Source organism: Nitrobacter sp. Nb-311A, assembly GCF_000152905.1.
In the GTDB taxonomy this organism is placed as follows: domain Bacteria; phylum Pseudomonadota; class Alphaproteobacteria; order Rhizobiales; family Xanthobacteraceae; genus Nitrobacter.
Map to the genome: position 1 here is coordinate 57,672 of NZ_AAMY01000009.1, position 57,671 is coordinate 115,342.

General features: G+C 59.8%; 48 protein-coding genes and 1 tRNA gene (2 of these 49 cut by a window edge). 26 read left to right on the top strand and 23 right to left on the bottom strand.

The window, feature by feature from the left end; translation table 11 throughout:
* Nucleotides 1-2,233 carry the 5' portion of a maltose alpha-D-glucosyltransferase gene (gene treS / locus NB311A_RS05035; protein ID WP_009797380.1) on the bottom strand. 1,052 nt of this gene lie to the left of the window's left edge, so only the first 2,233 of its 3,285 coding nucleotides appear in the window; the start codon lies at nucleotides 2,231-2,233; its stop codon lies beyond the left edge, outside the window.
* 8 nt (nucleotides 2,234-2,241) lie between these two features.
* Nucleotides 2,242-4,215 carry an alpha-1,4-glucan--maltose-1-phosphate maltosyltransferase gene (locus NB311A_RS05040; protein ID WP_009797381.1) on the bottom strand — a complete coding sequence of 658 codons (1,974 nt, stop codon included), beginning with the start codon at nucleotides 4,213-4,215 and terminating at the stop codon, nucleotides 2,242-2,244.
* Between the two features lie 151 nt (nucleotides 4,216-4,366).
* Here NB311A_RS05040 and malQ point away from each other — a divergent pair, with 151 nt between their 5' ends.
* Nucleotides 4,367-6,310: a 4-alpha-glucanotransferase gene (gene malQ / locus NB311A_RS05045; RefSeq protein ID WP_009797382.1), complete on the top strand. Its 1,944-nt coding sequence runs from the start codon at nucleotides 4,367-4,369 to the stop codon at nucleotides 6,308-6,310.
* Between the two features lie 12 nt (nucleotides 6,311-6,322).
* Here the strand turns inward: malQ and NB311A_RS05050 are convergent, their stop codons facing one another.
* From NB311A_RS05050 to NB311A_RS05060, 3 genes are all read right to left on the bottom strand, one after another.
* Nucleotides 6,323-6,835, bottom strand: coding sequence for a TIGR02281 family clan AA aspartic protease (locus NB311A_RS05050; protein ID WP_009797383.1), 513 nt, complete (start codon nucleotides 6,833-6,835; stop codon nucleotides 6,323-6,325).
* A 46-nt stretch (nucleotides 6,836-6,881) separates the two neighbouring features.
* Entirely contained in the window at nucleotides 6,882-8,492 is a 1,611-nt protein-coding gene (locus tag NB311A_RS05055; protein ID WP_009797384.1) for a HAMP domain-containing sensor histidine kinase, read from the bottom strand.
* Between the two features lie 180 nt (nucleotides 8,493-8,672).
* Nucleotides 8,673-9,542, bottom strand: coding sequence for an NAD(P)-dependent oxidoreductase (locus NB311A_RS05060; protein WP_009797385.1), 870 nt, complete (start codon nucleotides 9,540-9,542; stop codon nucleotides 8,673-8,675).
* Nucleotides 9,543-9,770: 228 nt separating this feature from the next.
* Between NB311A_RS05060 and NB311A_RS05065 the strand changes: the two genes are divergently transcribed.
* The 3 genes from NB311A_RS05065 to NB311A_RS05075 all read left to right on the top strand — a co-directional run bounded on the left by NB311A_RS05065 (nucleotide 9,771) and on the right by NB311A_RS05075 (nucleotide 12,734).
* On the top strand, nucleotides 9,771-10,160 hold the full coding sequence (locus tag NB311A_RS05065; protein ID WP_040673989.1) for a VOC family protein: 390 nt from the start codon (nucleotides 9,771-9,773) through the stop codon (nucleotides 10,158-10,160).
* A gap of 156 nt (nucleotides 10,161-10,316) precedes the next feature.
* On the top strand, nucleotides 10,317-11,456 hold the full coding sequence (locus NB311A_RS05070) for an Mrp/NBP35 family ATP-binding protein (RefSeq protein WP_040673991.1): 1,140 nt from the start codon (nucleotides 10,317-10,319) through the stop codon (nucleotides 11,454-11,456).
* Nucleotides 11,457-11,645: 189 nt separating this feature from the next.
* Nucleotides 11,646-12,734: a TRAP transporter substrate-binding protein gene (locus tag NB311A_RS05075; protein ID WP_009797388.1), complete on the top strand. Its 1,089-nt coding sequence runs from the start codon at nucleotides 11,646-11,648 to the stop codon at nucleotides 12,732-12,734.
* Nucleotides 12,735-12,766: 32 nt separating this feature from the next.
* Here NB311A_RS05075 and NB311A_RS05080 read toward each other — a convergent pair whose 3' ends face one another.
* From NB311A_RS05080 to NB311A_RS05095, 4 genes are all read right to left on the bottom strand, one after another.
* Nucleotides 12,767-14,377, bottom strand: a complete 1,611-nt coding sequence (locus tag NB311A_RS05080) for a TRAP transporter large permease subunit (protein ID WP_009797389.1) — start codon at nucleotides 14,375-14,377, stop codon at nucleotides 12,767-12,769.
* Nucleotides 14,374-14,913, bottom strand: coding sequence for a TRAP transporter small permease subunit (locus tag NB311A_RS05085; protein ID WP_009797390.1), 540 nt, complete (start codon nucleotides 14,911-14,913; stop codon nucleotides 14,374-14,376). The genes NB311A_RS05080 and NB311A_RS05085 overlap by 4 nt, the downstream gene beginning before the upstream one ends.
* Before the next feature lie 390 nt (nucleotides 14,914-15,303).
* A complete protein-coding gene (gene moaA / locus NB311A_RS05090; RefSeq protein ID WP_009797391.1) occupies nucleotides 15,304-16,335 on the bottom strand; it encodes a GTP 3',8-cyclase MoaA in 1,032 nt (343 codons plus the stop codon).
* Between the two features lie 261 nt (nucleotides 16,336-16,596).
* Nucleotides 16,597-17,292: an HAD-IA family hydrolase gene (locus NB311A_RS05095; RefSeq protein ID WP_040673993.1), complete on the bottom strand. Its 696-nt coding sequence runs from the start codon at nucleotides 17,290-17,292 to the stop codon at nucleotides 16,597-16,599.
* A 342-nt stretch (nucleotides 17,293-17,634) separates the two neighbouring features.
* On the opposite strand from NB311A_RS05095, the gene rpiA reads away from it, so the two are divergent.
* The 5 genes from rpiA (at nucleotide 17,635) to NB311A_RS05120 (ending at nucleotide 23,951) form a co-directional block, all read left to right on the top strand.
* The gene (gene rpiA / locus NB311A_RS05100) at nucleotides 17,635-18,333 is read left to right on the top strand and encodes a ribose-5-phosphate isomerase RpiA (RefSeq protein WP_009797393.1); all 699 of its coding nucleotides are present in this window, start codon (nucleotides 17,635-17,637) and stop codon (nucleotides 18,331-18,333) included.
* Between the two features lie 22 nt (nucleotides 18,334-18,355).
* Entirely contained in the window at nucleotides 18,356-18,865 is a 510-nt protein-coding gene (locus tag NB311A_RS05105) for a DUF2059 domain-containing protein (protein WP_040673995.1), read from the top strand.
* Between the two features lie 18 nt (nucleotides 18,866-18,883).
* A complete protein-coding gene (gene gor / locus NB311A_RS05110; RefSeq protein ID WP_009797395.1) occupies nucleotides 18,884-20,266 on the top strand; it encodes a glutathione-disulfide reductase in 1,383 nt (460 codons plus the stop codon).
* A gap of 392 nt (nucleotides 20,267-20,658) precedes the next feature.
* Nucleotides 20,659-22,047, top strand: coding sequence for a class II 3-deoxy-7-phosphoheptulonate synthase (locus NB311A_RS05115; protein ID WP_009797396.1), 1,389 nt, complete (start codon nucleotides 20,659-20,661; stop codon nucleotides 22,045-22,047).
* A 152-nt stretch (nucleotides 22,048-22,199) separates the two neighbouring features.
* Nucleotides 22,200-23,951 (top strand): NAD+ synthase, encoded by a 1,752-nt coding sequence (locus NB311A_RS05120; protein ID WP_009797397.1) that lies wholly within the window; start codon nucleotides 22,200-22,202, stop codon nucleotides 23,949-23,951.
* A gap of 52 nt (nucleotides 23,952-24,003) precedes the next feature.
* Here NB311A_RS05120 and NB311A_RS05125 read toward each other — a convergent pair whose 3' ends face one another.
* Nucleotides 24,004-25,098, bottom strand: coding sequence for a DUF2865 domain-containing protein (locus tag NB311A_RS05125; RefSeq protein ID WP_009797398.1), 1,095 nt, complete (start codon nucleotides 25,096-25,098; stop codon nucleotides 24,004-24,006).
* A gap of 284 nt (nucleotides 25,099-25,382) precedes the next feature.
* Nucleotides 25,383-25,655 carry a hypothetical protein gene (locus tag NB311A_RS22415; protein ID WP_245256929.1) on the bottom strand — a complete coding sequence of 91 codons (273 nt, stop codon included), beginning with the start codon at nucleotides 25,653-25,655 and terminating at the stop codon, nucleotides 25,383-25,385.
* On the opposite strand from NB311A_RS22415, the gene NB311A_RS22205 reads away from it, so the two are divergent.
* The 5 genes from NB311A_RS22205 to cimA all read left to right on the top strand — a co-directional run bounded on the left by NB311A_RS22205 (nucleotide 25,560) and on the right by cimA (nucleotide 30,163).
* On the top strand, nucleotides 25,560-25,883 hold the full coding sequence (locus tag NB311A_RS22205) for a hypothetical protein (protein ID WP_207382344.1): 324 nt from the start codon (nucleotides 25,560-25,562) through the stop codon (nucleotides 25,881-25,883). The two genes, NB311A_RS22415 and NB311A_RS22205, sit on opposite strands and share 96 nt — an antisense overlap.
* A 118-nt stretch (nucleotides 25,884-26,001) precedes the next feature.
* Complete coding sequence (gene cysS, locus NB311A_RS05135) at nucleotides 26,002-27,435, top strand: cysteine--tRNA ligase (RefSeq protein WP_009797400.1); 1,434 nt, start codon at nucleotides 26,002-26,004, stop codon at nucleotides 27,433-27,435.
* Between the two features lie 88 nt (nucleotides 27,436-27,523).
* The gene (locus NB311A_RS05140) at nucleotides 27,524-28,063 is read left to right on the top strand and encodes an endonuclease domain-containing protein (protein WP_009797401.1); all 540 of its coding nucleotides are present in this window, start codon (nucleotides 27,524-27,526) and stop codon (nucleotides 28,061-28,063) included.
* A 4-nt stretch (nucleotides 28,064-28,067) separates the two neighbouring features.
* Nucleotides 28,068-28,568, top strand: coding sequence for a GNAT family N-acetyltransferase (locus tag NB311A_RS05145; RefSeq protein ID WP_009797402.1), 501 nt, complete (start codon nucleotides 28,068-28,070; stop codon nucleotides 28,566-28,568).
* A complete protein-coding gene (gene cimA, locus NB311A_RS05150) occupies nucleotides 28,565-30,163 on the top strand; it encodes a citramalate synthase (protein ID WP_009797403.1) in 1,599 nt (532 codons plus the stop codon). Before NB311A_RS05145 ends, cimA begins: the two co-directional genes overlap by 4 nt.
* Nucleotides 30,164-30,314: 151 nt before the next feature.
* Here the strand turns inward: cimA and NB311A_RS05155 are convergent, their stop codons facing one another.
* The gene (locus tag NB311A_RS05155; RefSeq protein WP_040673997.1) at nucleotides 30,315-30,917 is read right to left on the bottom strand and encodes a TIGR00730 family Rossman fold protein; all 603 of its coding nucleotides are present in this window, start codon (nucleotides 30,915-30,917) and stop codon (nucleotides 30,315-30,317) included.
* A gap of 208 nt (nucleotides 30,918-31,125) precedes the next feature.
* Between NB311A_RS05155 and NB311A_RS05160 the strand changes: the two genes are divergently transcribed.
* The 9 genes from NB311A_RS05160 to NB311A_RS05200 all read left to right on the top strand — a co-directional run bounded on the left by NB311A_RS05160 (nucleotide 31,126) and on the right by NB311A_RS05200 (nucleotide 41,885).
* Entirely contained in the window at nucleotides 31,126-33,084 is a 1,959-nt protein-coding gene (locus NB311A_RS05160; protein ID WP_040673999.1) for an ABC transporter ATP-binding protein/permease, read from the top strand.
* A 120-nt stretch (nucleotides 33,085-33,204) separates the two neighbouring features.
* Nucleotides 33,205-33,951 (top strand): phosphatidylserine decarboxylase, encoded by a 747-nt coding sequence (locus NB311A_RS05165; protein ID WP_050752063.1) that lies wholly within the window; start codon nucleotides 33,205-33,207, stop codon nucleotides 33,949-33,951.
* Nucleotides 33,952-34,014: 63 nt separating this feature from the next.
* Nucleotides 34,015-34,935: a CDP-diacylglycerol--serine O-phosphatidyltransferase gene (gene pssA, locus NB311A_RS05170; protein WP_040674002.1), complete on the top strand. Its 921-nt coding sequence runs from the start codon at nucleotides 34,015-34,017 to the stop codon at nucleotides 34,933-34,935.
* A gap of 432 nt (nucleotides 34,936-35,367) precedes the next feature.
* Nucleotides 35,368-36,141, top strand: a complete 774-nt coding sequence (locus NB311A_RS05175; RefSeq protein ID WP_009797408.1) for a motility protein A — start codon at nucleotides 35,368-35,370, stop codon at nucleotides 36,139-36,141.
* A gap of 118 nt (nucleotides 36,142-36,259) precedes the next feature.
* The gene (locus tag NB311A_RS05180) at nucleotides 36,260-37,090 is read left to right on the top strand and encodes a flagellar motor protein MotB (RefSeq protein ID WP_009797409.1); all 831 of its coding nucleotides are present in this window, start codon (nucleotides 36,260-36,262) and stop codon (nucleotides 37,088-37,090) included.
* Nucleotides 37,091-37,235: 145 nt separating this feature from the next.
* Nucleotides 37,236-39,140 (top strand): potassium transporter Kup, encoded by a 1,905-nt coding sequence (locus NB311A_RS05185; protein WP_009797410.1) that lies wholly within the window; start codon nucleotides 37,236-37,238, stop codon nucleotides 39,138-39,140.
* A gap of 116 nt (nucleotides 39,141-39,256) precedes the next feature.
* Nucleotides 39,257-39,592, top strand: a complete 336-nt coding sequence (locus tag NB311A_RS05190) for a rhodanese-like domain-containing protein (RefSeq protein WP_009797411.1) — start codon at nucleotides 39,257-39,259, stop codon at nucleotides 39,590-39,592.
* A gap of 6 nt (nucleotides 39,593-39,598) precedes the next feature.
* The gene (locus tag NB311A_RS05195) at nucleotides 39,599-40,762 is read left to right on the top strand and encodes an aminotransferase (RefSeq protein ID WP_040674006.1); all 1,164 of its coding nucleotides are present in this window, start codon (nucleotides 39,599-39,601) and stop codon (nucleotides 40,760-40,762) included.
* 13 nt (nucleotides 40,763-40,775) lie between these two features.
* Nucleotides 40,776-41,885: a polyamine ABC transporter substrate-binding protein gene (locus tag NB311A_RS05200; protein ID WP_009797413.1), complete on the top strand. Its 1,110-nt coding sequence runs from the start codon at nucleotides 40,776-40,778 to the stop codon at nucleotides 41,883-41,885.
* A gap of 228 nt (nucleotides 41,886-42,113) precedes the next feature.
* On the opposite strand, the gene NB311A_RS05205 is transcribed toward NB311A_RS05200, so the two are convergent.
* From NB311A_RS05205 to NB311A_RS05255, 11 genes are all read right to left on the bottom strand, one after another.
* Nucleotides 42,114-43,046, bottom strand: coding sequence for a lipid A biosynthesis lauroyl acyltransferase (locus NB311A_RS05205; RefSeq protein ID WP_009797414.1), 933 nt, complete (start codon nucleotides 43,044-43,046; stop codon nucleotides 42,114-42,116).
* Between the two features lie 82 nt (nucleotides 43,047-43,128).
* Nucleotides 43,129-44,409 carry a beta-ketoacyl-ACP synthase gene (locus NB311A_RS05210; RefSeq protein ID WP_009797415.1) on the bottom strand — a complete coding sequence of 427 codons (1,281 nt, stop codon included), beginning with the start codon at nucleotides 44,407-44,409 and terminating at the stop codon, nucleotides 43,129-43,131.
* Between the two features lie 32 nt (nucleotides 44,410-44,441).
* Complete coding sequence (locus tag NB311A_RS05215) at nucleotides 44,442-45,647, bottom strand: beta-ketoacyl-ACP synthase (RefSeq protein ID WP_009797416.1); 1,206 nt, start codon at nucleotides 45,645-45,647, stop codon at nucleotides 44,442-44,444.
* On the bottom strand, nucleotides 45,640-46,113 hold the full coding sequence (locus NB311A_RS05220; RefSeq protein ID WP_009797417.1) for a 3-hydroxyacyl-ACP dehydratase FabZ family protein: 474 nt from the start codon (nucleotides 46,111-46,113) through the stop codon (nucleotides 45,640-45,642). Before NB311A_RS05220 ends, NB311A_RS05215 begins: the two co-directional genes overlap by 8 nt.
* Before the next feature lie 10 nt (nucleotides 46,114-46,123).
* On the bottom strand, nucleotides 46,124-46,405 hold the full coding sequence (locus tag NB311A_RS05225; RefSeq protein ID WP_009797418.1) for an acyl carrier protein: 282 nt from the start codon (nucleotides 46,403-46,405) through the stop codon (nucleotides 46,124-46,126).
* A gap of 186 nt (nucleotides 46,406-46,591) precedes the next feature.
* The gene (locus NB311A_RS05230; RefSeq protein ID WP_009797419.1) at nucleotides 46,592-46,906 is read right to left on the bottom strand and encodes a hypothetical protein; all 315 of its coding nucleotides are present in this window, start codon (nucleotides 46,904-46,906) and stop codon (nucleotides 46,592-46,594) included.
* Between the two features lie 236 nt (nucleotides 46,907-47,142).
* Nucleotides 47,143-48,906 carry an ATP-binding protein gene (locus tag NB311A_RS05235; protein ID WP_040674011.1) on the bottom strand — a complete coding sequence of 588 codons (1,764 nt, stop codon included), beginning with the start codon at nucleotides 48,904-48,906 and terminating at the stop codon, nucleotides 47,143-47,145.
* A gap of 341 nt (nucleotides 48,907-49,247) precedes the next feature.
* Nucleotides 49,248-49,321 (bottom strand) — tRNA-Gln (locus tag NB311A_RS05240).
* A 163-nt stretch (nucleotides 49,322-49,484) separates the two neighbouring features.
* On the bottom strand, nucleotides 49,485-50,648 hold the full coding sequence (locus NB311A_RS05245; protein WP_009797421.1) for a GNAT family N-acetyltransferase: 1,164 nt from the start codon (nucleotides 50,646-50,648) through the stop codon (nucleotides 49,485-49,487).
* 120 nt (nucleotides 50,649-50,768) lie between these two features.
* Nucleotides 50,769-53,900 (bottom strand): multidrug efflux RND transporter permease subunit, encoded by a 3,132-nt coding sequence (locus tag NB311A_RS05250; RefSeq protein ID WP_009797422.1) that lies wholly within the window; start codon nucleotides 53,898-53,900, stop codon nucleotides 50,769-50,771.
* Between the two features lies 1 nt (nucleotide 53,901).
* The gene (locus tag NB311A_RS05255; protein WP_040674013.1) at nucleotides 53,902-55,050 is read right to left on the bottom strand and encodes an efflux RND transporter periplasmic adaptor subunit; all 1,149 of its coding nucleotides are present in this window, start codon (nucleotides 55,048-55,050) and stop codon (nucleotides 53,902-53,904) included.
* Between the two features lie 544 nt (nucleotides 55,051-55,594).
* Here NB311A_RS05255 and exbB point away from each other — a divergent pair.
* The 3 genes in view from exbB to NB311A_RS05270 are tightly spaced (at most 4 nt apart) and all read left to right on the top strand, a layout consistent with a single transcriptional unit that may run on beyond the window.
* The gene (exbB, locus tag NB311A_RS05260; RefSeq protein ID WP_040674031.1) at nucleotides 55,595-56,548 is read left to right on the top strand and encodes a tonB-system energizer ExbB; all 954 of its coding nucleotides are present in this window, start codon (nucleotides 55,595-55,597) and stop codon (nucleotides 56,546-56,548) included.
* A 4-nt stretch (nucleotides 56,549-56,552) separates the two neighbouring features.
* The gene (gene exbD / locus NB311A_RS05265) at nucleotides 56,553-57,023 is read left to right on the top strand and encodes a TonB system transport protein ExbD (RefSeq protein ID WP_009796322.1); all 471 of its coding nucleotides are present in this window, start codon (nucleotides 56,553-56,555) and stop codon (nucleotides 57,021-57,023) included.
* Nucleotides 57,024-57,026: 3 nt separating this feature from the next.
* Nucleotides 57,027-57,671 carry the 5' portion of an energy transducer TonB gene (locus NB311A_RS05270; protein ID WP_009796922.1) on the top strand. 150 nt of this gene lie beyond the right edge of the window, so the window shows 645 of its 795 coding nt (coding positions 1-645); its start codon is at nucleotides 57,027-57,029; the stop codon falls past the right edge of the window.

Consider the following 57,671-nt stretch of genomic DNA (forward strand, 5'->3'; position numbering starts at 1 on the left):
CCAGCGCGGTGCTGTTCGATTGTTCAGTCTGAACCGCTCTCACGTTCTCAATCGGCTCTTCGGCTATCGAAGCCATCCGCTCGGTAGGAACGTGAGCAAGCCGTAGATTGCCTTCCTCGAAGGTTGCACGACGGCGCAAACCCTCGATGATGCCCGCGATCAGATCACTCTCATAGGCGGCATCGATCAGGGTTCCCTCGCGCGAGCCTTGCCGCACGGCGGCGATGTTTTTGACGTCATAGTTTCGGCGGTCGAGCCGATCCCACCGGATTCGGATTGGCATCGCGTATCGTCCCGATTTCCCGCGATGGGAGACATCGAAGATCACGAGCCATGGCCTGGAAACCTGATCTTCCATGAGTGGTACTGCCGCTGGCACACGTGCGATGATGGAGCCAGCGGATCGCTCCGGGAACCAGCGCGAGCGAGCGAGATAAGAGGGCAAGACGTCACGCTCGAAGATCAAGCGTGTTCGCGCCAGAGACATCCAGGTCGCACCTACCGGAACTACCAGCGTCTCGTAGTCGGGTATGATCACGGTTGCGACGTTCGGGGACGATGGCTTTTCATTGAGCCGGAACCAGTAGAATCCATAAGGCGCGAGCGTGATCAGATACGGTAACTCGCCGATATCGGGAAAGGTCGTTCGTCCCAACATTTCAAGCGGCGAACGACCTTTCCAGTGCGACAGATCGAGTTCCGAGGCTTGTGCTGATCGCGACAGGTTGGCGACGCAAAGCACGACCTCATCGTTGTATTGTCTCACATAAGCAAGAACGCTCCGGTTCGAGGAGCGCGCAAAGGACATCGTTCCGCGACCGAAAGCGTGGCTGGATTTTCGCACAGAGATGAGCTTTTTCATCCAGCTCAATAGCGAGGAAAGACTCCGCGACTGGGCCTCTACATTGACGGACTCATAACCGTAGACAGCATCCATGACAGGGGGAGCATAGAGCCGCGCAGGATCGCAACGGGAGAATCCACCGTTACGATCCGGAGTCCATTGCATCGGGGTGCGAACGCCGTTGCGGTCGCCGAGGTAGATGTTATCGCCCATCCCGATTTCATCGCCGTAATATATGATCGGCGTTCCCGGTAGCGACATCAGCAACGAGTTCATCAGCTCAATCTTGCGCCGGTCGTTATCCATCAAGGGTGCAAGACGGCGGCGAATACCGAGATTGATGCGCGCGCGAGGATCTGCGGCATAGGTCGACCAGAGATAATCACGCTCGATATCGGTCACCATTTCGAGCGTCAGTTCGTCATGATTTCGTAGGAACATCGCCCACTGACAACTGTCGGGAATATCGGGTGTCTGTCGCAGGATATCGGTGATCGGAAATCGGTCCTCCTGGGCGATCGCCATGTAGATGCGAGGCATCAAGGGGAAATGATAGGCCATATGGCACTCATCGCCGTCCCCGAAATAGAACTGAACATCCTCGGGCCATTGGTTGGCTTCGGCTAAAAGTACTTTCCCCTTGGCGTAGGCATCAAGCTCAGCGCGAATATGCTTGATCACCGCGTGCGTTTCGGGAAGATTCTCATTGTTGGTGCCCTCCCGCTCGCAGAGATAAGGAATTGCGTCCAGACGAAACCCGTCGACGCCTGTGTCCAGCCAACGTTTCATCACCTGAACGACAGCTCGGACGACCCTCGGGTTGTCAAAATTAAGATCCGGTTGATGACTAAAGAAGCGATGCCAGTAATAGGCGTTGGCTTCGGCGTCCCAAGCCCAGTTCGACTTCTCCGTGTCGGTAAAAATGATTCTGGTGCCTTGATATTTTTTGTCGGTATTGCTCCAGACATACCAGTTGCGCGCGCTGGATCCTTGCGGGCTGCGCTGGGCGCGCTTGAACCATCTGTGCTGGTCGGATGTATGATTTATAACAAGCTCGGTAATCACGCGCAGGCCGCGCCGTTTTGCCTCCGAAATGAACCGGCGGAAATCCTTCATGGTGCCGAAATCGGGATTGATCGAGCCGTAATCGGCGATGTCATATCCGTCGTCGCGTCCCGGTGATGGATAGAACGGCAGCAACCACAGAGCGGTGACACCGAGTTCCTGAAGATAATCGAGCTTGTTAGTCAGGCCTACGAAGTCGCCGATGCCGTCGTTGTTACTGTCGGCAAATGCTTTGACGTGGAGCTGATAGATAATGGCATCCTTATACCAGAGGTCGTCGGTCTGGACGTATCTGTCAGCATCGATATGCGACATCTTGTTCATAACGGGCCTCACGTCAGACACCGAAACAAAAGCGCGGGATCGCGTAATGGATCGAGCCTCAACCGTACTCCGCCCCACTCTATGGCGTGACGCTCGCAGGTCATGAGGTTTTCGAGTGCAACGGGAGCGCCCGATCCGTTCGCGGTTTCCATCCGGATTGAGTCGAGCGGCAGCCAAAATTCATGGCTCTCACGTGACAGCGCGATGGCGCCGACGACAGTGTTGGAGCCATCCGCGGAATGCTTGGTGAAAGCGATGATCTGATCATTGTCGACGGGGAGGAACCGCAGATTGCGCGTTTGTAGCAGCGCCGGATTGGCGCGTCGCGCCCGGTTCAGCGCAGCGATGTAAGGTTTGATATTTCCGGGTGCATCCCAGTTGCGAACCTTGATCTCGTACTTTTCCGAGTTGAGATATTCTTCCCGCCCCGGAATGGCTTCGTGCTCCAGAAGCTCGAAGCCGTTGTAGATTCCGTAGCTGCCCGACAGCATTGCTGCCAGAGCAACCCGGGACTTGAACATCCAGGGCTCGCCACTTTGCAGGTGGTAAGGCAGGATGTCCGGCGTGTTGACGAAGAAGTTGGGCCGGTAATAGTCTCGCTCAGGATATCCCGTCAGCTCGCTAAGATAGGATTCGATCTCCCTTTTCTGGGTGCGCCAAGTGAAGTAGGTGTACGATTGTGTGAATCCGAGCTTGGCGAGACCCTTCATGACCTTGGGTCGGGTGAAGGCTTCGGCGAGGAAGATGACGCCAGGGTCCTTCGTCTGGACCTCTCGGATTAGCCATTCCCAGAAATTGAACGGCTTGGTGTGCGGATTGTCGATTCGAAAGATGCGCACACCCTGATTGACCCAGAACAGGATGACGTCGCGAAGCGCGTTCCACAGTGAGCCCGCGTCTTCGCAACCGAAATCGGGATTGACAATATCCTCATACTTTTTTGGAGGATTTTCCGCATAACGCATCGAACCATCCGGACGCCGCTTGAACCAGTCGGGATGCTGGGTGAGCCAGGGATGATCGGGCGAACACTGCACCGCAATGTCGAGCGCGATCTCCATGCCATGAGTTTTGCAGGCGGCGATCAAGTCCCGGAAGTCGTCGAAAGTGCCGAGCTCGGGGTGGATCGCATCGTGCCCACCTTCCGGTGAGCCGATGGCGTAGGGGCTGCCAGGATCGCCTTCGGCGGCGGTTAGAGCATTGTTGCGTCCTTTTCGATTGGTCCTGCCGATGGGATGAATCGGCGTGAAGTAAAGGACGTCAAATCCCATGGCCGCGATGTCGGGCAGCCGGGCAATGCAATCCCGGAAGGTGCCGTGCTGGCCGGGAACGGCACTCTGGCTGCGCGGTACCATCTCGTACCATGCGCCCGCGACGGCGAGGGCGCGATCGATCGTCAGTGGGTAAAGCCGGGAACGCGTGAGATCGGACCGGGCGCAGCCTTCGGCCATGGCGCTCGTCAGTTCCGGAACGAGCAGGCTGGCGGCGTTACCCTTTTGGAGAAAGTCTTCGCATTGACGGAGGATGATCGCCGTCGCTTGCTTGCTGCCATACTGCGCGCGCGTCAGCAGCGCGGCGCCTTCGAGCGCATCGAGGGTGATGTCCTGACCGGCCTTCTGTTTGAGTTCGAAATCGCGCTTCCATGTGGCGAATTCGTCAGTCCAGGCTTCGATGGCATAGACGTAGCGTCCTGGTTCGGCTGGCGCGAAGCTGCCGAACCAACGATCGTTATCGTGCTTGGCCATCGCCGATCTTTGCCAGTCACGATCCTGCTCATGTCGCCAAATCAGCTGCGCGACGATGACGTCATGCCCGCTTCGGAATATGTCCGCCCAGACATCGACGGTATCACCAGCAAGGCGCTTGACGGGAAACCGTCCGGCGTCGATGCAGGGATAAACGTCTTCGATATGAAATGCGCCGGCGGTTGCGCCTCTTTCGTCTCCACATACCAGCATGTTTTTTTGCGTCGATACGGACATTCACGCGCCGCTAACCTGCTGATGAATAACGAAGGACCCGGAAGATAAACCCCGGCGTAGCTGCAAAGTTCCCTATGGAACCGCCCTTTCGTTCCCGAGTTTGTTCCATCTGTTAGAGGGGGCCTCGGCGCCATGCCGGGTTGGGTCGGCGATGGATATCTACTCAAAAGCGCGCGATCTGGGCATCAATTTGGACTTTGTCGACGGGTTGGGCCGCCGTCATATCCTGGACGATGATCGATTGCGTGTTTTTGTTGATAGTTTGCCAGCGCCTCCGCGCCATCGTTTCCTGAAGCAGCCCGTGGTCATCGCCGCCAACGTGGCCAGGATTCGCATTCCCGTCGCGACCGAGGCGAACGGCATCGCTTGGCGACTTGTGGAACGCGATACGGTGCTCGCACAAGGGTATGTAGCTTCTGCAACGATCGATATCCGGCATCCAATAGCGATCGGCACTTACCGACTGGAACTCGAAAGTAGCAATGGCGCTCTCATCGATTCTGTTCCCTTATTGGTTACGCCTGAAAAGGCCTTTCAAGGCTCGTTCGAGCGGGTCTGGGTTCTGTCTGTTCAGCTGTACGCCCTGTCATCGTCGCGTAACTGGGGAATTGGTGATTTCACGGATCTTGCCTCGCTGATCGAACTGACCTCGGATTGGGGATGCCATGGTATCGGCCTCAATCCGCTTCACGCGCTGTTCGATGACCGTCCTCTCGAACGCAGTCCCTATGCGCCAAACAGTCGGCTGTTTCTCAATCCGCTTTATATCGACCCCGAGCGGGTTCCGAACTTTTCGAGCGTGTGGCTAAGGCAGCACCGCGAAGAGCTCGATCGGGTCGGGGAGGGCGAGCTGGTCGATTACGCTGCGGTCGCTAAACTGAAATTCGGAGCATTCCGCTATTCGTTCTCGAAGTTTCAGCATGATCAGGCCGCGCAAGCCGAATTTGAAATCTTCAGGAAGGAGCGCGGCGAACTGTTGAAACGATACGCTTGCTTCGAGGTATTGCGGCGGCAGTTCGGTCCAGCGCCCTGGTGGCTGTGGCCGGAAGAATGGCGCCGCCCGACTCATGCCGGAGTTCAAGCCGTATCCAGCGGTCCACAGGGCGAGGAAGTGAAATTCGTCGAGTTCATGCAATGGTGCGCGGCATCTCAGCTACAGTCATGCGCCGATCTCGCCGCTGAACGCGGAATGGCGGTCGGGCTTTATCTGGATGTTGCCGTCGGTGTTCAGGCCGGCGGGTTCGACGCCTGGAACGAGCAGACCGCTATCTCGCGCGCGCTTTCAGTTGGAGCGCCGCCCGATCAACTAAACACGATGGGGCAGGACTGGGGATTGGCAGGATTCAATGCTGCTGGTCTTGAGGCGAGTGACTTTGCACCGTTTCGGGACATGCTGCGCGCTTCGATGCGTTTTGCGGGAGCCATACGGTTGGATCATGTGCTCGGTCTCAGCCGGCTCTACTTGATACCGGCCGGCGCATCGCCTCTGCACGGAGCATATGTGGATATGCCGTTGCAGGCTATGCTTGGGGTTATCGCGCAAGAGAGCGTCGGTCAGCACTGTATTGTCGTCGGCGAAGATCTTGGAACGGTCCTGGCGGGATTTCGTGACACTCTCGCGGCCTGGGGCGTGTGGTCTTACAGGGTGATGATGTTTGAACGCAGCAGCAGCGGCGCTTTTATTGGGTCATCGGAGTATGCCAAAAACGCGCTCGTCACCTTCACGACCCATGACCTTGCATCCTTCGCTGGCTGGCAATCGCATTCCGATCTCAGGGTTAAGCGGGAACTGGGGCTCGATCCCGGCGAAACCGACGTGGAGCGGACGAATGCGCGCCATGCGCTCGAATGGAAGCTCGGCGAAGAACATATCGCAGCGAAGAATTTTCTCGGGGTCGCCGAATTTCTCGCGCGCACGCCGTCCCGCATTCTTGCGATTGCGCTCGATGATTTGATCGGACTGCAGGATCAGCCGAATATTCCAGGTACGTTGAACGAGCATCCCAACTGGCGGAGGCGAATTCCAGTCAAGCTGGACGATCTGGACCGACGCATCGATCTCGACGCGCTTCGGCGCGCGCTCCGTGAACGCTGAAACAGGGGAGGCTCAGGGATAGCCGTGCAGCATCAACCGGTCTGCGCGGACTTCCCAGCTCTCAAGCCGGTTGAGAAAGCTCATCCCCAAAAGATTGGCTTTCATCTGGCCGCGCGGCACGACGAGCGCCGGCACGGATCGCTCAACCAGCTTCCCGACTGCGAGCCGGTCGAGCGTCAGGCGTGCTGCGCGCGCCCGCCCGCCTACGGTCTCGACATCCACATCGTAATTCAGCAATTCCAGCGGTAGTCCGGCAGCCTTCGCCGTTTCGTAGGTGAGGACGACGGACGTTGCGCCGGTGTCAATGATCATCGACGTTCTGACGCCGTTGATCTTTGCGTGAAGCGTGAAATCGCCGTTCTGTGCTCGAGGAACCTGAACGCTCCGCGGGGGTCCCGCGGCGGCCTTGCGCAGCATTGTCGAGACTAACTGTCCCGCAGCCGATATTCGTGCCGGATCCCCATAGGCGACCACCGCTCCGGCGGTCGCGGCCAACATTCCGATCACCAGCAGGATACGGATCACAACGCGCCCCCCACGTTTTCGAACAGACCAAAAATTGGAGTCGCCATCATGCTCTCAGACCCGTGCCGGCGTTCATGATCGGTTTGTTTCCCGGGCGGCGTTTGTCGTCGGCTGCGGCATCGTCCGCCTGCGCGGGTTGAAGCGGCGGACCTTCTTCCGCCATTGGCGCCAGAGCAGACATCACGCGTTCCGGCGGAAAGGTAACGATGACCTCCGTGCCAACACGGAGCTTGGATTTCAGCGTGAACGTACCGCCGTGCAGGTCGATCAGGCTCTTTGCGATCGGCAAACCAAGGCCCGCGCCTTGCTCGGCGGATTTGATTGAATTCGATCCCTGTCCGAACGAGGCAAGCACAATCGGGATTTCATCCTCCGCGATTCCGGAGCCGTTGTCCTTGACACCGAGGTATTGTCCGCCTGAAGCGGTCCATCCGATCTTCAGCCAGATCTCTCCGCCTTGTGGCGTGAACTTGATCGCATTCGACACCAGATTGAGCACGATCTGGCGCGCGGCACGCTCGTCACCCCAGATGCGAGGCATGCCTTGTTCGAACACCTCATGAATTGTGATGCCGCGGTTGGAGGCCCGTAACTTCAGCAGATGGTGACATTCGGTCACGACATGGACGAGAGATACGGCTTCTTCGTTGAGTTCATAACGGCCGGCTTCGATCCGCGACAGATCGAGAATCTCATTGATCAAATTCAGGAGGTGAACGCCCGAGTTATGAATGTCCGCAGAATATGTCTTGTAAACCGCAACCGCGTGCTCGCCGAAAATTTCACTCTTCATGACCTCGGAAAACCCGAGGATGGCATTCAGCGGCGTACGAAGTTCGTGACTCATTTGAGCCAGAAATCTGGATTTCGCCACGTTGGCCGATTCCGCGCGATGCCGTGCTTCGTCCGAAATAGCTTTGGCCTGCTCAAGTTCGCCGATCAGAGCATCCTTCTCCGCCCGTGCTTCGAGTGTCGCCAGCGTCGTGGAATGCAGGCGATGGGCGAGCAGTGCGAAATAGCCTTCCGCAGTCAGCGCTAGAATGGCAAGAATGTAGCTGTTGAAGCTGCCGCCAGTCGCGAACTTCAGTGCGATTGCCGATGTCACGGGGGCGGTTGCGGCCAGGGCGGCAATTGGCAGACTGGCTGAGAGCATGCTTGATACCGCCACGACCAGCAGCATCAGAAACATCATCAGGGTATTTGTGACCGGATCCGAGCCGGCAGGATGCACCAGAATTGTCGTCCAGCACAGGCCATACAGGAGATCGAGCAAAATGAAACGAGCGCGCCATTTGCGTGTGCTATTGGCCGACGACGGCGCCTTGAGATAATTCTTGCAGTTGTAGATGATGACTGCGTGAATGCAGAGCATTCCGAATGTCCATGCCGCCGCGGCGGCGGGCTCCATCCAGAATCCGAAAAGCACGCCAGTCGCAACCAAAAGCAGCATCACGACAAACGATGCCGACAGTGGTGTTTGCGCATATTGCCGGAGCAGTTCGTAATCGAACGCCGGCCGGGTTCCGCTTGTCGAAGTCAAGCGGTCGCGCGCTTCGCGGACCCGCTGCGCGGTTGCGCGCCGATGACGCGCGGACGGTACAATCGCGGGAGCGACCGGAAGCTGGACGACTTCAGGTTTATCGGCGGGGGTACTCATCAACCAACACAAATCCTGCACGCGGCCGCGCGAGTCGTTACTGGTCTATTTCTCGCGCCAAATCCTTAAGGGCTGCCTTAAAAAGCGGGGTTATTCGGTTAACCGGAAGTTAATCCGCTCGACACCCTTTTAACCTGGCGGCGATCGATCGGGGCGGGAACCGCCGTGATCGGCCAGCCGTTACCGTTCGAGCCGTGCCAGAAGGCTGGACGTGTCCCAGCGGCGGCCACCCATCTTTTCGACTTCCGAGTAAAAGGCGTCGACAAGGCTTGTGACCGGTAGGCTTGCGCCGTTGCGCCGAGCCTCAGAGATGCAAATCGAAAGGTCCTTGCGCATCCATTCGACGGCGAAGCCGAAATCGAACCTGCCTTCGTTCATCGTCTTGGAACGGTTTTCCATCTGCCAGGATTGCGCAGCGCCCTTCGAGATCACTTCGACGACCGCATCAACGTCGAGCCCTGCCTTCTTGGCGAAGTGGATGCCTTCCGACAATCCCTCCACAACGCCGGCAATGCAGATCTGGTTGACCATCTTGGTCAATTGACCGGCCCCCGCGGGGCCGAGCCGTTTGCACATTCGGGCATAGGCGGCAATGATAGGCTCGGCGCGGGCATAAGCGTCCTCCGCTCCGCCGCACATCACAGTCAAAAAGCCCTTCTCGGCGCCGGCTTGGCCCCCGGAAACCGGGGCGTCCACAAAGCCGAAACCGCGTCTGGTTGCCTCGGCATCAAGTTCGCGCGCGACCTGAGCGGAGGCAGTCGTATGATCGACGAAAATTGCTCCCGGCTTTATGCCGGCAAAGGCGCCGTCTGCGCCGATCGTGATCGCCCGTAGGTCGTCGTCGTTGCCGACGCACGCCATCACGAAATCCTGACCTTCGGAGGCTGCTTCCGGCGTCGTTGCGGTTTTTCCGCCGAATTTTTCGGTCCATGCCTTGGCCTTAGCCGGCGTTCGATTGAATACGGTCACCTCGTGGCAGCCCTTTGCGACGAGATGTCCTGCCATGGGGAATCCCATGACGCCGAGGCCGAGAAATGCGACTTTAGCCATGACCGAGTGGAATCCTGAGGGTTCATTGAATAAGGCAGATAAACGCATCGCGATGAAAATCGGACTGTTCTCAGCATAGCTCGTGAGATTGCAGCGGCAAGGGCCGAAAGCCGGAAGAAGCCCGTCTGCAAGGCGGTACTGTGACGAACGATTCCAAGACAATTCAAAACGCGTTAGAGTGAATGGGATAATCATTTTCCGGCCTGGAGGGAAAAGGGAGCGCGCGACATGAGCGTTGGGATGCTCGATCATTTCAATATCCGGACCCGAAAGCTCGCCGAGACGGTACGGTTCTACGAGGACATTCTCGGTCTGACGAAAGGGGATCGACCCGACTTCGCGTTTCCGGGCGCGTGGCTGTATAGCGATGGCAAGCCGGTAGTTCACCTCGTCGATATCGCGCCGACCTCCGAGCCGCAAAAGCCGGATTCCGGCGTTGTCCATCACATCGCTTTCGCAAGCCGCGATTTCAGCGGCATGAAACAGCGCCTTCAGTCGAAAGGGGTTACGTTCAGGTCTCGTGAGGTCCCCGGCGGATTCATCTGGCAGATTTTCGTCAGCGATCCGAACGGCGTGTTGATCGAACTCAATTACAACGCGGCGGCTGAACAGGTCTGATCTTTCCGGCCTCGACTGGATGCGGTGGGTGGTGGCCGCCGGTTCGCCCGAGGTTTGCCTTCTCGATAGCCACAGCATAGGCGTTGACCAGGCTGCGGCGTTTAGCCATGTAGAATCCGCTTTCAAAGCAAAGCGCGCCGACTCCGGAGAGACAAGTTGAACGTAACACCGCAGCAAGTTCTGGACCGGCTGGCCGGTGTCCTGTCTCCCAGCGGCGTGGCACTGACCGACGCCGGTGTCCTGTCGGAAATCGCTATCACCGGCGGCAAGGTATTTTTTTCTATCAACGTCGAGGCGGCGGAAACCAAGATGTGGGAGGATGTTCGCGCCAACGCCGAAGCGGCCGTGCGCGCGATCCCCGGAGTGTCGGTTGTGATGGTCGCTCTGACAGCCGAACGAAAGCCGGACAGCTCCGCCGCAAGTTTATCGCCGCGGTCGGAGCAAGGGATTCCGCACGTGTCGACACGTCGATCGCCGCAAAATCCGTTATCAAATTCGCCGATGGCGCGGCAGGCGGATATTCCCGGAGTTGCCGCCGTTATTGCCGTTGCATCGGGCAAGGGCGGCGTCGGCAAATCGACCACCGCCCTCAATCTCGCACTGGGATTGCGGGATTCCGGTTTGCGTGTGGGACTGCTCGATGCGGATATCTATGGCCCCTCAATTCCGAGGCTGACCGGTATTTGCGAAAAGCCGCAATTGACGGATGACAAGAAGATGGCGCCCATCGGGCGGTTTGGCCTTGCCATTATGTCGGTCGGCTTTCTGATCGAGGAAGAAAGTGCGGTGATCTGGCGTGGCCCGATGGTGACCTCGGCGATCCGGCAGATGCTTCGAGATGTGGCCTGGGGCAAGCTCGACGTTCTGGTCGTTGATATGCCGCCGGGGACCGGCGATGCTCAGCTGACGCTGGCTCAGAATGTGCCGCTCAAGGGTGCTGTCATCATTTCGACGCCGCAGGATTTATCGCTGATCGATGCACGGCGTGGACTTGCGATGTTCAGAAAAGTCAATGTGCCGGTTCTCGGAATTATCGAAAACATGAGTTTCTTCCAGTGTCCACATTGTGGAGCGCGAAGCGATATCTTTGGCCATGGGGGCGCCCGGCACGAGGCGGAACGGCTGGGAGTCCCTTTTCTCGGCGAAATCCCGCTTCACATGTCCATTCGCCAGACTTCCGATTCCGGTCATCCGGTCGTCGAAAGCCAGCCTGACGGACCTCATGCGGCGATCTATCGCGTTATTGCCGAAGGTATTCGTGACCGGCTCCACGATGCGGCCGCTATAGCCAGGTGATCCGATTCCAGGATTTGCATTCCGCCATGGCAGGAGGCTTGCAAATTTCAGAATCAGAGTACCACTAAGCTTGAATTTTTGGTCTTGCTTCACCCTTTGGGGTTCGATGCAAGCCACGCAGCGAAGGGGCAGATCCACGCCACTGCCTGCGCGGGAAGCTCAACGAAAGATTGTCATAAGGGGTCTCTCATGAAACGTCGTGATTTTCTGAAAGGTTCGGCGGCCGGTGCCGCTGTCTCGGCCGTAGCCTCGCCGGCGATTGCGCAATCGGCGCCCGAGATCAAATGGCGCATGACCTCGAGTTTCCCCAAATCGCTCGACACGATCTACGGCACCGCCGAAATCTTTGCCAAGCAAGTTGCGGAGATGACCGACAACAAATTCCAGATCCAGATCTTCGCGGCCGATGAGGTCGCTCCCGGATTGCAGGCGCTCGATGCGACGGCCAACAAGACGGTCGAGATGAGCCACACCGCCTCATATTATTATGTTGGAAAGGATCCCACCTTCGCGATTTTCGCATCGGTCCCGTTCGGGCTCAATGCGCGCCAGCAGAATTCCTGGCTTGTTCAAGGTGGCGGCAATGAGCTTGCAAACGAGTTCTTCAAGAAATTCGGCGTCATCGGATTTCCCTGCGGCAACACCGGCACGCAGATGGGCGGCTGGTTTCGCAAGGAGATCAGGACCGTGGCCGATTTGTCAGGCCTGAAAATGAGGATCGGCGGCATTGCCGGTCAGGTCTTGCAGAAGGTTGGTGTGGTGCCGCAGCAGCTTGCCGGGGGTAACGTTTATCCTTCGCTTGAGAAGGGTACAATCGACGCGGCCGAATGGGTCGGCCCGTACGACGATGAAAAACTGGGTTTCCAGAAAGTCGCAAAATATTATTACTATCCGGGTTTTTGGGAAGGTGGGCCGACGATCCATGCATTCTGCAATCTCGAGAAGTGGAACACGTTGCCGAAGAGCTATCAGGCGATATTGATGAACGCGGCGGCGACTGCCAATACATGGATGGCGACTCGCTATGACATGCAAAATCCCGCCGCCCTCAAACGGCTCATTGCAGGTGGCGCCCAGCTTCGGCCGTTCAGTAACGATGTTCTCGACGCCTGCCTGAAAGCCACGAACGAATTGTGGAGCGAGATTTCGGCGAACAACGCGGACTTCAAGAGGGCGATCGATGCGGTACAGGCCTATCGATCTGACGAGTATTTGTGGTGGCAGGTGGCCGAGTATACCTATGACACATTCATGATCCGATCGCGGACGCGCGGCTGATTGCATTTCGACGCTATGTGATTTTGACGCGGCTATTGCCGGTTGGTCGGTACCGGACCGAAATCAAGTGGTGCGACATCGATAATCGGAATCTCGATCTTGATCGTATTGAGATCGACGGCTGTCGATTTGCCGAGCAAGCTTGTCACGGTCGCGGGGAACGCGATCACGAGGACCACCATGATGATTTGCAATCCGATCCATGGCACCGCGCCCCAGTAGATGTCTGAACTCTTTACCTCTCGCGGGGCTACGCCGCGCAGGTAGAACAGTGCAAAACCGAATGGGGGGTGGAGGAACGAGGTCTGCATATTGACGCAGATCATAATACCGAACCAAATCAACGCCGCGTCCACTCCGACGACGGGAGCGAGAAGTTTCTGGGCGATGGGAGCGATCATTGGCAGAATGATAAAGGCGATCTCGAAGAAATCGAGGAAGAACGCCAGGAAGAAGATGAAGACGTTGATGAAGATGAGAAAGCCCCATACGCCGCCGGGCAGCGATGTCAGCAGGTGCTCGAGCCACTCACCGCCGGATACTCCGAGAAACACCACCGAGAAACAGGTCGAGCCGATCAAAATGAACGTCACCATGGTGGTGAGGCGCATTGTCGATTGATAGCCCTGTTTGATGAGGTCGCGGAGCCCGGGGATGCGGACGGCTTCCAGACAAATCCACACGACCGCGAAATAGGTGACGGCGAACGCGATCTTGAAGGCGAGTCTCTCGGCCACGAAAATTCCGACGAGGGTTCCGATGCCGCCGGCAATTGCGCCGACGATCAGGACTTTTCGGCCAGTGCTGCTGAAATCCTTGTGATGAATGGTCGCCAGCACGATAGCGCCGACGGCGCCCATTGCACCTGCTTCCGTCGGAGTCGCAAGGCCCAACATCATGGTGCCAAGCACGACGAAGATCAGGACGGCGGAAGGAATGATGCCCATCAGGCACTTTCGCCAAAGCGGCCAGCCGGTGAGCGTGCGGGATTCCTTTGGCACCGGTGGGACATGATCGGGCTTGAAGAGACCAAGCAGGAAAGTGTAGCTGGCGAACAGCATGATCTGGAGCAGCGCAGGTCCCCAGGCGCCGAGATACATGTCGCCGACCGATTTTCCGAGCTGATCGGCCAGAACGATCAGTACCAGGGAGGGTGGAACGAGTTGAGTGATGGTGCCGGATGCCGCCAGCACGCCCGTGATGTAGCGAATGTGGTAGCCGTAGCGCATCATCACGGGCATGGAGATGAGCGCCATGGCGATCACCTGAGCAGCGACCGTGCCGGTGATGGCGCCGAGGATAAACCCGACAAGTATGACCGAATAGCCAAGGCCGCCGCGTATGGGTCCAAACAGCTGGCCCATCGAGTCGAGCATGTCCTCCGCAAGGCCACAGCGCTCAAGCACCGATCCCATGAACGTGAAGAACGGAATCGCGAGCAGCAGCTCGTTAGACAGCACGCTCCCGAACACGCGCCCCGGTATGGCTTGAAGGAAATTCAGATCGAAGAAGCCAAGATGGATCGCAAGGAATCCGAATGAGAGTCCCACCGCGGCCAGTGTGAAGGCGACCGGAAAGCCGATCAACATCGCCAGAACCAGGCCGCCGAACATCATCGGCGGCATCATTTCCAGCGTGATCATTGAGTCGGTCTCTCGTAAGCCGCATCAACCGTGACAATCCCAAGTAGCGCCGCGATCCGCTTAATCACCTCCGAGATACCTTGGAGCGCGAGCATCACGAATCCGAACGGGACGACGAGCTTGATCGGCCAGCGCACGAGACCGCCGGCATTTCCTGATACTTCACCTATCGCATAGGACTGCATGAAGAAAGGCCACGACAAATAGCTCAGCAACAGGCAGGCCGGAATGAGAAGGAAAAGGGTGCAGATGAGATCGAGCCAGAGTTTGCCGCGTTCGGACAGGAGCAGATAAAAGATCTCGACGCGGACGTGCTCGTTGCGTTTGAAGGTATAAGATGCACCGAACATCACGAAGATGGCGAACATGTACCATTGCAATTCGAGCCAGCTGTTCGAGCTATAAGCGAAGGCATATCGGATCATCGCATTCCCGGCGCTCACCAGGACGGCAAGCAGCACAAGAACATTGCATACGTAACCGACCTTTTCATTGAGCCGGTCGATGGCCGTGCTGAGGGCCAGTAACGGACGCATCGCTTCCTCCTGGCGGCCGCCGACCGCGATCGCTGAAACCGAACTCTGAACCCGGCATTCTCCGAAGCCGCAACAACAGCAGTCGTTTGTCCCGGATGGTGGGAATACAGCGGTCCGCTAGATGCCGGCAAAATGAAGGTCGCCGCACCATTCCAATGCTACGTTGCCGCCGTCAACCGGACCTTTGATCGTTTAGGGGGAGCGGGCCCGCCGAGCGGTCATGGCGTTTCCGAGCGAACCGGAAAGCGGACCTTGATGGAGCCCTTGAATGGTCATCGCGGACATGGAGGGATTCGGATGAATCTCCTCGCATAATAGATCACCGCCTCCTCAAGGCGTTCGCCAACATTCGCCTCGGGATACGGTCAAACGGGCGGGTATCTGAATTCGCTACCCGCCGGTTACACTCATGTGACGGCTCACACTCGGACGGTTGTGGCGATCGATGATAAAATCGTGGCCTTTCGGCTTGAGGCCGATGGCGCGATCGATCGTTTCGTACAACAGATCGTCGGTGGAAGATGCGCGCAGCGGTCGGCGCAGATCGGAGGCATCTTCGTGTCCGAGGCAGGTATGCAGGGTACCTGTGCAGGTGATTCGGACGCGGTTACAGGACTCGCAGAAATTGTGGGTCATCGGGGTGATAAAGCCAAGCTTGCCGCCGGTCTCGCTGACCCGAACATAGCGGGCGGGACCGCCAGTACTCTCTTCAAGGTCGGTGAGGGTGTATTGACCTTCGAGCCGAGCGCGCAACATGGATAGCGGCAGATACTGATCGGCGCGGGATGCGCCAATATCGCCCATCGGCATGACCTCGATGAGAGTCAGCGCCATGTCTCGACCGTGCGCCCATTCCATCAGGGATGGAATTTCGTCCTCGTTCAGGTGTTTGAGCGCGACCGCGTTGATCTTGACGGCAAGGCCCGCAGCTTGCGCAGCGTCAATGCCTGCCATGACCTTCTGAATGTCGCCCCAGCGCGTGATCTCGCGAAATCTGGCTGGGTCAAGCGTATCGAGCGACACGTTGATCCGTTTTACGCCGCAATCCCGAAGCTCATTCGCGAAACGGGCCAATTGCGATCCGTTTGTCGTGAGCGTCAGCTCCTTCAGCGCTCCCGATTCGAGATGGCGAGACAAGGAGCGGATCAGCGACATCACGTTACGGCGAACCAGCGGCTCCCCGCCCGTCAGCCGCAGCTTGCGCACGCCCTTGGCGATGAAAGCCGAGCACAGACGATCAAGCTCCTCCAGCGTGAGCAGATCCGCCTTGGGCAAAAAGGTCATATCCTCCGACATGCAATAGAAGCAGCGAAGATCGCAGCGATCCGTTACCGACACGCGCAGATAGCTGATGTTTCGGCCAAACGGGTCGATCATTTTCCGGGAGTCCGAAGTCTCGGCGGGGGCAGAACAACCGGTCATTTAATTTGCCTTGTTGTAACGGCGTAAGAGGAATTTGTTTCTCTTCTAATGTAAGCCTGTTCTGGCCGGGGCACAATGTGCCGGCTCTGCTGCGGTGCGCAAGAAATCCACGAAGGATTAACGCGCCGGAGCAGGCCGAGACGGCGCGTGAACGCCTCGAAGGCGGCGAACCGCCGAACCCATCAGCTGGACCATGGAGCGGAGAAAATCCCGGCTATGGGTAAATCGCGATCTCGGTCCCGCTCGATCCGAACGGACGGGTCAGCCGGTTACGTTCAGCGTCGCGGCTTGCAGCGCAGCGACGGCGTCCGGTAGCTCCTTCATGTGGCTGATGACACGATCGGGTTTGAGTTCTGCGACCGGGACTTCAGTATAGCCGAACGTGACCCCGATCACGGGGATCCCAGCCCGGCGCGCCACCCCTATGTCAGGGCCTGCATCACCGACCATGATAGTGGTCTGCGAGCTTCCGCCCGCCCGCACGATGGTTTGCCGCAAAATCGCAGGATCGGGTTTGGACACGCCAAAGGTGTCGCCGCCGCAGATTGCAGAAAACCGCGAACTCAACCCTAACTGGTCGAGCAGCAGCTTGGCGAGCGCTTCCAGCTTGTTGGTGCAGACGGCGAAACGATATCCTCGCGCCGACAGCTCGTCGAGCGCCTCGATAAGTCCCTCAAACGGACGCGATGCGTCGGCGATATGCGCCGTATAGTAGTCAATGAAGTCACCCATCATCCGCGTCACCTCATCGGGTGTCGCCGAGCGGTCCTCATGCTCAAGGCCGCGTTCGATCATGCGGCGAACACCCGCGCCAATCATCGAGCGGGCTATTGGCAACGACACCGTGCGCAGGCCTTCGCGGTCCAGGACGAAGTTGAGTGCGGCGGCGAGATCGGGCGCGGTATCAACCAGCGTCCCGTCGAGGTCGAATACGACCATGGGAGAAGAGGATGACATGATGGTGGATCGGTATCCGCCTCCCGCTCGACATGCAAGGGCGAAGTGCGGCCGGACTGGTTCAGAAGTTCGCTTCATTGCCCCATCGAGTCCGTCAAGCGAACTTCTGAACCTAAACCACACTAGAATCATAAAGTTGCCAGTGTCTCTTTGATTTTCGAAGTTCGCATCAAAAGTTGCGGCAAGGGTATGCGAACTTCGGAATCGGGACACTAGGCTGTCCGAAACAGGGACCCCTGCGAAATATACCGAACGCCCTGTTCCTTCCGGCCAAACGCCGCTAGTAACCATCCTGGGAATGCTTCGCCGCACGCGGCGAGGCGGCGCAAGATCGAGGTCCTCATGACGTTGGATGCATTGAAAAGACAGGCTGCGGCGCGGGCCCTTGAATATGTCGAGGACGGCATGAGACTGGGGCTCGGAACCGGATCTACCGCCAAGCACTTTGTCGAGCTTTTGGGCGAGCGTGTGCGCGGCGGATTGAAAGTTGTGGGCGTGCCGACATCGGAAGTCACGCGGGCCGACGCGGAGCGGTGCGGTATTCCTCTGACCACCCTGGATGACCTCGACAGGCTCGATCTGACGGTTGATGGCGCCGACGAAATTGACGCCGATCTAAATCTGATCAAGGGGGGTGGCGGGGCGCTTCTGCGCGAGAAAATCGTGGCTGCGGGATCGGAGCGCATGATCGTGATCGCGGACGAGACAAAGTGGGTGGCCGGGCTCGGCCGTTTTCCCCTGCCGATCGAAGTCATTCCTTTCGGGCTCGCCGCAACGCGACGCGCGATTACGGAGGTGTTTGCAAAAGCCGGCGTTTCTGGTGAACTGGTCATTAGAAAGCGGTCAGATGGCCATGCTTTTGTCACCGATGGCGGCCACTGGATTTTTGATGCCCATCTTGGGCAGATACCCGATGCATCCTATCTGGCCGGACTGTTGAATCCCATACCCGGCGTCGTCGAGCATGGCCTTTTCATTGGTCTCGCCGGGGTAGCGATGCTGGCGGGTGCACAGGGAATTCGCATTGTCGAGCGGCGTTAGCGCCGCAACGAGGAGAATTGAGATGAGAGGTTTTTCAAAGTTTCTGCCTGTAGCTTGTCTTGCCGTGGCGCTGGCGATCCCAGCCCTCGCGCAGGCGCAGAAGGCCGGCCAGCCGACGCCGGCCGCCATCGCCTCGGCCAAGGAGCTTCTGACGCTGAAGCACGCGGGTGCGATGTACGCAAATGCCGTTCCGAGCATGGTCGAGCGGACCAAGAACACGCTCCTTCAATCCAACCTGAACTATCAGAAGGACCTCAATGAGGTCGCGCTTGTCGTCGCCAAGTCGCTGGCGGGCCGTGAGAAGGAGATCGGCGACGGCATGGCAAAGGTTTATGCCAGTCATTTTACCGAGCAGGAATTGAAGGACCTTGTCACGTTCTACAAGTCCACCCTGGGACAGAAATTGATCACCCAGGAGCCCAAGGCGATCGAAGAGAGCATGAAATACATGAACCAATGGGCGCAGCAGTTCGCGGATGTCGTCAACGGCCAGTTCCGCGCGGAAATGCGCAAGCGCGGCAAAGAAATCTGAGTTCGATCGAGTTGGAGCATGGATGATTTCGATGTCGATCTGTTTGTCATAGGTGGCGGTTCTGGCGGAGTGCGCGCCGCGCGCATCGCCGCCGGACACGGCGCACGTGTCATGGTCGCCGAAGAATACCGGATGGGCGGCACTTGCGTCATCCGGGGCTGCGTGCCGAAGAAACTATTGGTCTACGGCTCTCATATCCGCCACGACATCGAAGATGCCGTCGGTTTTGGCTGGTCGATTGCCTCCGCGACGTTCGACTGGCCGACGCTTATCGCTAACAAGGACAAGGAGATCGCCCGGCTCGAGGCGGTTTATTCGTCTACCCTCGAGAAGGCGGGCGTACGGGTCGTCAAGACGAGGGCAATATTTGAGGATGCGCACACGCTCCGGCTAACAACCGGTGAGACCATCCGTTCGAAGCATGTGCTGATCGCAACGGGAGGCGCGCCCAACCACGGCCGTGCCATTCCCGGCATCGAGCACGTGATGTCTTCCAACGAGGTGTTTCATCTTAAGGAATTGCCGAAGCGAATAGCGATACAGGGCGGCGGATACATCGCGCTCGAGTTCGCCTGCATCTTTGCCGGGTTCGGCAGCGATGTGACCCTGATCTATCGCGGCGACAATATCCTGCGCGGCTTCGACGATGACGTCCGTGCGCATGTGCGCGCGGAACTGGAAAAAAACGGCATCACGATTCTGACGGGCTGCACAGTCGAGAGGGTCGATCGGCACGGCGACGAGTTCACGTCTCATTTATCGAAAGGGTCGAGTGTTGCCTCCGACCAGGTGCTGTTTGCGATCGGCCGGCATCCCAACGTTGCAAACCTGGGCCTCGAGAAAGCGGGCGTAGCCATCAATCCAGAGAGCGGCGGTATTGCCGTGAACGGCTTTTCGCAAACGAATGTGCCGCACATTTATGCGATCGGCGATGTTACACACCGGCTTAATCTCACGCCGGTCGCCATCCGCGAGGGCCACGCTTTTGCGGATTCAGTGTTTGGGAACAAGCCAACGCGCGTGGATCATGCCGACATTCCGACTGCCGTGTTTTCCCAGCCTGAAGTCGGAACAGTCGGCCTGACAGAAGCGCAGGCGAGGGCTGACCATGCCGTCGATATCTACAAGACCACGTTTCGCCCGCTGAAGGCGACGTTATCGGGCCGCGATACGCGCATTCTGATGAAGCTTGTGGTGGATGCCGCGACGGATCGCGTACTCGGCTGCCATATCGTCGGCGAGGGCGCGGCCGAAATGACGCAAATTCTCGGTATTGCCATCAAGATGAAGGCCACCAAGGCCGATTTCGACGCCACCATGGCGTTGCATCCGACTGCGGCTGAAGAACTTGTGACGATGCGGACGCGAACCGCTCACTATGCGCGTGAGGCGGCGGAGTGAAGCTGTCCTTGATAAGAGGTCTGCGACCGGGTTCGGCGGGAATCCAGGAATAAATCTGGGGTTCGAAACATTTCCGAAATTGACGAATCCGTGCGGCGCAAAACCCATGGTTACGCCTAAAAGGCGCTGAAACGAAATCCTTTTATCTTCAATACCTTGGTTTGTGAAACCTTCTGCCAACTGGCGCGGAGGGGTCTGCCTGTGTATATAGGGCAAAACGTCGCCATCCTGGATAACTGGCGGATTTTTCCTCAGAGCATTTTCGCTTCCGATTGAATCAGAAGTGAAACTCTGGATTGTTGTTTTGACGCGTTTTCTTTACCGAACCGGATTCCATCCTCGGGTCAAGCCGAGGACATGCTTCGCTCGAAAACGCTACAGGAGTTGACCCGATGTCCGAGCGGTGGACACCCGATAGCTGGCGCACCAAGCCCGTGCAGCAAGTTCCGGCCTATCCGGATACGAAGGCATTGGGCGAAGTCGAGGCGCAGCTCGCCACGTTTCCGCCGCTGGTTTTCGCGGGTGAGGCGCGCAACCTGAAGAAAGCCTTGGCCCGAGTCGCAAACGGCGAGGCTTTTCTCCTCCAGGGTGGCGATTGCGCTGAGAGCTTCGCCGAGCACGGCGCCAACAACATCCGCGATTTCTTCCGTGTGCTGCTCCAGATGGCGGTGGTTCTGACCTATGCCGGCGCGTTGCCGGTGGTGAAGGTCGGCCGCATTGCCGGTCAGTTCGCCAAGCCGCGCTCGTCGCCGGTGGAAACGATCGACGGCGTTGGGTTGCCCAGCTATCGCGGCGACATCGTCAACGACATCGCCTTCACTGAGCAGTCGCGAATCCCGGATCCGCATCGTCAGATCATGGCTTACCGGCAATCGGCGGCGACGCTGAACCTGCTGCGCGCCTTCGCCACAGGAGGCTTCGCCAATCTTGGCAGCGTGCATGAGTGGATGCTCGGTTTCATAAAAGATTCGCAGCAGTCGAGGCGTTACAAGGAACTGGCAGATCGTATTTCCGACGCGCTCAATTTCATGCGCGCTTGTGGGCTCAACCTCGAGAGCCATCCGGAACTGCGGGCGACTGATATCTATACCAGCCACGAGGCGCTGCTGCTCGGCTACGAGCAGGCATTGACGCGGGTCGATTCGACGACCGGCGACTGGTATGCGACGTCCGGCCACTTCATCTGGGTCGGCGATCGCACCCGTCAGCTCGATCATGGCCATGTCGAGTATTTCCGTGGCATCAGGAACCCGATCGGCCTGAAGTGCGGTCCGTCGCTCAAGCCTGACGAACTACTGAAGCTGATCGACGTGCTGAATCCCGACAACGAACCGGGGCGTCTGACGTTGATCGGCCGCTTTGGCTCGGACAAGGTGGCAGATTATCTGCCGCAACTGATCCGCGCGGTGAAGCGCGAGGGCCGCGCCGTCGTGTGGTCGTGCGATCCGATGCACGGCAACACCATCACGTCGACGAGCGGTTATAAGACCCGCCCGTTCGATCGCATCCTGTCGGAGGTCAAGTCGTTCTTCAGCATTCATGCCGCGGAGGGCACGCACGCCGGCGGCGTTCATCTGGAGATGACCGGGCAGAACGTCACCGAGTGCATCGGCGGCGCGCGAGCGATCAAGGACGAAGATCTCAATGATCGCTATCACACCGTCTGCGATCCGCGCCTGAACGCCGAGCAGTCGATCGACATGGCGTTCCTGATCGCCGAATTGCTGAGGCACGATCGCGAAGGCAAGGTCAAGCCGATTCCAGCAGTCTCCGGTTTCTGAGGCGCTGCGTCCCGGAGGCCGATGATCGTGGTGCCCGCAACAAGACCGGGAAGGGCGTGTCTGTTTCCTGGCGAACCGGTGGGCCAGTTCGCGGGAAACCGCTATAAGCACGTCAAATTGCAGCAAGCGGGACCGGCAGGTATCAAGCGTCCATGACCGAAACAACCTTCAAGATCACGCTCGGCCAATTGAATCCGACGGTCGGAGATATTGCCGGCAATGCGGCCAAGGCCCGCGCCGCGCGGGCCCAGGCCAAGGCCGACGGGGCCGCGCTGCTGGCGCTTCCGGAACTGTTCATTGCCGGATATCCGCCCGAGGATCTGGTTTTGAGGCCGGCGTTCCAGGCTGCCTGCCGCGAGGCGATCGAAGATCTGGCGCGCGAGACCTCCGACGGCGGACCAGCCATGCTGATAGGTACGCCATGGGTCGATGATGGCAAACTCTACAATGCTTACGCGTTGCTGGATGAAGGGCGGGTCGCGGCGATCCGCTTCAAGGTCAATCTGCCGAACTATGGCGTGTTCGACGAGAAGCGCGTGTTCGCGCGGGGACCGGTCGGGGGGCCCTTGAAAATTCGGGGCGTGCGGATCGGCGTGCCGATTTGCGAAGATACCTGGGTCGAGGAATCCGCCGAATACGAGAACATCGTCGAGTGCCTTGCGGAAACCGGCGCGGAAATTCTTATCGTTCCCAACGGGTCGCCCTATGCGAAGGGCAAGAGCGACATCAGGCTGTCGATCTCGGTCGCGCGCGTGACCGAGAGCGATCTGCCGCTGGTCTATCTCAATCAGGTCGGCGGCCAGGATGAACTGGTGTTCGATGGCGCGTCTTTCGTGCTGAATGCCGATTGCTCGCTGGCGGCGCAGTTTCCGGCCTTCGAGGAAAGCATCGTCACCCTGCAATGGACAAGGTCTGCGGAGGGGTGGCGCTGCACCGGACCGGTTGCGCCGCAGATCGAGGGTGACGAAGCTGACTATGCCGCCTGCGTGCTGGGATTACGCGACTATGTCCGGAAGAACGGATTCCCCTGTGTTCTTCTCGGGGTGTCGGGTGGAATCGACTCGGCGTTGTGCGCGGCCATCGCCGTCGATGCCCTCGGAGCCGAGCGCGTTCGCGGCGTCATGCTGCCGTCCCGCTTCACGGCGCAGGTCTCGCTCGACGATGCGGCAAGGCTCGCAACGGCGCTCGGCATTCGCTACGAGGTGCTGCCGATCGCGCCGGCGGTGGAAGGTTTCGAGAAAATTCTCTCAGCTACGTTCGCGGGATTGCCCCGCGATACAACGGAGGAAAATCTGCAATCCCGCGCCCGCGGCACGCTTCTGATGGCGATCTCAAACAAAACCGGTGCGATGCTGGTGACAACCGGCAACAAGTCGGAAATGTCGGTGGGTTATGCCACGCTGTACGGTGACATGAACGGCGGCTTCAATCCGATCAAGGATATCTTCAAGACCGAGGTTTTCCGGCTGGCAAGCCTGCGTAACGCCTGGAAGCCGGACGGCGCTTTCGGTCCATCGGGCGAGGTGATCCCGCCCAGCATCATCGCGCGGCCGCCGACGGCCGAGTTGCGCGAGAACCAGCTCGACCAGGATTCGCTGCCGCCCTATGAGCTACTCGATGCGATTCTCGAACGGCTGGTCGAGCGGGAGGAGCCGCTGGCGTCAATCGTCGCGGAAGGGTTCGACCGCGATGTGATCGTGCGGGTCGACCGCTTGCTGAACGCCGCCGAATACAAGCGCCGTCAGGCGGCGCCGGGCGTCAAGGTCACGCGCCGGAATTTCGGACGCGACCGGCGCTATCCGATCACCAACCGGTTTCGCGATTCCGGCAAATCATTGCCGGCGCCGGATGAGAATCTCGTCTCCCGCGCCAGCCGGAGTTCCGCGGAAGCCTTTGAGGGATGACGAAATAAGAGCATGACCCCGATCCGAAAGGGGGCGCGATTTTCATCCCGTTCTATTGCGCGGGAATGAACCTTGGCCCCACCGACCGGATCGGCTTGTTTGACGGTGTTGAGGCGGTCGGGGTCGTATCTGCGGGGGGGCTTTGGGGCGTATCGGCTTTCGCTGCCGAGTCCTTCTTTTGCGAGCCTGCGTCGCCGGTCTGCGGCGACTTCTTCCGGGTGCCGTCTTCCGTGACGATGATGTCCCCCTGCTGGGCAGCCGCGGCCTTGTCGTCGAGTCCTTTCAACGCCTCCGCCCATGTCTGGCCTGCCGCCTTGCAAGAGCATGACGGATTAAACTCCTGACGGTACCGAAATGCGTTCGGCGAGGAGGAATAAGGCTGTCCGCTGATAGAGACGGCCTGATTCATGTCCTCGCCGGGGTTACGATACGCGTAGAGCGCGGCGTCCGTCGCGGGACAAAGGTTCTTGCAGGTTCGCTCATCGTCGGGAAACCGGCTCGGAGTGGTGGCGAACGAGATCGGAAAGTAAAAACCGTCGCACGAACGGACACAGACGGTCCGATAGGTTCCGGATTGCAGACCCGAATCGACGGGCGGCAGGATCGTCTGATTGTCAGGGTGGTTGCCGAACAGGTCATCGAAGAAGGAGCCCTGGTTCCGCGCCGCTGCGGCATATTGCGGGCCGCAATTGTTCTGCGCCAGCGCGATCAGCACGGAGCGACGCTGATTGTCGCGCTCGGGGCTGGCGCCGCCGCCGGCTTTCAGTTGCTCCAGGTTGGTGGTGATTTGCTGGAGGTTGGTCCGCATGCGCTGGATTTGATGGGTGATCGGTCCGCATTGCGCCGACTGGGCGTTGAAGAGCTGGAAGAATCCTGAACTGTCGCAGCCCATGCGGCTCGCTTGTGCGATGACACGTTCGAGCTCGCCCTGCTGCCGGCCCGCCGCGCCCTCATAGCGCCGGATCTGTCCGGCTCGCGCCGGATCGGCGCCGCCACGGTCAATGCTCGCGAGTTGCGCCTCGAGCCTGGGGCAAATCGGATTGATCCCTGGCTGGGCACCCTGCGCCAGGGCATTGGCGGTCGCGCCCGCAATGCCGGCGGCGCAAGCCAGTATTCGCATCGTGCGGGCAAACAAAAGGTCAGGCATGGTCCGTCATCAAAGCGATCCAGGAGCGATTCTGCAAATTTGCTCTACGAAGAGGAATTGTCTTCCCGAACGCAGACGCGCCCATCGCGGTGACTTTGACGCAATCCAGACGAGCCTGATCGCGTCGCGAGACGCTGATGGTACAGGCCGGATGAGTTGGTCAGAGGACCGATCGCCAGCGTGGCTTTGTCATATCCCCTTCTCGCGGCAGCGTCACGTCGTTTCCGAGGCGCGAGTGTGGCGGCCTCGGCGCCACATGGATTTTCCCACTATGAATCGGAGCGTCAGCGTTGGCAGGTAATCGCGACGTAGTCGTTGCAGCCGCTGTGCCGACAGGAATTTGTCGACCCACGAATCGAATCCGTCATCTCCTCGGGCCGGACGCGTCTGTAAGCGATCGCCTGTGCAAAATCGCGTGACCGACAGTAGGAGTGTGCGGCGTAGGCTCCGCAGCTTTCGCTTTGGGCAAGGCACTGGTCAACGCCATATCCGTCGGCCTGGTTGGCAATGATGAAAACGCGGCTGTCCGCCCATGCGATAGTCGCAGAAAGAGCCAAGCCTGCCAGAATTGCGGGAAAAACCCGCGCTACGGGAAAAATATGCATTATATACCGGAAAAAGAGAAAGGCCGTGACAGAGTCGCCACGGCGAATGGCAGGCGATTTCCCGGCAAAATAAGGCGTTTGTGGGGCGTGGCCTTGACGCCGCGCCACCGGCTGTTCATGTTCGCCGGAATGAACGGTTCCCTCGCTATTTGTGGCAGTTGCCGCAACATTTTGAGCTAGCGATTCGCTGGCCGAGGCCGTCTTTTCTCACAATAGAGTACCGCGCGCCCCGGCCACCAGCGAGCGGAACGGATTTGTATTCCCGCTGCCCGGCGGCAGCGGTCTCGGAACGGATTTCATGGAACTGCGCCTTTACGACACCCTGACCAAACAGAAGCGTGTTTTCGACCCGATCGATCCTTCGAACGTACGGATGTATGTCTGCGGTCCGACGGTCTATGACTTTGCCCATATCGGCAATGCGCGGCCTGTCATCGTGTTCGACGTGCTATTCCGCTTGCTGCGGAATCTCTATGGCGCCGACCATGTCACCTACGTCCGCAACATCACCGACGTCGATGACAAGATCAACGATCGCGCGGCGCGCGATTTTCCGGGCCTGTCGCTGAACGAGGCGATCCGCAAGGTTACGGAAAAGACAGCCGCGCAGTTTCAGGCCGATGTCGCCGCGCTCGGCTGCCTGCCGCCGACGCACCAGCCGCGCGCCACCGAATTCGTGCTGCCGCGCGCCGACGGCAAGACCGACATGGTGACGTTTATCAAGCAGCTCATCGCGCGCGGCCATGCCTATAAAGCGGGCGGCGAGGTGCTGTTCGACGTGCGGTCGATGCCGGACTACGGCGCGCTGTCGGGCCGCAGGCTGGAGGAGCAGAAGGCCGGCGCGCGGATCGCGGTGGACGAACACAAGAGGAATCCGGCCGACTTTGTGCTTTGGAAATTGTCGTCGGAGAACGAGCCGGGCTGGGACAGCCCGTGGGGCAGGGGGCGGCCCGGCTGGCACATCGAATGCTCGGCAATGAGCGCGGCCTATCTCGGCGAGGTCTTCGACATTCACGGCGGCGGCCTCGACCTGATCTTCCCGCATCATGAAAACGAGATCGCGCAATCGCGCTGCGCCCACGGCTCGCACGCGATGGCGAACTACTGGATGCACAACGGCTTCCTGCAGGTCGAAGGCGAGAAGATGTCGAAGAGCCTCGGCAACTTCGTGACGATCAATGAGCTTTTGACCACCGGGAAGTTCGGCGGACGGAAGTGGCCGGGCGAGGTGTTGCGGCTGAATATGTTACGTACCCACTATCGCCAGCCGATCGATTGGACGACCAAGGCTTTGGAAGAAAGTGAAACCATCCTTCGTCGCATCTGCGGTAGGATAAAACAGTTTGACGATGCGCGTCGCGGAATGGCGATGAAAGAACGATCGGGGCAACCGAAGCTCTCACCGGAAATATTAGAAGCGCTCGTTGACGATCTGAATACTCCGTTGATGATCTCGAGGGTTGGTGAACTCAACCACGACGATGCCTTTGATCAGGCGCTATTGTCTATTGGTATCGACGTATTTTCATACGCACGCTGGCTGCGCTCGCAGGAGCAGCAAGCAGGTTCGAATGTCGATGAGTTGGTCGCTGCTCGCCTTGAAGCAAGAAAACGAAAGGACTTCAAGGAATCCGACCGCATTCGTGACGAACTCGCCGCCATGGGCGTGGTACTGAAGGACAGCAAGGACGCTGACGGCAAGCCGGTGACGACATGGGAGATCGCGCGATGACGAAAACGATTGTCCCTCACCCGGCGTCTCGCTTGCGCTCGCCGCCACCCTCTCCCGCGAGGGGAGAGGGGAAGAAGGAGCCTGCGCGATGAAGGGGCGCGAGAGGTTCAAAATCCTTGTCAAGGAGAGGGACGGAGGACGTGGCGCGATGACCGAGCCGCGACCTATGCCCTCTCCCCTCGCGGGAGAGGGTGCCGAGCGCCATCTGCGCGAGGCGGGTGAGGGGGCGCCCCGAAAAACAACCCCGCGGAGCTTGCGCGCGCGGATGACCGATGCCGAGCGGAAGCTCTGGTTCGCGCTCAAGGACCGGCGCTTTCAGGAACTCAAATTTCGGCGGCAAGTCCCGGTCGGACCTTACATCGCGGATTTTCTCTGCTTCGATCGGCGGCTCGTCGTCGAGGTGGATGGCGGCCAGCACGCGGAGTCGCTGCGTGATGCTGATCGGGACCGCTGGTTTACTGACAATGGCTTTCGCACGCTCCGGTTCTGGAACAATGACGTGCTGTCGAATCTGGAAGGCGTGCTGACTGTCATTTCCGAGGGAGCGGCGACCCCTCACCCGGCGTCTCGCTTGCGCTCGCCGCCACCCTCTCCCGCAGGGGGAGAGGGAAAGACGGAGATGTTTTGACGCGATGGGGCAGTCGCTTCCCAAACCTGCGCTACGGCCGATGCTGCCCACTGATGTTCCTGTGCTGGCCGCGATTTTCATTGCCAGCATCGAGGAACTGACCGGCGACGATTATAGCGAGGCGCAGCAGAGCGCGTGGGCGGCCGCCGCTGACGACGAGCACAAGTTCGGCGCACGGCTCGCGCGCCAGCTGACGCTGGTGGCGACGCTTCGGGCTTCGCCGGTCGGCTTTGCTTCGCTCAAGGGCGCCGATCACATCGACATGCTCTATGTTCATCCGGGGGCTGCGAGGCATGGGGTTGCGACCACGTTATGCGATGCGCTTGAAAAGCTTGCTGGCGCGCGCGGCGCCACCGCCCTGACCGTCGAAGCCAGCGATACGGCCGAGCGATTTTTCGCCAAGCGCGGCTACGTCGCGATGCAACGTAACTCGGTGACGATCGGCGACGAGTGGCTGGCCAATACCTCGATGAAGAAGATACTGGCTGCGGGAAGCTCGGCATGAGCCGCGAACGCCTCTATCTGTTCGACACCACGCTGCGTGACGGCGCGCAGACCAACGGCGTCGACTTCACCTTGCAGGACAAGCAGGTGATCGCGAAGATGCTGGACGATCTCGGTATCGACTACATCGAAGGCGGCTATCCGGGCGCCAATCCGACCGATACCGCGTTTTTCTCACAGAAGCCCGCATTTCGCCATGCGCGCTTCACCGCTTTCGGCATGACGCGGCGTCCCGGACGATCGGCTTCCAATGATCCCGGACTGGCCGCGCTGATCGCTGCCGAGGCGGATGCGGTCTGTTTTGTCGCGAAATCGTCCGCCTATCAGGTCAGGGTCGCGCTCGAAACCACGAACGACGAAAACCTGGCGTCGATCCGCGACAGCGTAAAGGCAGCCACGGCAGTCGGTCGCGAGGTCATGGTGGACTGCGAGCACTTTTTCGATGGCTACAGGGAAGACCCGGCGTTCGCGCTGGCCTGCGCCACGGCGGCCTACGAGTCCGGCGCGCGCTGGGTGGTGTTGTGCGACACCAACGGCGGCGCCATGCCGGATGAGATCGAGGCGATGGTTCGCGAAGTGACGACGCACGTCCCCGGCGACCATCTCGGTATTCACGCCCACAACGACACCGAGCAGGCGGTCGCCAATTCCCTAGCCGCGGTGCGTGCAGGGGCGCGGCAAATTCAGGGAACCCTGAACGGCCTCGGCGAACGTTGCGGCAATGCCAATCTCTGCTCGCTGATCCCAACGCTGAAACTGAAGAAGGAATTCGCCGGCCTTGTCGAAATCGGCGTGACCGAGGATCGGCTTGCTGCCCTGACACAGGTGTCGCGCATGCTCGACAACATGCTCAACCGTGCGCCAAACCGGCACGCGCCTTATGTCGGCGAAAGCGCGTTCGTCACCAAGACCGGCATCCATGCGTCTGCGATCCTCAAGGATCCCGCGACCTACGAGCATGTCGCGCCGGAATTGGTCGGTAATCGCCGCAAGGTGCTGGTGTCGGATCAGGCCGGCCGCTCGAACGTGCTGGCCGAACTGGAGCGCGCCAACATCGCGTTCGACAGGAACGATCCGAAGCTCGGGCGGCTGGTTCGGGAGATGAAAGAGCGGGAGGCCGCTGGCTACGCCTACGAATCCGCCAACGCATCGTTCGATCTGCTGGCGCGGCGCACGCTTGGGCGCGTGCCCGAGTATTTCGACGTCGAGCAGTATGATGTCAATGTCGAACAACGCTACAATTCCCACGGCAAGCGCGTCACTGTCGCGATGGCGGTGGTGAAGGTCAGAGTTGACGGCCAACCTCTGATTTCGGCCGCCGAAGGTAACGGTCCGGTCAACGCGCTCGATCTTGCCTTGCGCAAGGATCTCGGCAAATACCAGAAATACATCGAGGGGCTTAAGCTGATCGACTATCGCGTGCGTATCCTCAACGGAGGCACCGGCGCGGTGACGCGGGTGTTGCTCGAGAGCGAGGATGAGGAGGGCGAGCGCTGGACCACGATCGGCGTGTCGCCCAATATCATCGATGCGTCGTTTCAGGCCCTGATGGATTCGGTGATTTACAAGCTGGTGAAGTCCGGCGCGCCGGCGTGAAGCGTTCCGCCGTCCTTTATGGTTATTAGAGTCTCTTCAACTGCGTTGAACTCAGACTCGCCGCTTATCTTTTGGTTTGAGCATGATCTTTTCCGAAAACCGGTTTCCACTTTGCGCTGGCGCGGCCCTTCGGGTCGGGATCATGCTCTAGCTACAGCCGGTCGGCGACGTCGGCCGGCATGTGTTTCGAGTCCAGCGTGCCGCTGGCGGCGATGCGAAGTTTCGGCAGGATGTCCTCCACGCGGTCGGCCTGCAGGACATTCACCGCGAGCGTGGGCCGGATGAAGGCGGTATCCCTCATGTGAGCGAGCAGAGCGAGCAACGGCTCCCAGAAACCGTCGACATTTGCCAGCATGATCGGCTTGCTGTGTCGCCCGAGCTGCTGCCAGGTGAGCTGCTCGACCAGTTCCTCCAGCGTGCCGACGCCGCCTGGCAAGGCGACGAACGCATCCGACCGCTCGAACATCAGGCGCTTGCGTTCGTGCATGTCATGGGTGACGATCATCTCCTGAACGCGAGACAGGGCATGCTCGCGCGCGGTGAGGAAATCCGGAATGATGCCGGTGACGGTGCCGCCGTGGTCGAGTGTCGATGTTGCGATGGCGCCCATAAGGCCGACCGAGCCGCCGCCATAGACTAGCCCGACGTTGTTCCGGGCAAGAGCTCTACCAAAATCAACGGCGGCTTCGACGAAGTGGGGATTTGTACCGGGACCTGAGCCGCAATAGACGCAGACCGTTTTGATGGTGTTCATGAGAATCGATGTGGCACCGTAAAATCTCAGCGTCAAGACTGACCGCTGCCGTGACAGCTTAATACGGCTGGCTTGTGCCGTCATCGCAAAAGGAATCGGCGGCTGAGGGTGTACGCGGCATCCAGACACCCTATATAAGGGCCCTTTATGAGTATGATCCGACGATATGCGAGGCGGCCGCCGTCATTTTCCCGTTCAGGTGCGCCGGATGGCTGACGCGGCTTTCCATCAGGCAACCGTGCCGGCAAACCGGTCAGATGACCCCACCCGGAACGCGACTCTCGGCAGGGCGCTCTTGCATCTGTGGCCCTACATGTGGCCCGGAGACCGCGCCGACCTAAAGATGCGCGTGGTCTGGTCGCTGGTGCTGTTGCTTGCAGCAAAGGTCGCGACCCTGGTCGTTCCCTTCACGTTCAAATGGGCGGTCGATGCGCTGAGCGGTGTGGGAAGTGCGCCCGTGCAGCCCGACAACTGGGCGATGTGGCTGATCGTGTCGCCGCTCGCGATGACGCTGGCTTACGGCTCCGCCCGCGTGCTGATGGCGCTGCTGACCCAATGGCGCGACGGCACCTTCGCCAAGGTTGCGATGCATGCGGTGCGCAGGCTGGCTTACCGGACGTTCGTCCACATGCACGAGCTGTCGCTGCGGTTTCATCTCGAACGCAAGACCGGCGGGTTGACGCGCGTGCTCGAACGGGGCCGCAACGGCATCGAAGAGATGGTGCGGCTCGTCATTCTTCAGCTCGTTCCGACGGCGGTCGAAGTCGGATTGCTCGCCGGCGTTCTGCTCTGGCAATTCGACTGGCGCTACGTTCTGGTGACGCTGGTGACTGTCCTGGTCTACATGGCCTTCACCTATAAGGCGACGCAATGGCGTATCGAAATCCGCCGCCGGATGAACGACTCCGATTCCGACGCCAACACCAAGGCGATCGATTCGCTTTTGAACTACGAGACGGTGAAGTATTTCGGCGCCGAGACGCGTGAAGCGGATCGCTACGATCGGTCGATGGAGCGCTTCGAGACAGCGAGCGTGCAGACCTATACGTCGTTGGCGATCCTGAACGCAGGGCAGGCGGTGATCTACACGGCCGGGCTGACGTCGGTCATGATCATGTGCGCGATCGGGGTGCGCAACGGCACGCATACCGTCGGCGATTTCGTCATGGTCAATGCCATGATGATCCAGCTCTACCAGCCCCTCAATCTCATGGGCATGGTCTATCGCGAGATCAAGCAGGCGATCATCGATATCGAGAAGATGTTCGCCGTGCTGATCCGCCGTGCGGAGGTGCAGGATCGTGACGGTGCGCAGCCGCTACACGTCGAGCGCGGATCGGTGAGATTTGAGGATGTGCGGTTCGCCTACGATCCGCACCGTCCGATCCTCAAGGGCTTGACGTTCGACGTGCCCGCGGGAAAGACGGTGGCCATCGTCGGGCCTTCGGGAGCCGGAAAATCGACGCTGTCGCGGTTGCTGTTCCGCCTTTATGACGTCTCCGGCGGCCGGATCCTGATCGACGGTCAGGATATCCGCGATGTGACGCAGGAATCGTTGCGCGCGGCGATCGGGATGGTGCCGCAGGATACCGTGTTGTTCAACGATACCATCCGCTACAACATCCGTTATGGCCGCTGGGACGCGACCGATGAGGAGGTCGAGGCTGCCGCCCGGACGGCGCAGATCGACGGCTTCATCAGAATGTCGCCTAAAGGTTATGAGACGGAAGTCGGCGAGCGAGGCCTGAAATTGTCCGGCGGCGAGAAACAGCGCGTGGCGATCGCGCGCACGGTGCTGAAGGCGCCCCCCATTCTGGTATTGGACGAGGCGACGTCGGCGCTCGATAGCCACACCGAGCATGAAATCCAGGAGGCTCTCGAACGGGTCTCACGCAACCGGACTTCGCTGGTGATAGCGCACCGGCTCTCCACCATTGTGGGCGCCGACGAGATCATCGTGCTGGATCAGGGGCGAATTGCGGAACGGGGGACTCACGTCGGACTTTTGGCCGCGGAGGGTCTTTACGCAAGCATGTGGAACAGGCAACGCGAGGTTGAGGAGGCGCGGGAGAGGCTTGCTCTGATCGGCGATGACGAGGGCGCTCCGAACCGTGCCCCTCCTCCTGTGGACGATCCCCTGGTGGCGTCAACCGGCGCGGCAGGATAGAATGGGTCCAAAGTGCCCTCCCGAATCAGGCCATCGGACCAATACGGTGCTGATCGAGGATCGTGTCGTGTTTCATAAGTCACTTTCACCTCAGGTTCAATCGCATATCATCAGGTGCTCATGCCCATAGATCGACAGACTCTCCAATCCATTGCGAAATCCGTTCGCTCGGGTGCCAGATCCGTGCGAGCGCAAATTTCGCCGATTCATCCGAAGGGGTATCCCTTCGTCGGTGGCTTCGCATTGGTCACCATCATCTTGTTCTGGATCTGGAGCCCGCTGGGCTGGATCGGAACGCTGCTGACAATCTGGTGCGCGTTGTTCTTCCGCAATCCCGCCCGTGTGACGCCAATCCGCGAGGGCCTTGTCGTCTCGCCGGCGGACGGACGAATCTCGATGATTGCACCGGTTGTACCGCCCGCAGAACTCGAGCTTGGCGAGCTTCCTCTGCAACGCATTTCGATTTTCATGAGCGTGTTCAATTGTCATGTTAATCGCAGTCCGGTCGCGGGACGAATTGAACGGATCGCCTATCGCCCCGGCAAATTCATCAATGCCGAGCTCGACAAAGCGAGCGAGGATAACGAGCGCAACGCGCTCGTGATCTCGACGCCGAACAACGGGCCGGTGGGCGTGATCCAGATTGCGGGGCTGATTGCGCGTCGTATCGTCTCATTCGTGCATGAGGGGCAGACGGTCGAAGCGGGCGAACGTTTCGGGCTGATCCGGTTCGGCTCGCGGCTGGACGTCTTTCTGCCGGAGGGAACGCAAGTGTTGGTGTCCGAGGGACAGACCGCGGTCGCCGGCGAAACGGTATTGGCCGACTTCCAGCAAATGGACGGCGGACGGACCTTTCGTACCAGTTGACCTTTGAGCTGAGCGCCTTGCCAGGGTGCCTAGCGGATGGCAGCCCCGGCAAGGCCTCCCTATATGGGGGACGTGCAGACGCCATACGACCCGAAATTGTCCGAGATACGCCGCCGCCGGTTTCGTCCGATCCCGGTACGGATGCTTGTGCCAAATTTCATCACGCTGCTTGCGATTTGCGCGGGACTAACAGCGATCCGACTCTCGACCGAGGGACGGATGGAGCTTGCGGTGGGAGCCATCGTATTCGCGGCCGTGCTCGACGGGCTCGACGGGCGGGTGGCTCGGATGATCAAGGGCCAGTCGAAGTTCGGGGCTGAACTCGACAGCCTCGCCGACTTCGTCAATTTCGGTGTTGCGCCCGGCCTGATCCTCTACTTCTGGCAGTTGCACGACCTCGACAATGTGGGCTGGATCGCGGCGATGATATTTGCGATCAGCGGCGGTCTGCGCCTCGCCCGCTTCAATGCAACGATGAACGACACCAACAAGCCGGCCTTCGCTGCGAATTTCTTCATTGGCGTTCCCGCGCCGGCGGGTGCGATCGCGGTGCTTCTGCCGATCTATCTTTCATTTCTGGGCATGCCGCAGCCTCCTGCGGTATTGACGGCGTTTTACACGCTGCTGATCGCGATCCTCATGGTGTCGCGTCTGCCGGTCTTTTCCGGCAAAGCGGTGGGGATGCGGGTGCAGCCGGAACTCGTGCTGCCGGTATTCGTGTCGGTGGTATTCGTCATTGCACTTTTGATCAGTTACCCCTGGGTCGTCCTTTCCTTCGGTTCGATCATTTTTCTATTGAGCCTTCCGATCGGCTGGAAATCCTATCGTGATCAGGATCTGAAGGCGGCCTTGCAGGAAACGTTTCCCGATGCGCCGTCATCCGTGGAAACCGCCCAGCCGGCCCCGCCATCCGCCGGCGCCGGCTCGACCACCATTCCGGTCCGCCAGCGCAAGCAAGACAACCGGCCTTCCCGTCCGCATTGAGAAACCCTGCGGAAAGCGGCTGGCAGCCCGGACCATTGCGCTTGAGCGGAAATGGCCGGCGATCGTTGCTCGCCAGAATCTTTCCGCTTCTGATGGAATCAGCAGCGGAGCGCTTTGTCGTCTTGATCTGACGCGTTTTCTTCGCGCGAACCGCCCTCCATCCTCGGGTCAAGCCCCGGGGACGTGCTTGCTCGAAAAACGTTACAGGCTCCCGGCCGCCGTTCCCCGACCGGTTACGCGACCCGCGCACGACCACGCCGCACTGTTGACCGGTTTGCCGAGCCGCTGGTCGGTTCGACATTAACGTATTGGCAACAGTTACCTTTCCGGTAACCGGTCTTTAATGGCGCCAAAGCTAGGGTGTCGATGCGTGACTTAGATCGGTTCGCGCCGCCGCCCAGGATGGCCGGTCGAGTATGCGTGGGGTTCATCATGGATATCATGACCGGTGCCGGACTTACTTTCGGCATGATCGTAATTGCCATGATGGTCTTCATGGGTGGCGATCTGCACATGTTCGTCAGCGAACATGCCATGATCATCATTTTCGGCGGTGCGACCGCCGCTACGATGATCCGCTTCCCGCTCGGAGCGATTCTGCACGGCCTGCCGCTCGGCGCCAAGTATGCCTTCACCATGAGCAGGTTGTCTGCGCGCGACCTTGTCGACGAACTGGCGCGGATCGCCGAGATCGCCCGCAAGCAGGGACCGGTCGGACTCGAAAAGGTCGAGACTAACGAGCCGTTTCTCGCCAAGGGAATCCGCTTCGTCGCCGACGGCTACGATCTCGAATTCATTCGCGACAATCTCGAGCGCGACCGCGATAATTTCCTCATGCACCTCGATGAGGGCAGCAAGATCTACCGTGCCATCGGCGATTGCGCGCCGGCGTTCGGCATGATCGGCACTCTGATCGGCATGGTGCAGATGTTCGCCAACATGACCGATCCTTCCAAGCTGGGGCCGTTCATGGCGACCGCGCTGCTCGCAACGCTTTACGGCGCGCTTGTCGCCAACCTGTTCTGCCTGCCGATCGCGGATAAGCTCCACGGCAAGCTGCTGGACGAGGAAACCAATCGCACCCTGATCATCGACGGCATCCTGATGATCCGGGATTCGAAGAGTCCGGCATTGGTGCGCGAAATGCTGCTGGCCTATTTGCCGGAAAAGCATCGCCACGAAGAAGGCGAGCCGGTTCCGGCCTAGAACGTTATCAAGCGAAATGGATACCGGTTCGTGTGAAGAAAACGCGTCAGATCAAGAATCATAGAGCCACGCTTCTGATTCCGTCAGAAGCGGAAAGGCTCTAGTCGGGAAACCAGCGATGGCCAAAAAGAAGCGCGGCGATGCGCATGGCGGCGGGCACGGCTGGTTCGTCACGTTTGCGGATCTGATGGGCCTTATGATGAGCTTCTTTGTGATGCTCGTCGCGTTCTCCACGATGGATAATCAAAAGCTCAAGATCGTTGCGGGCTCGATGCGCGATGCCTTCGGTTCCCAGACCGAAGTGCGATATTCCGGAATCATCGAATCGGATGGCCTGCCGACGCGGCCCAAGCTGAAGAACGCTGCGCACGTCCCGCCGGATGAGACCTCCACGACCCCGACCCCCGATGAACAGGAGCGTTTCAAGACCGCGGGCGCTCGCCTCAAGACGGATCGCGAGTTCGCGCTTGCGTCCGCGTCGCTGCGACAGGCGCTGCAGGACATGCCGGAACTGACGGAGCTTTCCAAACACATCATGTTCGAGGAAACCAAGGAGGGTCTCAACCTGGAAATCGTTGACCAGGATGGTCGCTCCATGTTCGCGGAGGGGTCAAAAGAACCTTATGAGCGGACGCGGATGCTGATCGGCAAGCTTGCGGCTCCGCTCACAGCGACGCCGTTTCGGATCTCTATTACCGGCCATACCGCTTCGAACTTCGTCCCGATGCGTAGCGATTATGACGGCTTCGACCTGTCCGCGGATCGCGCCAACGTTGTTCGTCAAATCCTTGAACAGGAAGGATTGCCTCCGAGCCATATCTTCGCAGTATCGGGCAAGTCGGACAGCATGCCTTTGTTTCCTGATGATCCGTCACTGGCGGCAAATCGGCGCGTGACCATCACCCTGATGCGCGAGGCTCCTCCATTGCCGCCGAATCTGAAGCCCTGACCTGCTCGCGAATACTATGTTACCGTTCGAATTGGCGGGGCCGGGCAAGCCGGCGCCAGACTTGTCAATGGTATTCGATGATTGACGGACCGGTGCTTGGCGCGATAGCCCGGAGCAAAATTATCCTCAGAGCGTTGGTACGATCATGGCCGTCAGCGATCCAACTGCCGAAGCCAAGGGCGAAGCTTCGGCGAAGACAAGCGGCTTTTGGGCGGTAACGCTTGGAAGCATCGGCGTGGTCTTTGGGGATATCGGAACGTCGCCTTTGTATGCTTTCCGCGAGGCGGTTGATCACGCTGCCCAACAGGGGGCGGTGACGCCTGCGATCGTGCTCGGCGTATTGTCGCTAATCCTTTGGTCGCTCTTTATCGTCGTGACTGCGAAATACGTTCTGCTGTTGCTGCGTGCCGACAACAACGGAGAGGGTGGAACGCTGTCGCTGATGGCGCTCGGCCAGCGGGCGCTCGGGCGGCGAAGTTTGCTTCTGCTGGCGCTCGGCGTGGTCGGCGCCTCAATGTTCATCGGCGATTCCATGATTACGCCGGCGATCTCGGTGTTGTCCGCCGTTGAAGGTTTAAAACTCTCCGCGCCGGGGCTTGAGGATTACGTCGTTCCACTGACAGTGCTGATCCTGATCGTGCTGTTCGCGGTGCAGAGACGCGGCACCGCGCGGGTCGCTTCGGCGTTTGCTCCGGTGATGGCGCTGTGGTTCTTGACGATTGCAATTCTTGGCGTTCTCCATATCCATGAGGATCCACATGTGCTGTTGGCGGTGAATCCCTGGTACGCCGTTCACTTCCTGCTCAATCACGGTCTGCTCGGTCTCGTCATCATGGGCCTGGTCTTTCTGTCGGTCACCGGCGGCGAGGCGCTGTACGCCGATCTCGGCCATTTTGGCCGCAAACCAATTCAGGCGGCCTGGTTCTGTGTTGTATTGCCATCGTTGCTACTGAACTATTTCGGGCAGGGAGCGCTGATTCTCGCCCATCCCGACGCCATCGACAACACCTTCTATCGTCTGGCGCCGGCGCCGTTGATCCTGCCGCTCGTCATTCTGGCAACCGCCGCTACCGTGATCGCCAGCCAGGCAGTCATTACAGGCGCCTATTCGTTGATCCGTCAGGCCGTGCAGCTCGGCCTGCTGCCGCGTTTCGAGGTGCGCTACACATCCGAAACCCATGCCGGGCAGATTTACCTGCCGCGCGTCAACATGTTGTTGCTGGTCGGCGTGCTGTTGCTGGTGCTGCTATTCCGTACCTCCAGCGGCCTCGCGTCCGCCTACGGAATTGCTGTATCCACGACAATGGTCGCCGACGGCATCATGGGCTTTGTCGTTGTCTGGAAGCTGTGGAACTGGCGGGCAGCGACCGCGGCCGCATTGGTCGTTCCCCTTGTCTTTGTCGACGTGATGTTTTTCAGCGCCAATCTACTTAAACTGTTTGACGGGGCGTGGGTGCCGCTTCTGTTCGGCATCACCATGGTGGTGCTGATATGGACGTGGCGCCGCGGCGCGGCGATTCTCATCAAAAAGACCAGGCGCACCGAGGTGCCGCTTCTGGATCTTATTCATAGTCTTGAAAAACGGCCACCGCATATCGTCAAGGGCACAGCGGTGTTTCTAACCAGCGATCCCAATTTCGTGCCCACCGCACTTCTACACAACCTCAAGCACAACAAGGTTCTTCACGAACACAATGTGATCCTGACGATCGAGACCGCGCAAACGCCCCGCGTCGATCCCGCCGAGCGCGTACGCATGGAAAACGTCAGCGAAAAATTCTCGACCGTCACCCTTCGCTTCGGGTTCATGGAGTCGCCGAATGTTCCGAAAGCTTTGGTGATCGCGCGCAAGCTTGGCTGGCAGTTCGACATCATGGCGACGTCGTTTTTTGTCTCTCGCCGGTCGTTGAAGGCGTCCGCGCAGTCGGGAATGCCTGCCTGGCAGGATCGGCTGTTCATCGCGCTGAGCCGGTCTGCCAACGATGCGACGGACTATTTCCAGATCCCGACCGGGCGGGTGGTGGAGGTGGGAACGCAGGTCAACATCTAGGCCAAGTCATCATTTAGAATCGTGGCGGCGCTTGATTTTGTTGAACGAAGGGACGACGTTGACAGTCGGACAAGCGGGCGGAGCCGCGCCTGAATGCAAAGCGCGAGGAGGTTGCGTTGGCGGATCACAATTTTGCCGTTCACGATTTATCACCGGAAGAGGTTTCCAAAGGCATTACCGAGGGCCGTTATCTGTTGGTTGACGTCCGCGAGCCCAACGAGGTCGCGGCGGAGGCATTTCCGGACGCGGCCGTTATTGCTCTGTCAGCTTTCGATCCCGCTGCGATTCCCGACCCGCAAGGCAAGCAGGTCGTGTTTGCCTGCCGCTCCGGCAAGCGCTCGGTGACGGCTTCGCTGGCGGCGCAGGAGGGAGGCCTCGCTTACGACAAGCATCTCGCCGGCGGGATTCTTGCATGGAAGGCGGCAGGACTGCCGACGCAGCCCGGCGGCTGAGCGTTGATGCTCTCGATGAACAAGGTCTTCGCCGGTCTGCCGGTTACCATTTTCGAGACCATGTCGCAGCTCGCGCGGGACAACGACGCCATCAACCTCGGGCAGGGCTTTCCCGATGATCCGGGCCCGGAGGATATCCGGCGCGTGGCGGCGGACGCCGTTCTCGACGGCTATAATCAATATCCGTCGATGATGGGAATCCCGGAGTTGCGGCAGGCCATCGCCGCTCACTACCGCCACTGGCACGGCCTTGCGGTCGATCCGGCGACCGAGGTTATGGTCACCTCCGGCGGCACGGAAGCGTTGACCAGCGCCATTCTTGCGATCGTCGAGCCTGGCGACGAGGTCATCGTTTTTCAACCGGTCTACGACTCCTATCTCCCGATCATCAGGCAGGCCGGCGGTGTTCCGCGCCTGGTTCGTCTGGAGCCGCCGCACTGGCGGATGACCGAAGACGCGCTGCGCGGCGCCTTCACGCGCAAGACCAAAGCGGTGCTCTTTAACAACCCCCTCAATCCGGCCGCGGTGGTTTATGGGCGCGATGATCTGGAACTGCTGGCGCGGTTTTGCCAGGAGTTCGATGCGGTCGCCATCTGTGACGAAGTCTGGGAGCATGTCGTTTTCGATGGCCGCGACCATATCCCGCTGCTCTCCATTCCAGGCATGCGCGACCGCACCATCAAGATCGGGTCGGCCGGGAAGATATTTTCGCTGACAGGCTGGAAGGTTGGCTTTGTCTGCGCCGCGCCGCCGTTGCGGCGGGTCATCGCGAAGGTGCATCAGTTTCTCACCTTCACGACACCCCCCAATCTTCAGGTCGCGGTCGCATATGGCCTTGCAAAGCCGGACGAGTATTTTTTTGAGATGCGCCATGATCTGACGCGACGCCGGGACCGCCTGACTCGCGGTCTTGAAGACATCGGATTTCCCGTATTGCCGTCACAGGGGACCTATTTCTTGACGGTGGATCTTGCGCCGCTCGGCCTCGATGAAACCGACCAGGCGTTCTGCAGGCGCATCGTGACGGACCATAAGGTCGCGGCGATCCCGGTCTCCGCGTTCTATGAACAGGATGCGGTCACCTCGGTCGTGCGTTTCTGTTTCGCGAAGAAGGATGCCACGCTCGACAGTGCATTGGAGCGCTTGTCCGACGCAGTGCATGCTCTTTAGGACGACGCAAGCGATGGTTCGAAATCGATATGTTTGGATCTCTGTTGTCGCCGCATTCACGCTGGTGCTTGGCGCAACACCGCGGGCCGATGCAGCCGGACGAATCGTCAATTTCTACAATTGGTCGAACTACATCGCCCCGAATGTGCTCGAAGCCTTTACCGAGGAAACCGGAATCGAGGTAGTTTACGACACCTTCGACGCCAACGAGACGCTCGAAACGCGGCTCCTTGCGGGTAAGTCAGGCTACGATGTGGTGGTGCCCACGGCGTATTTCCTGCAGCGTCAAATTGGCGCGAACATCTTTCGGAAACTAGAAAAATCGAAGCTGCCGAATCTCGCCAACGCTTGGCCGGAGGTAACGAAGAAGCTCGCAGTGTACGATCCCGGCAATCGGCATGCCGTGAATTACATGTGGGGCACGACCGGCATCGGCTACAACGTCGCGGCGGTGCAGCGCATTCTTGGACCCGGCGGCAAGATCGACAGTTGGAATGTCATCTTCGATCCGGACAAGCTCGCAAAGTTCAAGGATTGCGGCGTTCAGATGCTCGACTCCGCGGATGACATCCTGCCTGCCGCGCTCAACTTTCTGGGCCTCGATCCGAATTCGACAAAGAAGAACGATCTCGAACAGGCGGCGGCTCTTGTCGGTAAGATCAGGCCTTATATCCGAAAATTTCATTCCTCGGAGTATTTGAATGGCCTTGCCACCGGCGAGATCTGCCTTGCCGTTGGCTGGTCAGGCGATATCAAGCAAGCCCGAAGCCGCGCGATGGAGAGTCATAACGGTGTTGAGATCGGCTATGCGATTCCGAAAGAGGGCGCGCAGATGTTCTTCGACAATCTGGCCATTCCGATGGATGCCAGGAACGTCGCTGAAGCCTATGAACTGATCAATTATCTCTATCGGCCTGACGTCGCGGCGAAGAATTCCGACTTCCTGTCCTACGCCAACGGCAATCTGGCCAGCCAGAAGCTGATCGATCCGAAGATCTTCAATGACAAGACGATCTATCCGGACAAGGCCATGATGAAACGGCTGTTCGTCATCACTGCGCGAGATCCCGCGACGCAACGCTCGATCAACAGACTCTGGACGCGCGTAAAGACAGGACGGTAACAGGGCCGCCGCGAGGGACGGAATGCACCCCGGTCATCCACGCCCTTTTTGTAAAACTGATGCCATGACGTTTTTGAGCGAAGCCTGTCCTCGGGCGGAAACGCTCTTGGAGTCTGTTTCAACTTCATTGAATCAGACTCGTCGCTTATCTTTTTATGCGAGCATGATCTTTTCCGGAAACCGGTTTCCACTTTGCGCTGGCGCGGCCCTTCGGGTCGGGATCACGCTCTAACGCCAGCGGCGGTGCAGCCACAGCCATTGATCGGGATATTCGCGAATCCAGCCTTCGATCACTGAGGTGATGACCTGCATCGTTTCCTGCACGTCGATCTGTCCGCTCGCATCCCGCGCCGGCGCGATCTCTTCCGACAGTTCGGCACGGAAGCGATGGCCCGGCAGGCGGATGATCCGCACGCCATGGACCGGGCATTCGATTTGCCGCAAGAGACGTGCCAGCGTGGGATTGGCCTTGGTCTTCCGCCCGAAGAAGGTGACATCGACGCCGTTGGTGAAATATTGGTCCACCAGCATGGCGACGTGCTGGCCGTTTTGCAGCGCCTGCGCCAATTTGAAGGGGGCCTCGCGGCCTGCCGGGATCAACGTCCCCATATTGACGGAGCGCAACTGTCCGATTGCGCGATCCGCCGACGCGATGTTCGGCCGGCGGTACAGAATTGCAGCATCAAGCCCATGTGCGACGGCGGCGACCGCAGGCAGCTCCCAGTTGCCGATGTGGCTTGCGAAAATCAGCGCCGGCTTGCCGTCGAGCCGTAGCTTGTGAAACAGCTCGCGTGTGCGATGCCCGATCTCGATGCGGCCGGTTTCGAGATGATCCGGATCGTAGGTCCAGACCTGATCGAGATGGGCGAACTCCGCACCGATACGGCCGAGATTGTCCCATACCCCGGTCAGAATCTTATCAATCTCGTCCGATGACTTTTCGGGAAACGCCGCGGTGAGGTTCGCGCGCCCGATTTTCTGCTCGCGCAGCAGAGGTCCGATCTTTTGCGTTATTCTGCCGAATAGATTTGCCGTCTTGATCGGATCGAAATAACGAGTCGCTCGCAACAGTCCAATCGTCAATGCGCCAATGGCGGCCGCGCCGGCAGATTTAAGCGCATCGCGCAGCCGGGCCCGGGTTCGAAGCAGGAGGCGGCGCATCAAAGGACGGTGATCCCGCCGATGGCTGAGCGGTATCCCGCATGCGGGTCGGCACACAGTGCGCGCATCTGCTGCACGGCCGCTATACCGGCTCGCGCGTCAGGATCAGCGACGCGTTCTGGCCGCCGAAACCGAACGAGTTCGACATCACCATGGTGACGCGCGCATCGCGGGCCGTGTTGGGGACGACGTCGAACGGGATCGCCGGATCTGGCACGTCATAGTTGATGGTCGGCGGTATGCGTTGGCGCTCGAGCGTCAAGAGCGAGAACACCGCTTCGACGGCTCCAGCCGCCGAGAGGGTATGTCCGACCATAGACTTGTTGGACGAGACCGGGATCTGCCTGGCGCGCTCGCCGAACACGCTGGAGATGCCGAGATATTCCATCTTGTCGTTTTCAGGCGTGCCGGTGCCGTGCGCATTGATGTAATCGATCTGCTCGGTGGTCACGCCGGCGTCGGCCAGCGCGTTGCGGACGCATCCGATGATTGGTTTGCCGTCGGGGCTCGAACGGGTGCGGTGGAAGGAATCGGCGAGCTCGCCGCATCCCGCCACGATGCCGAGAATCTTCGCGCCTCGCGCGGTCGCCGCCTCATAGCTTTCGAGCACCAGCGCGCCCGCGCCCTCAGCCATCACGAAGCCGTCGCGGTTCTTGGAAAACGGTCGAACCGCGGCGTGCGGAGGGTCGTTCTGGGTTGAAAGCGCCGACAACAACGAAAACCGGATCAGCGCTTCGGGATTGACCGAGCCGTCGGTCGCGACGCACAGCGCCGCATCGGCCTCGCCGCGGCGGATCGCTTCAACCCCGAGCTGAATTGCGGTTGTTCCCGACGCGCATGCCGTCGAGAGTGAAATGGGTGAGCCCTTGGTGCCGAAGGTTTCGGCGAGGTGGTCCGCAACGGAGCCGAACAGAAAACGGCGATGATATTGCTTATATCTGCCGCCGCCGCTGACCCGCAGCATCTGATCGTAGTCGATGTCGATACCGGGACCGATGTCGTGGCCGAGTTCCTGCCGCTGCGGCCATTCAAGCTCGACCGGGGCGACGGCGAGAAACAGCGGGCCTGGAAAGTCACCGGCGCGGCCGATTTCCGCCTGCGCGACGGCTTCCTCCGCAGCGATATCGGCCAGTCGCTCCGAAAGATCGGTGGACGAGAACGGTTCGACCGGGACGAAATCGACTGTGCCGGCCATCGTGGTCCTCAGACCCTCGGTCGGAAACCGCGTGATCGTCCTGATGCCGGATTCGCCCGCGCAAAGCCTGGCCCAGTTATCCGTCTTGCCGGTGCCTAGCGAAGTTACGACGCCCATGCCGGTTACCACGACAACGGGCCTGCCGGATTTGTCGCGCATCGCGGTCATGGTGTCCCCGTCGAGTCCTTGAAGATTCCAGTTCAGCCGATCGCTTCGACCAGCGCCATGCCTTCGCCGCGCCAGTGTCCGGCCCCGATCACAACAATCCGGTCTGGAGGCGTAGTCATATCAATTTCCTGTCCCGATGTATCGGCCGGCGCGAACAGCGCGCCCCGCGAAAGTGATAGCGCGGCCACCGCCAATCCGAGTGGAAACTGCGCCTCCATGGTGTGACCGAACAATGTTCCGATCGCTCGTACCGGGATGTCCGGATGGGCGCGAAGGAATGCGCGTTCTTCCGAGGTGACCGGCTCGGCGCCGGTCGCGCCTGTTATGATCGCGGTTCCATCGGCGTGGCTGCCGAGCCTGGACCACAACGACTCCAGCGTCGATGTGATATCGCTAGGACGTTTGCGTCGCGCATGATCCGCAACGACGTTGGTCAAGCGCGCAAACGGCTTCGCGCCGCGGGCCTCCGCGTGGGCGCGGGATTCGATCACCAGAAAAGCGCCGCCGGATCCGAGTGCGAAGCCGCTGTTGTGCTCGCGCGCCCAGACCGGGGCGTACTTCTCTTTCAGGTTGAAGCCGCCGAATTCGTAGAGCAGGAGCAAATCCCTGCGCTCGCCATTGTGAGCAGCGCCGACCAGGGCGATGTCGCTTTGACCGGCGGCGATTCGGGCGAGCGCGATGCGCACCGCGTCGACGCCTGAAGCCTCTTCGCCCATGAAGGTTCGCGACGAGCCCGTAACGCCGTGAACGATGGCGATGTTGCCGGCGAGAAGGTTGGATAACTGCGCCAGGAAGAGTGTCGGCCGCAGATCGCTCATCAGCCGTTCATTGAGATAGCCGGGCGCGGAATTGCCTTTTGCCTCCGCATTCAGAATGCCGGAGTCGACGACAAGATCACGCTCGCCGCCGCCTGCGGCGACGATCATGTCCATCCGCGCCAGTATATCCGTGTTGCCTTTGACCCCGGCGGAGTCGAGCGCCAGTCCCGCCGCATACGTTCCGATGCGCTGCCAGGCTTCCATCTGGCGCTGGTCGCCCTTTTTCGGAATCTGCGCATCGAAATTGACCGGAGCCAGCGGATGAACGACGTAAGGCGCGAAGCTCTTCTCGTCGGCATTGATGCGTTGATGACTCAACGCCTCCCAGTGAGCATCAAGGCCTTCGCCGAGCGAGGTGGCGAGTCCGATCCCGGTGATCCAGGTTTCGATCGGCGCCGAGGGCGAAGCGGTCTCAGCCATGAGCAAACATCTGCTGTGGAAACCCGATGCGTTTAGCCATGGTCTCCATGTGGCCACGCAGGTCGTCGTTGGGAAAAGGCACCTGACGGAACGTCAGCGTCGCATTGCATTTCGGCTTTCCGCCGACGCTTACTTTTGCGTCGGTGATGGTGAAACCGGAGCCCTCGTGAACGACGGCGGCCTCGATCGTCAGCAATTCGCCGGGTGTTACGAATGTCCTCATCTTGGCTTCCTTGACTGCTGCCAGAAAGGGCATCCGCTCGAATTTGGTCAGGGCGATCAGCAGCCAGCCGGAGGCTTGCGCCATCGACTCGATGAGAAGCACGCCGGGCATCAGAGGATGTCCCGGAAAATGTCCCTCGAAGATGGTGCTTTCCAGGGGGACCTGCGCTTCGACGGTGATGGACCGCTCTTCCGCCCTTAAGTCGGCGATGCGGTCGATTAAATGGAAATATTCGAGGTGCATGGCCGCGTGATTACGCGTCCTTGGCGGCGACCAACTCGTCGATGCGCGCGCTGAGGTTTTTCAGGACGAAGTATTGCTCGGTGGTCGCCTTGCCGTCGTTGACCTCCTGGGTCCACTTCTCCAGCGGAAGTTTGATTCCGAAAGCCTTGTCGATCGCAAAAGCGATATCGAGAAAGTCCAGGCTGTCGATCCCCAAATCATCAATGGCATGGCTTTCGGGCGTAATCGTATCGCGTGGGATATCGCAGGTTTCCGCAATAATGGTGGCGACCCTATCGAATGTGGAAGACATCGCTAAGCCTTTGATATATTTTAGAGTAGGTGCTAAATAGGCGTACGACGCCAGCGCCGTCCCCGCAAGGTCCGGTCCTTCATGCCAAGCCCATATATCGGAGCGCTGTCCCGAGTTCAATGGCGGCGGTAACCGTTGACGCCTTATTCCGCAGCCGAATCAGTATGTTTCCTATCGTTGCCGCGTCTACGATGGGGGTGTTGAGATGTGTGCACAACCCCGAAGGCCCATCTGGACGCAATCCTGAATGTCGCGCAGATCGGCGATGTTCTTGGCCAGCCACAGTCCGACGGCGATCAATGCGATCGTGAAGGCCATTGCAGCCACGTTTGCTTGCATTCGGTGACGGAAGTCGTCGGGTTGGTCGCCACGCGGCGGCGGGCGGTCAGTTTTGTCCGGCGAGCGAGCGTCTGCGGTATTCTCCGGGGGACGATGGTGTTTCGGCAAATCCGCACGGCCACGCGGCCGGAACTGGAGCACCACGTGCTCTTCCTCCGACATCCTCGGCCGCCGTTCTGTCATCGATGCTCGTCCACAAGCTCCCGTATATTTTATCACGTTGCGTGGATTCTGACACAGAAAGCCTCCACGGCCGCGCCTGAAGATTCAAAGGATAGACGCTCCGCCGTCGCGCTGAAGCGGTTGGCCCCGCCTGGTCGGGTAACCTCTCATCAGGAATAAGCCCGTCCTTTCGGACCTATGTCTGTGACGGCGGTGCGGCGCCACCGCCACCCAATCTACCGCAACGGCCGTTTCAGCAGCGAGAAGCGGTCGGGATCAAGACCGAGAGATGGCTGCAGCGTCGGCGCATCTAGTGGGCGTAACGCCGGTCTTTCCATGGGCGCCATGGGGGCGGGATCGTGAGGCGCATCGCGATGCGAGGTCGCGCCGCGCCAGCGCTCCAGAACGGCATCCACGAACTGTAGGTCCTGGCCGCGACTGGCCGACGGCACCGTCGACATCTTGGCCTCGCTGCGCGGCAACTGGTGCGCCGGAACCTCCTTGAAGCGCAGCCGGGTGGGAAGCGCGACGCCTTCGCCGAAAGCCAGCACCTCGCGGGTTCCGAGCGAGGGCACGAACGAAAGCAGGTTAGCCGCTGCATCCGAGACCGCCGAACGCAGCAGCGACTGATCGCGGTCATTGGCAAGCCGCATCGTGAACAGCGTGTTGCACTGGGAAATGATGGTGGCGTCGAGTTCAGCCGGGCGCTGCGTGACGAGGCCGAGATAAACGCCGTATTTTCGGCCTTCCTTGGCGATGCGCGAGATCGCCTTGCGTGTCGGACCGAAGCCGATGCTTCGGTCAGCCGACGCATAGCGGTGCGCTTCCTCGCAAACGAACAGCAGCGGCGAGACGCCATCGCTCCATAGACCGAAGTCAAACGCCATGCGGCAGAGGACCGACACCACGGAGTCGACGACCTCGGCGGGAAAGCCGGCAAGCTGCATGATGGTCATCTGCTTGCCGTTGGTAGGCAGACGGAACAACAGGCTGACAACCTCGGCCATAGTGTCGCCGCCGACATTGGCGTTGTCGAACATGAAGGCGTAGCGGGGATCGTTGCGCACGGTTTCAATGCGCGAGATCAGCTTGTGGTAGACAATGCGCGACGATCGGTTTTCCAGTCTGCCCATGCGCTCGTCGATCAGCGAAATCAGGTCGACCAGCCGGTAGGGCACGGGCGTGTCGGCCGTGAAGCCGACATTCTTGGGATCGATACGTTTGAGGCTGACACGATCGGCCTGCTGATACTGCGTATAGATTCCCTTCGCGATCGGGATCACCTCCGCAAGAACATCGAGTTCCTCCGCCACGCCGGGGCGACCTCCAAACAGAACATCGACGATTTCCTCGAAGTTGAACAGCCAGAACGGCAATTTCAGATTACGCGGGTTCAGCACGAGCGCGCGATCGCCGAAACAACGGCCGTACTCATTGTGTACATCGAGCAGGAAGATGCGGAGATCGGGACGCGATAGCAGGATTGCGTTGATGAGCAGCGAAACGCCGCTCGATTTTCCGACGCCGGTCGAGCCGAGCACGGCGAAGTGCTTGCTGAGCATTTCCTCGACATCGACAAAAGCTGTGACGGACTGATCCTGCTGCAGGGTCCCGACGTCGATCTGATCCGCGCCGTTGGGTGCGTAAATGGTCCGAAGCTCGTGATTGGTGATCAGGTCCGCCGAGTCGTCGATCGCCGGATAATTGGTGACGCCGCGCTGGAAACGGGGGCGGGATCCGGAGCTGTCAAGGATTTCGCCAAGCAGATCGACCGAGGCGCTCGCCATGAATTCATCGGACGAAGGCAGATTCTCGCAGGAGACCTCCGTAATCATCGCCACGATAGTGGAGGTCGTATTGCGTAGGCTGACGAACCGGCCAACGGTCGCGCGTGCCGCTGCCGGCGACATGCGACCGGTCCTCAAAATCCCCACGCGCGCCTGGGATCCACGTACGGAAATGACACGTCCGAAGGAACTTGGGGAAATCGAATGGAGCATTTTTGATCACATTTCTTGTGTCGGTTGCTGCTGCGATTTCTATGCTCGCATGGGGTTATCCAAAAAACTGTTAAGCCGATGGTATCGATCGCGCCCGCAATTCTGCCATGCGCGGCGGAGATGCGTTCTACGTAACCCCAGAATTGGTGTGTTTGTTTACAGCATACGGCGGCAAATCCCGGCGGATGCCGCTCCAGCCGTTGGGGCTTAAAGACTCGTTTACTTTGAAGATGACGCCGATAGAATCCAGGGAGCGCAGGCACATCCGCCGCCTAGGATTCATGTGCCGATCAGAGCCTTCACGCCGCGCCGAGCGCAATTCAATCCCGGACAGGGGATATTGGCTGGGGAACTAGGATTCGAACCTAGACAAACAGAGTCAGAGTCTGTTGTGCTACCGTTACACCATTCCCCACCGAAGTGACTGATTTTACAGAAGTCTTTAGGGAGGGTTTCCCGGGCCGCTAACGAACTTTGCAAATCAGGCGTCTTGGCAACGCTGATATAGCCGCGTCGGCGTTTGCGGTCCAGTCCTTCAAATCGGCCGTCTCGGCTGCGGTTTGTATTGAAGGCGCACCTCACCAGATCTGACGATAGCTGGCAAATTTCCGTAGCGTTGCATCGTAGCGCACCGGCACGATCCAGGGCAGCACCAGCCGCATGATCCAGTTGGCGACCGGCGAGACGTGCCGCACATAAAGATCGATCGGGTCAAGCCGGTGGCCCAGGTGAAGCTTGGGATCGTAATTTAACCCGCTGCTGCGGAAGCGCTTATAGCCATGGGCCATCGCCCAACTGATCACATCGCGCGAAACATAGTGATAGAGATGGAGATCAAGCGCGAAGTGGTAATCAAGGCCGATATATTCGGCAAAGATCTCGTCGCCTTCCACCATGCACAGCGCGAATGCCATCAGGGTATTGCCGCGATACCAGATGAAGAAGCGAGTCTTGTCGCTCATCTCGCAGCCGAGACGGCGGAAATAGTCTTTGGTCAATTTCTCGAAATGAAAGTTCGAGCGTTCGTAGCTCTGCAGGTAGAGCGGATAGATCTCGTCGATGAAGTTCGCCGCATTTTCGGTCACCGTCATTTGAAGACGGGACCCTTTAGTGGCGCGGAATTTCTTGCGCAGGTCACGGCGCGTCTTCGCACTTAGGGCTTTCTGCGTGTACTCATCGAAATTATCGTAATCGATGTCGAGCGTAGTCATCGGCATGCTCGGCGCGCGGGCAAACCCTTCACGCTCGAAACACGCAAGATCGCGGCGATCGCCGCGAGAGAATTCCTTGAGCACGATCATCCGCGCGCCCAACGCATTCGCCTGCGCAACGATACCTTGCGCCAATGTTTTGGCGACGGTCGCGGAAGAGAGATACGCACTGGCCGCGAGATGCCCTTCGCCCGCCGTGCAGCCGAGCATCAGCGTGCGCAGTTTCAGGAAACGTGGATAGCGGCGGCGGATGCGCGCGACGAGCGACAAACGATCGAGTTTGATGCCTTCCAGCACATCCTGGTCCAGCAGAAAATAAGGCTGCACCGCCAGCACACGGCCTGAGGCATCACGGATCGCGAAATAGCCGTACTCGAAATGATCGCGGATCGTGTCCGCGATGATCTCGTAGTAGCGGTGATCCTTGCGCTGGCCGGCGAAGGCTATCCGCCACGCTTCACAGGTTCGCAACTCGTCGCGGCTGATTGGCGCGATCGAAAGGGATTCAGGAGCGGGAATGTGCTGGTCCATGCGCCCTGCTGCTCTCGACAGCCGCCCGTCTGCATCAGGAATCAAACGCCTGGGGGAAAAAGCAGTTCCGGCGGGCGCCTCGCTGGGGTCTTTCACCGCTCTTGCAACTTCGAAGATGCGCTACTCGGCCGCTTCCTTGATCGAAGCGTGACCGGACAGGTTACGATCGTTGCGGCTCGGTCCGGACAGCCAGCTGGAGAATTGGTCGAGGTAGAGATAGACCACCGGCGTGGTGAAAAGCGTCAACGCCTGGCTGACCAGAAGCCCGCCGACCATCGCATAGCCGAGCGGCTGACGAATCTCCGATCCGGTGCCGGTGCCCAGCATCAGCGGCACGCCGCCGAGCATCGCGGCCATCGTGGTCATCATGATCGGCCGGAAGCGGAGCAGGGCAGCCTTGCGGATGGACTCTTCCGGCGACAGATGCTCCTCGCGTTCGGCAACGATCGCGAAGTCGACCATCATGATGCCGTTCTTCTTGACGATACCGATCAGCAGGATGATGCCGATCAGCGCGATCAGGCTGAAGTCGTAGCCGAACAGCATCAAGGTCGCCAAAGCCCCGACGCCCGCTGAAGGTAGCGTCGACAGGATCGTGATCGGATGAATGTAGCTCTCATAGAGAATGCCGAGGATCAGGTAGACGACGACGAGCGCGGCGAGGATCAAGAGCGGCACCGTGCCGAGCGATTGCTGGAACGCTTGTGCCGTTCCCTGAAAGCTGCCGTTGAGGGTGCCGGGCGCGCCAAGCTCGCGCATGGCGTTATGGACTGCGGCGGTGGCGTCGCCGAGCGATGCGTTCTCCGCGAGATTGAAGCTGATGGTGATGGCGGGGAACTGACCCTGATGACTGATCGATAGCGGTTGCACCGGCATTGTCGTCCACTTGGCGAAAACCGAAAGCGGGACCTGCTCGCCGGTGAGGGGTGATTTGAGGTAGATCTTGTCCAGCGTATCGAGCCTGCCCTGTAGTTCGGGTAGAATTTCGAGAATGACGCGATAGGTGTTGAGTTGCGTGAAGTACTGCGCAACCTGCCGCTGTCCGAAAGAGTCATAGAGCGTGTCGGAGATCAGCTGAGGCGAGATACCATAACGGGATGCCGCGTCGCGGTCGATCGTCAGCGTCAGCGTGGTGCCGCCGGTCTGCTGGTCTGTGGCGACGTCCCGGAGTTCGGGCAGCGCCTGCAGCTTCTTCAGCACTTTCGGCGCCCAGGCGTTCAATTCGTCGAGATCGGCATCCTGAAGCGTATACTCGAATTGGGTGCGGGTGGCGCGTCCGCCGAGCCGGACGTCCTGAGACGCCTGAAGAAACTGCCGTGCGCCTTCCACCCTGTCGAACTTTGGCCGCAGCCGCGCGATCACCTGCTGTGCGGACGCGTCGCGCTCCTCGCGCGGCTTCAACGTGACATACATGCGGCCGTTGTTGAGGGCGCTGCCGCCGCCGCCGATGAACATGGCGATGCTGTGCACGGCGGGATCGGCCAGAACGATCCGGCCAAGTTCCTCCTGCTTCTTCTTCATTTCAGCGAAGGAAATGTCCTGTGCGGCCTCGGAGGTGCCGAGGATCATGCCATTGTCCTGCTGCGGAAAGAAGCCCTTCGGGATGATGATGAACAGGTAGACCGACAAACCCAGCGTCATGAAGAACACCAGAAGCGTGGTCCGACGCCAGCGCAACACCAGATCAAGGCCGCGACGATAGGCATTGAGCATGGCATCAAAGCCGCGCTCGCTGAACTGGTAGAGGCGGCCGTGCTGGACGCTGTCATGGCTGCGCAGGAAGCGCGAGGCCATCATCGGCGTCAACGTCAGCGATACGACGAGCGACACCAAAATCGCCATCGCCAGCGTGATAGCGAACTCACGGAACAGACGCCCGATGATGCCGCCCATCAGCAGCAGCGGAATCAGCACGGCCACGAGAGAGATGCTGATCGACAGGATCGTAAATCCGATTTCGCGCGCGCCGGTCAGCGCCGCGGCCATCGGCTTTTCCCCCCGTTCGATGTGACGGCTGATATTTTCGAGCACGACGATAGCGTCGTCGACGACAAAGCCGACCGAGATCGTAAGCGCCATCAGCGACAGGTTGTTGAGCGAATAGCCGAACGGCCACATCAGCGCGCAGGCGCCCAGCAGCGCGAGCGGCACCGTGACGCTTGGGATGATCGTCGCCCAGAAACTGCGCAAGAACAGGAAGATCACCAGGACGACGAGCACCACGGTGATCAGCAGCGTCAATTGCACGTCTTCGACCGCCGCGCGGATGGTGGTGGTGCGGTCGCTGATGAGGTCGATCTTGATCGCAGGCGGGATCGCCGCGATCAGCCTGGGCAGTTCCGCTTTGATCCGATCGACGGTGTCGATGACGTTGGCGCCGGGTTGCTTGAAAATGATGAGGAATACGCCGCGCCTGCCGTTCGCCCATGCTGCCCGCTTGTTATCCTCCGGGCCCGTCACCGCCCGTCCGATGTCGCGGATCCGGAGCGGCGCGCCGTTACGGTAGGCGATGATGACGTCGTTCCAGTCCTTCGACTCGGTCAACTGATCGTTGGCGTAGATAGTGTAGCTGCGCGTGCCGCCGTCGATGCTGCCTTTCGGGCTGTTGACCGTGGTCACGGATATCTGGTTGCGGACATCCTCGAGCGACAGTCCCTTGGCCACCAGCTTGGCTGGATCGATCTGGATCCGAATGGCGGGTTTCTGCTGGCCGCCGACGAAAACCTGCCCGACGCCTGAAATCTGGCTGATCTGTTGTGCGAGCTGGGCATCGGTGTCGTCGCTCACCGTTGTCAATGGCAAGGTATCCGAGGTCGCCGATAACAGCATAATTGGCGAGTCGGCCGGATTGACCTTGCGGTAGGTCGGGGGACTCGGAAGGTTCTTTGGCAGTTGGCCGCCGGCGGCGTTGATGGCGCGCTGAACGTCATTGGCGGCCCCGTCGACATTTCGGTTGAGGTCGAACTGGACCGTGATCGATGTCGATCCGATCGAACTGGTCGACGTCATCTGTGCGATGCCGGGAATCTGCGCCATTTGCCGCTCGAGCGGCTGCGCCACCGAGGACGCCATGGTTTCGGGGCTCGCGCCAGGCAGGCTCGCCTGGACCTGGATGGTGGGGAAATCGACCTGCGGCAGCGGCGCCACTGGAAGCAGCGGAAACGCCACCAGACCGACGAACAGGATGCCCGCCATCAGTAGCGATGTACCGATGGGATAGCGAATAAAGGGCGCGGAAATGCTGTCGTTCATCCTAGTCGTCCGGTGACTCGGAGTTCGCGATTGTCGCGGTCACGACCGACCCTGGTTGAACCCGGTACTGTCCGGCGACAATAACACGTTCTCCCGGAGCAAGCCCTTTTTCGATGATGGTTTCGCCGTCGATCGACTTGCCGACCTTGATCTTGCGAAACTCGGCTTTGTTGTCTTCGTTGATTACGTAAGCATAAAGTCCGTCGGCTCCATGCTTGACCGCATCATCAGGAGCCACGACGGCATCCTTCGTAGTGGACACCAGCAGACGGGTCGAGACCGACTGCCCAGGCCACAGGACGTGGTCCTTATTCTCAAAAACCGCCTTCAGGCGGATAGTCCCGCTCGCAGTGTCGACCTGATTGTTGATCAGCGTCAGCGTTCCCTCGGAAAGTATCCTTTTCCCGTCGGGGGAATACGCGATCGTCTTCGGCGAACCGGCCGCGATGGCATCCTTGATTTGCGGCAGTTGGCTTTCCGGCGCGGTGAAAATCACGGCGATCGGCTCGATCTGCGCGATGGTGACGATGCCGGTTTGGGTTGAGGCGTTGACGATGTTGCCCCGATCGACAAGACGGAAACCGGTGACGCCCGCGATCGGCGCGCGGATGCTGGTATAGTCAAGTTGGGTTTGTGCATTGACAATCGCGGCTTCGTCCGCCGCGATCTGTGCCGTGAGCTGCTGCACCATCGATCGCTGGGTGTCGGTCTGCTTCCGCGTCGCGAATTCCCCGAGCTTGGTATAACGCTGCAGATCAAGTTCGGCATTGGCCAGGTTGGCTTCATCTTGCGCCTTTTTGGCCTTGGCCTGGTCGAGCGCGGCCTGGTAGGGCCGTTGATCGATATAGGCGAGCAGGTCGCCCTTCTCGACCAATTGACCTTCCTTGAACGCAATCCGGTCGATCTGACCATCGACACGCGTGCGGACCACGACGGTGTTGAATCCCTGCACGGTTCCAAGTCCGGTCAGATAGATCGGGAAATCGCTTTTGCGCACGGTGGCGACCTTGACCGGAACCGGCGGAACCTGTGCGCTGTCGCCGGGAGATCCGTTGTGCGTTTCCGCGCCATGGTGCCAAAGCGCGTAGCCGCCGATCACGGCCAGCGCCGCGACAAAAGACATCCAACCGAGAACTCGCGACCGGGACATGATGGCTCGCGCCTTGGAAATCGAGACTTCAATATATCGTGCGCAGCCGTGGTATATGCCTGCATTTTGTGTGTAAACACACCATCCCTTGAAGTCCTGAACAGTTGGAAAGCTTGGGGTCGATCGTCCCGTTGAGAACTATCCAGCCGCCTGCTTTTGACCGGCGCGAGGCATCAACGATTGAACAGCCTGATGCGATTTCCGCTGCATAAGACGTTTTGCGACGAATGTCAGCACGACGATCGAACGGACTCTTGGTTTCTTTAGAAGACCTCAAGGCGACGTATCGGGATTGTTCCTGAAGTTCGTGAGAGATAGCGATTAATAGTGAGCCTTGCTTCAACTGGCGAAGCTCGTGACGACGTGGCGCCCGCATTCCGTCTTTTTTCTGACTGCGGAGCATGATAGGGGTGCCCGTGTACGCAGCCTGATTTTCGATCTGAACATATGAAGCCCACATGTTTCGGGCTGATTTTGGAATGGTTTTAAATTGGTCGGCGCCTATGATCTTAATTTTCCGTCGAGCCGGGATGTGAACGCGTTGATGTTTAGGACGTCGCTGAAGACGATCTCACTCGCGGCCACGCTGACGATGTGGTCGCTGATTTCACCCGCGATCGCGCAGCAGGGCAGCGTGCCCCATCCGGCGTCGCCGTCCGCGCCGACGCCGGCATTGTCTGCACCGGCGACGCCGGCTCAGACATCCGCACCGTTGGCCTCCAGCGCATCGTCGCCTGCCACCAATGCCACGCCATCTCCCGCCGGTGACGCCGGCGCCAACCTGCTGAATCCGGACTCGGCATCGTCCCACGAATTATCGCCGTGGTCGATGTTTCTGTCGGCTGACATCATCGTCAAGCTGGTGATGATCGGTCTTGCGTTTGCCTCGCTGGTGACGTGGACGATCTGCATCGCGAAAATGGTGGAGCTGTCGCTTGCGCGGCGCAATCTCGGCACGGCGCTGAGGGAGATCAGCGAATCGCGGTCGCTGGCGGAGGCGCAAATGGCGCTCGGCGCAAGGGACGGCGTGCTGGCGTCATTGCTGGCTTCGGCGATGCACGAGGCGCGGCTCTCGGCCGGCATTTCCAGCGACGCCGGCATCAAGGAGAGAGCGGCGTCGAGCTTCGCCGAAATCGTCCGCGCTGAATCCCGGCGGGTTCGGCTCGGCATGGGGCTGCTTGCGACCATCGGCGCGACATCGCCTTTCGTCGGCCTGTTCGGCACCGTGTGGGGCATCATGAACAGCTTCATCGGGATTTCGAAGGCGCAGACCACCAACCTCGCGGTGGTGGCGCCTGGCATCGCCGAAGCCCTGCTCGCGACTGCGCTGGGTCTCGTCGCGGCGATTCTGGCCGTCATCATTTACAATCACTTCGCACGGGTGACGAAAGGCTATATCGAACTCGTCAGCCGGGCGTCGGGATCGGCCGGCCGGTTGCTGTCGCGCGATCTGGACCGCACCCATGGCGGGGCCATCAGTTCGCGCGCGGCGGAGTAGATCAATGGGCGCATCGATTGCAGAAGGCGGCTTCGACGACGACGAGGATTACGCTGAAGCGCACGATATCAATGTCACGCCGTTCATCGACGTCATTCTGGTTCTTCTGATCATCTTCATGGTGGCCGCGCCGCTGTCGACCGTCGATCTTCCGGTCAACCTGCCGACGTCGAGCGCGACACCGCAGAAGAAGCCCGACAAGCCGACCTATGTCAGCATCAAGGCCGACCTTGCCGTCGCCATCGGCGAGACGATGGTCAAGCGGGTCGATCTGGTGCGGACGTTGGACAGCACGCCGAACATGACCAAGGACAGTTTCATCTTCCTGCGCGCGGATCGTGCGGTGCCTTACGGCGACCTGATGGACGTGCTGGAGATCCTGCGCGCGGGCGGCTTCACCAAAATCAAGCTGGTCGCGCTCGAGGGGGTTCCGGACGCCCAATCGGTTCCTGCCGCGGCTAACGCAAAGCCCTGAACCATGTCTGAGATCGTCGTAGAGCCAGCGCCGTCCCGCCGTCTTTGGGTTTTGTCAGCGGCCGCCGCGCTTGCCATCCACCTCGGCTGCGTGGCGCTGGCGGTAGCCCAGATGCAAACGGATGAGTCGGCCGAGGATCTTGGCGCGCCGGCGATCGAGATCGGACTCGATCTATCCTCGCCGCGCCGCGAGGCGACCGACCTTCCGCCCGGGCCAGACACCGACGCGTCGACGGCCTCGCCCGCGCTTGCCGAACAGAAGGCGGTCGAGAAGGAAACCGATCTGCCCAAGGACACGCCGACGGAGACCGATGATCCGGACCGGATCGTCACCGAGAACGAGTCAAAAAAGCCGGTCGAAGAGGACCCTGAGAAGGCGGAGAAGCAGACCTCGGCCTCGCAGGAATCGGCGGCTTCTGAAGCAACCGCGATGCCGAGCGTTGAAAACGCACAGGAATCGGAGCGTTCGGTGGCGCCGCAGCAAGGCACCGGCGCCAGCGCGCGCCGAATCCGGGCCACCTGGCAGAAAGAACTGGTCGCCCACCTCGACAAGCACAAGCGTTATCCGCCGGAGCACACCCAGAAGAACGCCAAGATTCTCATTAACTTCGTGCTCGATCGCCTCGGCCATGTCGTGTCGGTGAATATT

Bases quoted from the DNA above. Each gene is read 5' to 3' on its own strand.
- NB311A_RS05230 (WP_009797419.1), bottom strand. From the start codon at position 46,906: ATGTCGGAGGAAGAGCACGTGGTGCTCCAGTTCCGGCCGCGTGGCCGT.
- rpiA (WP_009797393.1), top strand. From the start codon at position 17,635: ATGACGTTGGATGCATTGAAAAGACAGGCTGCGGCGCGGGCCCTTGAA.
- NB311A_RS05195 (WP_040674006.1), top strand. From the start codon at position 39,599: ATGCTCTCGATGAACAAGGTCTTCGCCGGTCTGCCGGTTACCATTTTC.
- NB311A_RS05160 (WP_040673999.1), top strand. From the start codon at position 31,126: ATGGCTGACGCGGCTTTCCATCAGGCAACCGTGCCGGCAAACCGGTCA.
- NB311A_RS05065 (WP_040673989.1), top strand. From the start codon at position 9,771: ATGAGCGTTGGGATGCTCGATCATTTCAATATCCGGACCCGAAAGCTC.
- NB311A_RS05185 (WP_009797410.1), top strand. From the start codon at position 37,236: ATGGCCGTCAGCGATCCAACTGCCGAAGCCAAGGGCGAAGCTTCGGCG.
- cysS (WP_009797400.1), top strand. From the start codon at position 26,002: ATGGAACTGCGCCTTTACGACACCCTGACCAAACAGAAGCGTGTTTTC.
- NB311A_RS05245 (WP_009797421.1), bottom strand. From the start codon at position 50,648: ATGGACCAGCACATTCCCGCTCCTGAATCCCTTTCGATCGCGCCAATC.
- NB311A_RS05055 (WP_009797384.1), bottom strand. From the start codon at position 8,492: ATGAGTACCCCCGCCGATAAACCTGAAGTCGTCCAGCTTCCGGTCGCT.
- NB311A_RS05120 (WP_009797397.1), top strand. From the start codon at position 22,200: ATGACCGAAACAACCTTCAAGATCACGCTCGGCCAATTGAATCCGACG.
- NB311A_RS05080 (WP_009797389.1), bottom strand. From the start codon at position 14,377: ATGATCACGCTGGAAATGATGCCGCCGATGATGTTCGGCGGCCTGGTT.
- NB311A_RS05180 (WP_009797409.1), top strand. From the start codon at position 36,260: ATGGCCAAAAAGAAGCGCGGCGATGCGCATGGCGGCGGGCACGGCTGG.
- NB311A_RS05210 (WP_009797415.1), bottom strand. From the start codon at position 44,409: ATGACCGCGATGCGCGACAAATCCGGCAGGCCCGTTGTCGTGGTAACC.
- NB311A_RS05250 (WP_009797422.1), bottom strand. From the start codon at position 53,900: ATGAACGACAGCATTTCCGCGCCCTTTATTCGCTATCCCATCGGTACA.
- pssA (WP_040674002.1), top strand. From the start codon at position 34,015: ATGGGGGACGTGCAGACGCCATACGACCCGAAATTGTCCGAGATACGC.
- NB311A_RS05040 (WP_009797381.1), bottom strand. From the start codon at position 4,215: ATGTCCGTATCGACGCAAAAAAACATGCTGGTATGTGGAGACGAAAGA.
- NB311A_RS05075 (WP_009797388.1), top strand. From the start codon at position 11,646: ATGAAACGTCGTGATTTTCTGAAAGGTTCGGCGGCCGGTGCCGCTGTC.
- moaA (WP_009797391.1), bottom strand. From the start codon at position 16,335: ATGACCGGTTGTTCTGCCCCCGCCGAGACTTCGGACTCCCGGAAAATG.
- NB311A_RS05255 (WP_040674013.1), bottom strand. From the start codon at position 55,050: ATGTCCCGGTCGCGAGTTCTCGGTTGGATGTCTTTTGTCGCGGCGCTG.
- NB311A_RS05125 (WP_009797398.1), bottom strand. From the start codon at position 25,098: ATGCCTGACCTTTTGTTTGCCCGCACGATGCGAATACTGGCTTGCGCC.
- NB311A_RS05105 (WP_040673995.1), top strand. From the start codon at position 18,356: ATGAGAGGTTTTTCAAAGTTTCTGCCTGTAGCTTGTCTTGCCGTGGCG.
- NB311A_RS05095 (WP_040673993.1), bottom strand. From the start codon at position 17,292: ATGTCATCCTCTTCTCCCATGGTCGTATTCGACCTCGACGGGACGCTG.
- NB311A_RS05220 (WP_009797417.1), bottom strand. From the start codon at position 46,113: ATGCACCTCGAATATTTCCATTTAATCGACCGCATCGCCGACTTAAGG.
- NB311A_RS05175 (WP_009797408.1), top strand. From the start codon at position 35,368: ATGGATATCATGACCGGTGCCGGACTTACTTTCGGCATGATCGTAATT.
- NB311A_RS05205 (WP_009797414.1), bottom strand. From the start codon at position 43,046: ATGCGCCGCCTCCTGCTTCGAACCCGGGCCCGGCTGCGCGATGCGCTT.
- cimA (WP_009797403.1), top strand. From the start codon at position 28,565: ATGAGCCGCGAACGCCTCTATCTGTTCGACACCACGCTGCGTGACGGC.
- NB311A_RS05235 (WP_040674011.1), bottom strand. From the start codon at position 48,906: ATGCTCCATTCGATTTCCCCAAGTTCCTTCGGACGTGTCATTTCCGTA.
- exbD (WP_009796322.1), top strand. From the start codon at position 56,553: ATGGGCGCATCGATTGCAGAAGGCGGCTTCGACGACGACGAGGATTAC.
- NB311A_RS05140 (WP_009797401.1), top strand. From the start codon at position 27,524: ATGAAGGGGCGCGAGAGGTTCAAAATCCTTGTCAAGGAGAGGGACGGA.
- malQ (WP_009797382.1), top strand. From the start codon at position 4,367: ATGGATATCTACTCAAAAGCGCGCGATCTGGGCATCAATTTGGACTTT.
- gor (WP_009797395.1), top strand. From the start codon at position 18,884: ATGGATGATTTCGATGTCGATCTGTTTGTCATAGGTGGCGGTTCTGGC.
- NB311A_RS05215 (WP_009797416.1), bottom strand. From the start codon at position 45,647: ATGGCTGAGACCGCTTCGCCCTCGGCGCCGATCGAAACCTGGATCACC.
- NB311A_RS05155 (WP_040673997.1), bottom strand. From the start codon at position 30,917: ATGAACACCATCAAAACGGTCTGCGTCTATTGCGGCTCAGGTCCCGGT.
- NB311A_RS05225 (WP_009797418.1), bottom strand. From the start codon at position 46,405: ATGTCTTCCACATTCGATAGGGTCGCCACCATTATTGCGGAAACCTGC.
- NB311A_RS05165 (WP_050752063.1), top strand. From the start codon at position 33,205: ATGCCCATAGATCGACAGACTCTCCAATCCATTGCGAAATCCGTTCGC.
- NB311A_RS05085 (WP_009797390.1), bottom strand. From the start codon at position 14,913: ATGCGTCCGTTACTGGCCCTCAGCACGGCCATCGACCGGCTCAATGAA.
- NB311A_RS05060 (WP_009797385.1), bottom strand. From the start codon at position 9,542: ATGGCTAAAGTCGCATTTCTCGGCCTCGGCGTCATGGGATTCCCCATG.
- NB311A_RS05200 (WP_009797413.1), top strand. From the start codon at position 40,776: ATGGTTCGAAATCGATATGTTTGGATCTCTGTTGTCGCCGCATTCACG.
- NB311A_RS05145 (WP_009797402.1), top strand. From the start codon at position 28,068: ATGGGGCAGTCGCTTCCCAAACCTGCGCTACGGCCGATGCTGCCCACT.
- NB311A_RS05115 (WP_009797396.1), top strand. From the start codon at position 20,659: ATGTCCGAGCGGTGGACACCCGATAGCTGGCGCACCAAGCCCGTGCAG.
- exbB (WP_040674031.1), top strand. From the start codon at position 55,595: ATGTTTAGGACGTCGCTGAAGACGATCTCACTCGCGGCCACGCTGACG.